Origin of the sequence: Undibacterium sp. Ji50W (assembly GCF_049340445.1) — a bacterium.
In the GTDB taxonomy this organism is placed as follows: Bacteria; Pseudomonadota; Gammaproteobacteria; order Burkholderiales; family Burkholderiaceae_D; genus Undibacterium.
Genome location: NZ_JBMPOX010000025.1, coordinates 1 through 57,439 on the forward strand (window position 1 = coordinate 1; position 57,439 = coordinate 57,439).

Sequence of the window (57,439 nt, forward strand, 5' to 3'; positions counted from 1 at the left end):
CTCGTTTCATCTTACTCTGCCTTTCGCTCTCCAACGGGTTAGATTTCTGATGACGCGACATCTATCCTGACATGGAGGGGAAGCAAAGAAAGTATTTCGGCCGCCGGGCCGAGACCCGGCTTGGTTCCACGAAGGGCAATCACTTTACACACGACACAGGCATACAACGAACGCCTCTGGACTCCAGCCTGCGCTGGAGCGACGTAAGCATGATTACTGCTTATCGACCGAAACCCATCCCCATCCCAACCTTCCCCTTGAAAGGGAAGGAGTAAAACCATGCTTAAGCAACCTGTTTCAACTCCGTCAGCGCACCAATCACCACCCCAGCCAAGCGCAGCGCTAAACGCTATGCCAACAAATCCCGCATATCATCCGCATGTTCTTCTTCCTTCGCCATAATCCCCACCAGCATATGCCGCGTGGTCGGATCACTTTCGCCTATCTTTTCCAGCATCTGTCGATACGATTCGATAGCGACCCTTTCTGCGATCAGATTGGCGGTCAGCATGCCCCTGATGTCGTCGGCGTCGTTATATTCAGCGTGGCTGCGCGCCATCAAGGTGGCCGGGTTGAAATCAGGTTTGCCGTTCAATTGCACGATACGCTCTGCCAGCAAATCGGCATGCGCCTGTTCTTCTGCCGCATGCTGTAAAAATTCAGCCTTGATGGGGCTGTTATGTATGCCGGACGCGGTGTAGTAGTGACGCTTGTAACGCAGTATGCAGACCAGTTCGGTTGCCAGGGCACCATTCAGCATGGCGATGACTTCTTCGCGGCTACCCTGGTAACCAGCGGTGACGGCACCTTCGTCCATATTTTTGGCTGCTTCGCGAATGGCGGCTATATCCAGACCGTTGTGCTGGGCCTGTGCCTTGTTGACTTCATGCATGATGTTCTTCCTGTGATCGGTTCAAAAGCAAGTGACGGCAGATCGGGTATCAGGAACAGGCCTGCACACTGCCCCTGAGAACCATCGGACTATTTGCTGGCCACGCTGTGAACATAGCTTGGTAAAGATTTTTGCGGGCTGGACCGTATCATCATGGCGACTTTGCGGGTGTCGGCCAGCACTTCATTGACGGCTACTTCCAGCGTGTACACTTGTTCTTCGGCATTGCGCAGGGGTTCTGGTGTCTTGAACAAATGCCTGCTACGTTTTGCTAAAGCCTTTTCATATACTTCAAAGGCGAAATGCATTTCGGTATAGTCCATGATGATTCACTCCATAACTTGTTGTTGCGGGTTGTTGCTGGCTGTTGATGTTGCGGCCATTACAGTCAGTCGTTCTGGCCGCAGCTTCACTCTGCCTTGCTGTACCTCTGTGCTAGCTGATGCGGTTTCAAGTTGGCTTTCACCAGGCCTGAATCACATCCCTGTTCAGTTTTTTGGGTTGTAATACCCATGCACTTCATTGACCCAGGTCTGGTCAGCCATGTCTGGCCAACGGTCACTGTCAAAGCCAGGTGCTCTTTCGAAATGTTCTTTGTCGATATTCAGCACGAAGCGTTTGTTGACAGTGTCCAGGGTAAGTGCAGACCAAGGCACGGCAAACAGTTTTTCACCGATGGTGAGCAAACCACCATGCGCTACCACGGCATACGCTACACGACCAGTGCGCATGTCCAGCATGATTTCCTTGATGTCACCCAGATGTTCATCTGCATGATTGACGACATTGTCGCCAGTCAAGGTTTGTGCGCCCATCAGTTCCGGACCCGGACCCTTGTCAGGGGTGGCACCACTGCTGCCATTGCTGCCGTAACCATCCAAATTTTCGTTAATCATTTTAAATCCTTCACGTTGAGTCGAGACTTGAGTATGTCTGGTACTTCCTCATGTTTCGGTTCGATAACACACATAAAAATTTATTTTTTCATCACCCTGAAATTGAAGCGATACATGCTTTCGCCAACTGACGCCGACATGGATTTTTGTCTTTTGAATTTTTTTGCCCCCATATTGATCCACGGAAATAAATGCACATCCAAGCTCAGTTAATCATTTTTTTGGTGGTTATTTTAATAATTAATTTATAATCGAAACGATGTCGCCGGGCCCACTGCGAGATTGAACCGCGCATTGAACCTTGACTTCACTGCCAGCACGGCCCGCCTGCCTGACAGGGCAGGCAGGTGCGCTACTTTTCTCTGTTTTTTTGCAAAGGAATACGATATGCATGTGTATCAGAAAAGTGATAAATGGATAGAAGGGGAATACCCAGCCATCCTGGCGATAGGTGATTCATGGTTCTGGTATCCGGGCAATAATATTCTGCAAGCCCTGATACGCAACAAGTCCTTGCGCACGGATTATTCGAATATCCAGGCAGTGGGCAATAATGGCGCGCTGTTGCAGGAATATGTAGGTGCCGGCAAGTATGCAGCAGCGGTCGAGCGCAACCTGACACCGGATGCCAGAAAATACTATAACGTCTTCATGATCAGCGGTGCCGGCAATGATGCCGTCGATTACAAGCTGGCCCTGAAGGCAGACTGCAGCGGCATAACGGACCCTAAAACCTGTCTGGACCCCGTTGGTATCGACGATTTTTTGCGCAAGGTCTCCACTGCCATGGGCGGGCTGGTGCATGAAATACGCTGGGCATACAAAGATGCCGCCAAGCAGGTGCGCCCTATCTTTATTCACGGCTATGACTATCCAACCCCTGATGGGCGCGGCTTTGACATCCTCGACATTCCCATCGTCGGCCCCTGGTTAAAGCCCGCCCTCGATGCGGCCAAGGTAAAAAATGACGCGGCCTTTCGCCTGGCAGTCGTGCATGAACTGATAGCTCGCCTGAACGCAGTCTTCAAAACCTTTGATGACTGGCCCAATAACGTGGTCTACATCGATTCGCTTGGCACGCTCAGCAGTGGTGCTGACTATAGGAAAGACTGGGCGAATGAACTGCATCCCACCTCATCCGGCTTTGACAAAATTGTGGCGCAGCGCTGGATGCCGATTTTGAAGCAATGGGGGATAGCGAAGTAGGGGGCGGTGTTGCGGGTAAAAAGGGAAGGCGTGGTGCACTGTCTTTACGCAGTCTTCGCAGCATCTTGTGTCTGGATAATGCTGATCAAGCCGTGATGGTTGAGGTTGTGATTGTTAAACATGTTCTCTTGCCAGCGCCATCCTGTCATGCGCGGCATTGCACTCCGCCTGTCACCCCGGATTTTGCCCCGGATTTTCATCAGTTTATTTAACCGATGTTAACACATTGCTTTATTGCGCTCCTGTACTATTATTTCGAAGGCATCTTGCTTTCTGATGGCTGGGCGTCGTTCTAGTGCCAGCCCACAGTTTCTTGCCGGATAGCCTGCACAAAGCAGAGCGCTGAATTCTCACCATGACAGAATGCCGCCACGCGCGGCATCGGCAGATCGCTTCATAGTTAGATAGGACTTATGCAAAATTGTCCCAGCAAGGCTAACGCTTTTAGGAAACCTCCCTTACAGGGGAGGTTCGTTAGGTCGGCAGACAATATATTGTCTGAAACCCCGACTACACCGTAGCGAGGAAGACAGTACGAATAGTACAAGGTCTTAGTAAATGCAGGAGCTGCAACGCAGCTGGGGCAGTTTTGCATAAGTCCTCTTAGATTATCTTTACTTCAAACGTACCTGTAGTGGAGGCATATTATATGAACAAATTAAAAATCGGCTTTCGTCTTAATCTGGCGTTTGGCACCATGCTGGTGATGCTGATGGTGATCGCTTTTATCGGCTGGTCTTCATTGTCTGCCACCAAGACGCGCATGGATATTGTCGTCAACGAAAACAATGTCAAGATGGCGTTGTCGAATCGCATATTGTCAGATGTGAGTCTGGTTGCCCGCTCGGTGCGCAGTTACATCATCTACAAAGACAAGGATTTGCAGGCGACCATGCGCGGGCGTATCAACGATGCTTCCAAGAACCTGAACGCCGATGTAGAACGCCTTGGTGGCCTGGTACATAGCGAAAAAGCCAAACAACTTCATGCAGAGTTGAAAACCAAGGTGCCGGATATCTTGCGCCTGTTGAATAACGTGATGGAACTGGTCAACGCCGACAAGCTGGATGAAGCAACGGCTTTTTTACAAAATTCGGTACAAAAACAGCAGGATGGCACATTTGCCGCGCTGAACGAGATGATTCAATTGCTGGAAAAACAGAACCAGGAATTGGTTGGACAAATGCATGCCGAATACAATTTTGCAGTCAACTTCCTGCTGGCGTCCACCCTGCTTGCCTGTATGGCAGCAGCGGCGCTGGCATGGTCGATCACGCGCTCGATTACCCGCCCCATCAATGAAGCAGTCAGCATCGCCGAGACCGTTGCTGCCGGTGATTTGACGCGTCATATTGAAGTGCAGGGCAAGGATGAAGTCAGTCAATTGCTGGAGGCACTCAAGGCCATGACGGCCAGCCTGGCTACCATCGTCAGCGAAGTGCGTGTCGGCACCGACACCATCAGCACGGCATCGCAACAGATTGCTGCGGGCAACCAGGATTTGTCATCGCGTACCGAAGAACAGGCTAGCTCGCTGGAAGAAACCGCATCGTCGATGGAAGAACTGACCTCCACCGTCAAGCAAAATGCAGACAATGCACGCCAGGCCAATGTGCTGGCCAATTCCGCATCGGACGTGGCGGTCAAAGGCGGCAACGTGGTGCAACAGGTGGTTGAAACCATGGGGTCGATCAATGAATCGTCGAAGAAAATTGTCGACATCATCGGCGTCATCGATGGCATCGCCTTCCAGACCAATATCCTGGCGCTGAACGCCGCAGTAGAGGCCGCCCGTGCCGGTGAACAGGGTCGTGGCTTTGCCGTGGTCGCTTCCGAAGTGCGCAACCTGGCACAGCGTTCGGCATCGGCCGCCAAGGAAATCAAGGAACTGATCGGTGACTCGGTACAAAAAGTCGGCATGGGTGCCAGGCTGGTGGATGAAGCTGGCGTCACCATGGGCGAGATCGTGGATAGCGTCAGACGCGTGACGGACATCATTTCCGAAATTTCTTCTGCCAGCCAGGAACAGAATGCCGGCATTGAACAGATCAATCTGGCCATCACCCAGATGGACCAGGTCACCCAGCAAAATGCAGCCCTGGTGGAAGAAGCCGCCGCCGCAGCCGAAACCATGCAGGACCAGGCCGGCAAACTGGCCCATGTGGTGGATGTGTTCAAATTGAATGGCAACCAGCAAGGCGTGACGGCCGCAAGTATAAAGAGCACCACCAGCCAGCCGCAGCCAGCGCAGCAATCACAGCAAGCGCAGCAACCGCAGCGTCATGTCGTGCGCAAGGCACCCACCGCAGCCAGGCTGGCATCCAGTCCGGGTACCCGGCCCCGTAGTGCCGCGAAAGTGGCTACAGTGACAGAAGGGGAGTGGGAACAGTTTTAAGCTGCTCACACCCTGCATCGTCGACGAATTTTTATCGTCAGCAAAAAACCGTTGCGCTGGATCAGGCGCAGCGGTTTTTGTTTTTAAATGATCAGGAATCCACTATTGCGCGGTGCAGTCATCATGCTGGTTGATGTAATCATCTTGCTATTCAAAAACGGTTCTGTTACCTTTTCTCCTCCTTTTATTCTGCAAGCGCTATTCAATGCGCATATTAATTCATGAAACGTCTGCTAGCCATCTTCGTCGTCTTCCTTTTATCTGCCTGCGCGGCAACTGGTCCGGCTTATCAAGCTGCACCAGCACCGGCAGCAGGTCAGGCACTGGTTTATATATATCGTCTCAATACCGTGTATGGGGGTGGCCGCGATACCTATTTTTATGTTGATGGAAAAAATATCGCCGATCTGAGCGTCGAAGGGTATACCGCGTTCTACGTTCCTGCCGGCGAACACAAATTTGAACAGAAATGGCCTGCCGATATGCCACAAGGCAAGACCATCAATTTGTGGAAACTGTGGACGAAAGAAGATCCTGCTGACAGCGCAAAGAAACCGGGCCTGCAAGAAGGTGCCGTCAACTGGGAAGCTGGAAAAACGTATTACTACCGATTCTCGGCGGCTCCAAATGGACGCAATCAATACGAATGGATATTGGCAGAGATAACAGCCGAGCAAGCCTATCCTGATCTGAAGAAATCGAAATTGCAAAAGCCTTTCAACAATAAGTAAGGCACAAGCCCCGTTTGCACAATAGGTATTGTTGGCGAGCAATCGCCAGCAATTTGATCGCTTTACCGGTGCTATTCTTCAGCTTCCTCGTCAACACTGTTTTATTCCCCCCATCCACTGAACACGCATTCCCTGCAGAATTCTGTTGCCCCATAGATGATAAGAAGATTTTTTTGTCAGATTAATTGACAAAATGGTACAAGTAATCTACAAGTAATGCTCATCCTTCTTGTCCGGTAAAACACTGAGCGCCGTTGCCGCGACCTCAATTACCTGCCACCTGAACGACGCAGTGCACCTGAAAATGGGAATGTCATGCCTGAGCATATGCATCAAACTCGCAAGAAAGTCGATGGTGGCCAGGAAAATTCGCTCGCCCAGCACCAGCCTGTGGTGAAGACACAGCCACACATTGCACAATTGACCGAGGATGCTCGCACCGACATGAGCCCACCAATTAGCCCGCAATTTGTCGATCAGCGTCCGCAAGCCAAGCAGCTTAAAGCCTATAGCCACATGATGCAAAACAGCCCGCGTGCCGCCCAGCTCAGGGCGATGCAGAGCTTGATGAATAAAACCGTGCTGCAAAAGGCCGAAGAGGAAGAGCCGCTGCAGGAAAAGTCTGCCGACCAGGGTATTGCCCAATTAGCCGCACCAGCCACGCGAGCCACATTGGTCACACCCCAAGCCAACAACACCGGCTTGCCGAACCAACTCAAGGCAGGCATAGAGTCGCTTTCCGGCATGCGCATGGATCATGTCAAGGTCAACTACAACTCCGGCAAACCCGCACAGTTAAATGCCCACGCTTATGCCCAGGGCAGCGAGATTCATGTGGCACCGGGGCAGGAACAACACCTGCCACATGAAGCCTGGCACGTAGTGCAGCAGGCACAGGGACGGGTCAGGCCGACCATGCAGATGAAATTGAGTGTAGCGGTGAATGATGACGCCGGGCTGGAGGCAGAAGCCGATGCGATGGGTGCCAGGGCGCTGGATGTGGGGACTGGTATAGGTACTGGTATAGGTACTGGTATAGGTACTGGTATAGGTGGGCAGGTTGCACAGAGCATGGCTGTGGGTAATCCACGCACTGCTGTTCCTAATTATTCGGCAGTGCCGAATTACCACAGTCTGACGATGCCCTATCAGTTGATACGTTTCCGGCCTGATCCAGGCATATTGAATTGGGTGGCCAGCTTTCTACCTGATCAAAAAGAAGATGAAATACTGGCGCAGGAAAAGAAAGTGAAAGAGTTTCTGAATTCCATGATGCCATTTGAGAATAGCCGGGGTGGCGAGCAGATTCGCGCCTTAAAAACCCGCTTCGATCTGATTGAACAGTCGACCATTACCCCACAAGCTTATGCGACCACGTTGCGTAATCTCAAAGCAATTTTCTATCAGCTGGACAATATTTCCTCTACCATTACTAAAATCTGGGTAGATTACGACAAAGCCTATCCAGTGGAGGCTGCGGCATGGATCGATGAAAGCAGCCCCGGCCCGGATGCATCGCGGCTGGTGTATCTTGTCTGTGATACCTATTCGAACGTGAATCCTGTCTTAAGGACAGACAAAAACAAGGCCGTCATCAAGGCCGCCATTCTGGGCGAGCTGGATGCCTCCAAAATTCGTCAGGCTTCTGTGAAGGCGGGGCACCTGGAATTCGCTGAAAAACGCGTTGCCCTTTTAAGCCGCAATTTCAGGAAGATGCTGCAGCGTATTCAGGGTGACTGGGAACAGATACGTCATGAATATGAATTGTCTGAAACCCTGCGCTATGTGCATCTGACCGGTTCGGATTACCATAATGACGGACAAAGTGTCAGTATCCTTGAATCCAGTGATGGATCAAAAGCAGTGTACAAGCCCAGGTCGGTGAGCCCTGATACCCACCTCGGCGGTACAGGAGACAGCATGCTTTCCAGGTTGGTAGATGAATCAGGCACCGCTAAATTTATCCCGAAACAGGATAACCGCAGGGAGGAATACGGTTATATGCAGCATATTGCCAAAAGCAGATTGCTCACAGTGGAAGAGGCCAGAAACTATTATCATAAGATGGGGCGCATGGTCATTGCGACGAAGCTGCTTGGTGTCACGGACCTGCATCAGGAAAACATCTATACGACTCCAGATGGTACGCCCATGATAGTCGACGCCGAAACCTCTTTTTTACCTGATGTCATGATGTCCGAAGAGTGGAATTCGACCTTGATACGATCGACACTCAGGGATTTTTCCAAAGACGGTGCCAAGACACCCAATTACTTTTATACACTTGAAGAATTCACGGACTGGAAGGATGGAAACAAGGGATCTGAAGGCGAAGATGAACCAAGCGCCGAATACATGAGTAATGTGAGGCAGGCATCATACCAACCTGACGGCAAATACAATCGATATTTTGTCGAGGGAATGGCTGAAGCAATCCAAGTCGTATTGGATAACAAGGCCGCGCTGATCGAGCACTTGCAAAAACGGGTAAGCGCCATCAATGCGGTGCGTATCGTGCCGGTTGATACGTCAAACTTTAAGAATGGTATGCAGACCTACTACAGGAAAGCTGATAAAAAGAATGATGTGCTGGAGTGGTTGCTTGATTTAACCAAAGAATCCCTGGTTGGTAAGGGATATGTCATGGCAGATGGAAGTGATGCCGTGATCAAAAATGGCATGATTGCTGATTTCAATAACACGGATTTACCGATTTTCAGATACGAACCCAGTACCGATCAAGTGTTCTATCGTGGAATCGTCATCGCTGTGCATAAACCCGGCATCCAGGCTGCTATCGAACTGAGTGTAGAGCGCATCAGTAAAGCCAGGGTTGAGGAGGTGGAAAAAGATATCTATTAGGGAGTGCCCAAGTTTTTTCGACGATAGATGGGGCAAGGTTATACACACTGTTTTTTTGATTGCCAGCAGTTCGATACCAATGTCTTTGGCAGCATGAGCATGGCGCTGGATGTATTTCCTTTGACCTGGTGGACTGTAACAATTGAAAACAGAGTGCCTTCCGCTTGCGCGACGACCATGGCTGCGTTGCAAATGCTCGCGATAGTTCACTATCGCTCCGCTTTGCGCCTTGCCCTGATCGCCGGGCAAGCGTCTTTCACTTCTGTTTCAAAGTTACAGTCCACAGATAGGCGCAGGGGAATTTATTTGCTAAAATAATAAGAAAGGCCGCTGCAAACTTGTTTAAAAGGATGCCATGTCTGAGCATATTCATCAAACCCGCAACAACTCCGATAGTGCTGTGGGTAATACGCTCAATAAGGGGGCTGCCAACCGGCAGCAGGAAGATACGGCACAATTATCCCAGGAAGTTCCTGCCCGCATCAGCTCTGGATTTGTTGATCGCCGCCCCCAGATGCTTGCGCAAAGGCAACTGCAAGAGAGGGGAAATAATAGCCCGCAAGCCAGACAGTTGCAGGCATATAGCCACATGATGCAAAACAGCCCGCGTGCGATGCAGCTCAAGGCGCTACAGGCCATGATGCATAAGCCGCTGGTACAAAGAGCGGATGATGAAGCTCTCCAAACAAAATCTGCCAGTCAGGGTACTGCTCAATTAGCCGTGCAGGCTAACCCCAGACCCAATAATACCGGCCTGCCGAATCAACTCAAGGCAGGCATAGAATCCCTGTCCGGCATGAGCATGGATCATGTCAGGGTCAACTATAACTCCGGCAAACCTGCACAGTTAAATGCCCATGCTTACGCACAGGGCAGCGAAATCCATGTGGCACCCGGGCAAGAGCAACATGTGCCGCATGAAGCCTGGCATGTGGTGCAACAGGCGCAAGGGCGGGTGCGGCCGACCATGCAGATGAAGCAGGGGGTGTTGGTGAATGACGATGCAGGCCTGGAGGCCGAGGCGGATGTGATGGGGGCGAAAGCCCTGGGAGCCGGGGCCAGTTTGTCTGCCGGACAGCTTGAACCGGGCGGGCAGCATTCAGACCAGGGTGGAGATACGATTGGTTCCATCAGTCCGACCGGTGCTTCGCGCCAGTTGGTGACCGTCTACCCTGCGCAGGGCAGTTCTGCACCGGTGCAAATGTTGGATGTTGTTGGTGAAAATCATGATGAATCAAATTCGCAGCGAACTGCAGAAGAAGAATACACCAAACGTATTCGCGGTAAGGATGCCGGGTATTGGCAAGAGCATGAATTTGCGCTGGGCGTCGATGAAAAATGGGGAGATGACAAATATCTGAGAATGGCAGATATTGTATACCGGCTTAAGGAATATTACGTGGAACAGTCAACATCGGCGTGGAATTTTTTTCGTGAATTTGATCGAAGCGACAAAAGAAAAAATGCGGTTATCGATATACTGCGTAAGGTGATGCAAGTAGGTAAAACGCGCTTTATTATGGGAGTATCGAAAGAAATTTCGTCTGTTCTCGCGCTCAATAAAAAGGACAAGTTTCCTTATGTTGGCAAGTTGTCGTCAAGTAAGTTTCTTGAATGGGGCAATGAGTTTGTGAGCGTTAAGAAACTTCATGCTGCGACTTTACTGGCTCTCGAGGCGAATGATGCAGTGAGTAATTATGATGACGTTGTATTGGAGGTTGCCGTACAGATGGGCGCTATTGCAGACTTTGGAAAACAATCGGTAGCCAACTACTTTGTTGACAAAAAAAATATCACTCAGCAACGGTCAGAACATATGCATAATGCCGCAAACGCTGCTGCCGATAAGGTGGGTGTATGGAAAGTCGGTGAAACCCATGTTGATGATATGGAAAAGATAGAACAAGACAAGAAATATCTTCTTGTCCATAGAGGGAGTTTCATCACAGCCTTAAAGTGAGTTTGATACAGACAGGTACTGCGACGAAAATCGTCGCCATGGCCAAGCATTTTCTACTGCAGGGATGATGTTATCATTCCCCCCAATGAGATGATAAAAGGAAGCCCCATGCACCTGTTCAAACACGCCTTCACCACCTTGCTATTGACCACTGCAGGCTACATCGCCTGCACTGCCACCCTTGCCGCAGAAACCACCAGCGCAACAGCCTGGCAGCGCGTGCATCTGGCGGGCTATGATTTTCCGGTGTATGCCAACCACGACTTGGTGGCGGATGGCAGCAAAGACGGCAACAAAGACAGCAGCAAAATTCGCGAAGTGATTTTTATCCAGCATGGCATACAGCGCAATGGGGATGAGTATTATGCTGCCGCCATGAATCTGTTGAAAGCGGCTGGCAGGTCAGGGCAGGATGTGTTGATCATTGCGCCCAATTTTCCGGGCACGCCAGATGCAGACAAAGGCTTTACCGGCATGCCAGTGTGGACCGTGCAGGGCTGGACTGGTGGTGATGCGGCGCTGCCTGCCGCTGGTGTGCCGGCGGATTTAAGTTCCTTGCGGGTGCTGGATGACCTGGCCCTGATGGTGGCTGACAAAAAACGTTTTCCGCTGGTCAGCAAGATCAACTTTGTCGGCCATTCGGGGGGCGCGCAATTGATACATCGTTATGCCGTGCTGAATCATGTTGATGACCGCCTGCGCAGCCAGGGGCTGGATGTGCAGTATGTGGTGGCCAACCCTTCTTCGTATCTGTACTTCACATCAGACCGCCCAGGTGCCAAGGGCTTTGCGCCGTATGACACGACGGTGTGTGCGAATTATGATGATTACCGCTATGGCATGCAGCACATGGTGGCATATGCCAACAAGATGAGCGGCGATGAATTATACCGGCGCTACCAGAAACGCCAGGTCACTTACCTGGCAGGCACCAGCGACAATGACCCCAATCACCGCGTGCTGGATAAATCCTGTGGTGCCGAAGCAGAGGGCCCCAACCGCCTGGAACGTGCACGCGGATACTGGCATTATGAAGCCCTGCTCGATACGCAACTGGCCGCGCAGGTAGCAGGAAAAGTGCAGGCCAGGGCAGAACCCAAAACCACAGCGGCGGCGAATGCAAATCCGGCTTTGGCCTTGCCCGTGGGTATTCCCCCTTTGATGTCCATGCACCAGTATCTGGAAGTGAACGGTGTTGGTCATGATCAGGAGCGCATGTTCGGTTCCCAGTGTGGCATGCAGGCGGTGTTTGGGGTGGCGGTTAGCGATGTGGGAAAAGGGGCGACATGCAAGGTGATCAATCCTTGAAAAGTCGTTTTGCGATGACGGATTTTTGTGCGTGAAATCGGACAGAAAATCGGGCGGGATCGGTGCGCGTGGCGCACCCTACAAAGAACGTAAAATTGCTGCGGTGTAGGGTGCGCCGCGCGCACCGATTGACGTTAAATTTTATCGTAACACATCTTATTTGCATACGCTTATCGGATCAAGCACCCCACCAAAACGCTGCAATGCCATCACCCGCATGATCAATGCCTGTTCTGGCGTGATGACGAGGGCGTTTTGTGGTGCTGTGCCTTGCGTCATCAACAAAGCCCTGTCTTGCGTATGCGCCAGGCCAAGCACATGGCCCAGCTCATGGCCGAGTGGCTTGCCCATAGCGAAATAGCGATTGGCGTGTCTGTCCGGACGGTTCATCAGCACGTCATTGAATACCGCTTTACCGGCCGGCAGATTACCAAAGGCATCGGCCACCGTGCCTGCCGGATTCGGCATGGCGGCTGCAAAAATGACTGATAGCTGGTTGATATGGTCAGTCCATGCCGGTATCTCTGACGCAGGCCTGAACCTGAAATGGAAGACAATGCGCGCCTGCTGATAGTAGCGGTTGACCAGTTCCATATAGGGCAGCAATTGTTCCTGCTTGGTCCAGATGGCAGAGTCTTTGAAATACACATCGACATTGACGCCTATCAGCTTATTGCTTTCTGCTGCTGCACACAGGGCGGCGTTTGCTTCACAGCCCGGCTGCTGATTCGGGAAAATACGCAATTCACGCGGCAGGCTGGCCGCGTGCAATGGTGACCAGTCTTGCGGCTGCCATTGGTATTCAGGCGGCAAGAGGTGGCTGCACTCTGGTGCTGGGCTGGTGCCATCCGTACTGGCTGCCGCGACATACCCTGTGGTGCCAGCGAGCAGGGCGGCCAGGCCAGCAAACCGCAAGAACCGGGTGCACTGGATCAGCAGATGGCCATGCATGGGAATAAGTTTCATCTGTGTGTCATCAATAAGGTGTGGGTAGGCATACACAGTTTAACTCTTCAAGATTGATTCGGGTATCTACAGAAAGGCGTTGAAATTAATGCATTTTTGTTATCTAATTGGCGCTTGCTACCCATACTGAAGCTTCGTATCGTCCCAAGACTAGCCACAACTATCCCATCAAATAAATCTGTCATGGTTTGAACCTTTTGGCATCTATTCCGTATTAACGCGGGCAACACCTGTTCTTTCGCTTCTTGCGACAGGGCGGGGTGCGCTGCGCCAAGCAAGAACAACATAACCTGAAGGAGACATCATGATACGAAAGTTATTCAAACAGTCGCAGTGCGCCACCGTCCTGGTACTGAGCGGGGTACTGAGTGCTTGCGGCGGCAACAATGTGGTCGTGCCCGTCAACAAGGTGGCGACTTTATCGGCGACACAAGAGGTGAGTGATGTCGGTTCATTGGCAAAAGGCACCGGCATCATCAGCGTCAATACAGAAACCGGCCAGATCAGCGGGTCCATCACCGTCGTTGACATGGTGGCTACCGCAGCCCACATCCACCTCGGTGCCGCCGGGGAAAACGGCGCGGTGATCGTGCCGATGACACAGGATGCTGTCATTCCAGCGAAATGGAACATCCCCACCGGTGCCACGCTGACGCAGGACCAAATCGCCAGTTTCAAAGCGGGTAACCTGTATTTCAACGCCCATTCTGTCAAATTCCCTGCGGGAGAAATTCGCGGACAGATCGGACGTGAAGTTGTGCTTGCCCATCTTTCCGGCTCGCAAGAAAATCCGCAAAACAGTGCCGCCGGTACTGGCCTGGGTGTGATCTCGCTTGACCCTGTGACAAAGACAGCAGACATCACATTAACCTACGCCAACATTGTGCCGACGGCGGCCCATGTACATACTGGCGCGCTGACTGTCAGCGGCCCGGTCACTTTCCAGATCGGCACGCCTGCGGCAAATAAATATGCGGTCAGCGGCGTCGCGTTTACGGATGCGCAGATCAGCGATTTCCGTAACAAAGCCATGTATTTCAATATCCATACGACCGATCTGCCAGCGGGCGAAATTCGTGGGCAGATCGGCTACCAGGTCCGTATTGCCAGCATGAACGGCGCACAAGAAAATCCGCCGATTACGCGGCCGTCCTCCGGTGTGGGGTTTGCCGCCTACGATCCGGATACGAAGACGGTGTTCGGCATGCTGACAGTCGCTGGCTTCACGCCGACTAACGCCCACATCCATCGTGGCGCTGCCGGCACCAACGGCGCGGTATTGATACCCTTCACGGTTTCGACCACATCGGCACTAAACTGGGCATCAAGCGGCCTGGTGCCACTGGCCGACGCCGATGCGATCTTGCTGTTTGAACAGGGCTTGTACATGAATGCCCACAGCGCACTTTCGCCCGCTGGTGAAATACGGGGGCAGTTGGTACCCAATAAATAAGCTGGTGGCATCCACACCGGGCTGGCGGATGGGATGCCGGCACTGTGTGGGTGCGGATGGGCGCAAAACCAGGCAAGCCGGCTGGTTGCTGACGAGCCGTGTTAAAGTGTGGCCTTCGTCACACCACCCTGTTGGGGCAATTTTGCGCAAGTCCTGTCTGATATGTCTGTTATGTCTGTGGTTTGCCCTGGCCGGCTGTCAAAAGCCAGCGGAACCTAAAGCCGGTGCAAGCACTGCCAGTGCTTCTGCCATGCCCGGCGTATTATCTGCGGCGTCATTTGAAGGCCAGGACCAGGCATCGCAGGCGGCTGCCACACTCACTTACAGCGGCCCGCTGGGCTTGGCCATGGGGATCACTGAAGCTGAATTGACCAACAAACTGGCGTATAGCGCATCAGACAAGCCAAGACATCTGTACACCGGCACGCCACCCCAGCCCATGGCGGATTTTTCTGATTATTTTGCCCTGGCCACACCCTTGAGCGGCGTGTGCAAGATTGGTGGGTATGCCCGTTTTGATACCGTCAATGGCAATGGTGAACAGCTCAGAGCGGCGGCAGACCGCATGGCTGCCAGCCTGGAAGAAAAATACGGCAAACCCAGCAAGAAAAAAGACGCCATCAGCGCCGATGTGTATCGCAGAAAACCACAATACTGGATGGTGGGCCTGAAAGAAGGTTCCGTCAGCTATGGCTATCGGTGGGCTGCCGGTAAAACGGTAAAAGACTTGCCCGACGATATCATGAACATCATCGTCTACGCCCAGGCAGAAACCATCCATCAGGGTGGGGTAGGGGTGATCTATGAATTTTCCAATTATGCGGATTGCCAGAAAGAGTTGAAGAAAGAAAAGACCCAAAAGCTGTAAGGCGAGGGCTTGCTTTTTCACTTTTGTCTTTCACCCCACATCCCCCTATCAAACGAACCAGTGCCCTCCCGGCAATTAGCGCTTGTTGTCTTATTGATCATGTTGTAATCTCTTGTTTGATCGTGCGCATTTTTCCTATTCAGCAGGGCCACCATGAAAGCACCTCTTTTCGCTAAAGCTGAACTCCGTCAGCCAGGGCCTGTGGCAGGAGTGGATGCGCGGCAAAGGCAGGCAGTGGCTGCCAGCGTGCATGATCAGCGGCCCGCCGCCCTTGCGCAGCGGAAGTTGCAGCAAATGGCCAACCAGAGTCCGCAAGCACGGCGCCTGCAAGCCTGTGCGCAGTTGATGGAACAGGGCAGACCAAGCAAACCGGCGGCATCTGTTGCACAGGCCAATGGCTTGCCAGTCCAGTTAAAAGCGGGGATAGAAGCCCTGTCCGGCATGCGCATGGACCATGTGCGCGTGCATTACAATTCACCCAGACCGGCCCAGTTAAAGGCGCATGCCTTTGCCCAGGGCAATGCCATCCACCTGGCACCCGGGCAAGAACGGCATTTGCCGCATGAAGCCTGGCATGTGGTCCAGCAGGCGCAAGGCCGGGTTCGCCCCACGCTGAAAATCAAGCAGGGCGTTGCCGTCAATGACGATGTCGGCCTGGAGCAAGAAGCCGATGCCATGGGGGCCAAGGCATTGAACCAGGGCGGGGCGATGCAGCAAAAGCGGCTGGCGCAAAGCCAGGCTGACATACCGCCTTCATCCCCACGTACAGCACCTGAAGCTTACCAGCTACATCAACACCTGACCGTGCAGCGTATTGTCCACAAAGGGAAAACAGTCAAGTCACAGGCGTATCAGAAGGTGGTCAAGCTGGACGGTGTCAGTAAAAAAGACATGCGCGATAAAATGGATGATCCAGACAAGCATTATATCTACGACAAAATCAATAAGACGCTGAAAGAAGTTCCAGCGCCAAGCGACAAGAAGAAAAAAGAAAAATCCATCTTTGTTCTTGAACATGAGCGGAAATCCCGGCTGGTAAAAAACCAAAATCTCCAGGTCAATTTAAAAAAACGCAAACGTGTTGAAGATATTTTTGAAGTGTCTGAAAATATTTTAAAAAAGGCGAAAACCCAAAAAGGAAACAAGGTCAATGATCTTCACCTGGTATTAAAAAACATGTTTGATCATGTGATTGACAGAAGCAGCAATGCCTTGTTCACCAAGCATTTTTCTTTAGGAAAAGTAAAATTTTCAGTCAAGGTAGAGAACCCAAGCAATCTTGGTACGTACAAGGATTTGCTGGCCGTTACCCATGTTTCCCTGGCCGGAACAAAAGGCAAAAGCAGCTATGCCAGCCTGACTGAAAATAAATTCTATCCCACCGTCGGTGCTGGAAGCGAGCACTTCAAATACCTGTATGCCCTGGAAGCCTTGCGCAACCATGAATTTATTCCGTCGCTGGTGTTGAAGAGCCAGCAGGTGGAAAGTATGAAAATCGATACCGAAGACGTCATCAATCCTGAAAAATTTGGCGTGCATGAATTAAGTGGTGCTGCTGGCAAGGACCGCGATCTGTTTGAAAATCAACGCATCAATAATACCGACAGGTTGCTCGATGAGATTGATGATAACGACGACTTGAAAAAGAAAATATTGACTGACCCCGATGGTTACGAGAAAGAATGTGAAGACATGTGCGCCATTCAGTGATGCGACTTGGTATTAACAAAAAGCCACCCAGGCTGTATGGTAGCCGGGGTGGCTTTTAGAAAGTTTTGCTTACTTCAAACGCAGTTGCAACTCAGCCCCTGCCTGCAACATCGCCGAGCGTACTGCCGGTACCGTGCTCAGCACATTCAACAGGCCAAAGTCATGAATCATGCCCTTGTAGCGGACGGTAGTAACGGCCACACCGGCACCGGCCAGTTTCTGGCCATAGGCTTCGCCTTCATCGCGCAAGACATCAAATTCTGCGGTCTGTATCAGCGTTGGTGGCAAACCCTTTAACTGCTCGGTGCTGGCTTGCAGGGGCGATGCATGGATTTCCTTGCGCTTTGCCAGGTCAGTGGTGTAATTGTCCCAGAACCATTTCATCATATTGCGGGTCAGGAAATGGCCATCGGCAAATTGCTGGTAAGACGCATTGTCGAAACTAGCATCCGTCACCGGCCACAGCAAGACTTGTGAACGCAGCTTGGGTTCGCCTTTTTCTTTCGCCATCAGGCTGACCACAGCGGCCATGTTACCGCCGACGCTATTGCCTGCCACCGCCAGGCGGCTACCATCGACCTGGATGTCCTTGCCATGTTCTGCCACCCATTTGGTCGCTGCATACGCCTGCTGTATGGCGACGCCATAACCGGCTTCTGGTGACGGCGTGTAATTCACGAAGACAGCCACTGCGCCAGATTGGGCGACAAGGTCACGCACCAGGCGTTCATGGGTAGGGTAATCACCCAGCACCCAGCCACCACCGTGGAAGAACATAAAAGCTGGCAAGGTTTTCTTGACACCCGCCGGGCGCACGATGGTCAGCTTGACGTCGCTGCCGTCCAACCTGACGATTTTTTCAGAGACATCGGCCTTGGGCAAAACCAGCTTCACGCCTGCCTGTGCACCGACCAGCACACCGCGTGCGTCGGCGACAGACAATTGTTCCAGCGGCTTGCCGCCACCGGCCTGCAAGGCTTCCAGGAATGCCTGGGTAGTTGGTTCCACGCCCGGGCTGCCGGCGGCAAAGGCATTGGTGAGGGATAAGCTGATGGCAGTCGCTGCCAGCATGGTTTTCAAGTGTTTCATGGTCTGTCCTGTGATGATGGATGGGGTGGGGTGGTGTGGCGTGCCAGATTTAAACCAGGGTCAATGTGACGTCGATGTTATTGCGCGTCGCATTGGAGTATGGGCAGACGATATGGGCGCGGGCAATCAGGTCTTCGGCCACGGTTTTGTCCATGCCGGGCAGGCTGATTTTCAGTTCAACTTCTATTCCGAAACCTTGTGGTATTGCACCAATGCCGACACTGCCATTGACTTCAACATCTGCCGGAATGGCGATCTTGTCACGCTGACCGACAAATTTCATCGCCCCCAGAAAGCAGGCCGAATAACCGGCAGCAAACAATTGCTCGGGATTGGTCGCCGCACCGCCAGCACCACCCAATTCTTTCGGGGTAGACAGCTTGATATCCAGTACGCCATCCGAAGAGACGGCACGACCATCACGGCCACCAGTGGCTTTGGCATAGGCACGATAGAGAACTTGAGCTATAGACATACAACTTCCTTTCAGTGAGTGCAGCCGGGTATGGCTGCGAAAATAAAACAATGGGTTTGCTACGGTGTTGCTTGCTTTGTTGCTGCTTTGTTGCTGTTGCTTTATTGCTTGTTGAGTCGTGAATTTAAATCGCTTTAAAATAAATAGTGCGCTATATAAATAATATGAAGCGCATCGCAATCACTGATGATGCACTTGCCTGTTGTCGCAACCATTACCTTGTAACCTCTTATTTAAGTAGATTGCTATTATATAGCGAACTATTTAAATAATAAAAATCCGACTTGCGAAAAACTGCTTTAACTTCCTTGCATAACACGCCTGCGTAGGTGCGATTAGCGTAGCGTAATCGCACGTATGTTGTGCCTGAAAATCACGAAGATATTTCAAATCAGCAGTTAACGATAGCAAACCGTGACTCACATACGTACGATTACGCTTCTCTAATCGTACCTACTGCATCCAGCCTGCGTCGGTGAGATTAGCGTAGCGCAATCGTACTAAGCGCACGCATGTTGTGCCTGAAAATGACAAAGACATTTCAAATCAACAGCTAAAGATAGCAAACCGTGACTCACATACGTACGATTACTCTTCGCTAATCGTACCTACTGCATCCAGCCTGCGTAGGTGCGATTAGCGCAGCGTAATCGCACGTATGTTGCGCCTGAAAATGACAAAGACATTTCAAATCAACAGCTAAAGATAGCAAACCGTGACTCACATACGTACGATTACACTTCTCTAATCGTACCTACTGCTACTGTATTTACTACCTTTCAAGCATTCTTCAAAATCGCTGCACGCAGGGCCAGGATTTCTTCTTTCAGACCCTTGATCTGGTCCGACGAACATTCCGTTGCACACATCACCGACACCGGCAGGGCCGCTGCCGCCTTGCGCATGTCATGGCCTGCTTTGGTCAACGAGATGATGACCTGTCTCTCATCGCTGGCTGCCCTGACCCTGGTAATCAGTTCCTGCGCTTCCATGCGTTTTAGCAGAGGCGTCAGGGTGGCCGAATCCAGTATCAGGCGGGCCCCGATGTCATTCACGGTTTGCTCATCTTGTTCCCACAACACCATCAGCACCAGGTATTGCGAATAGGTGATGCCCATGCCTTTCAACAGCTTGCGATACAGCTTGTTCATTGCCAGTGAGGTGGAATACAAGGCAAAGCACAACTGATCACCGAGCTGCGGTACGGACAGGGATTTGGCGTTGGTCGTTTTCATGCCTCACATAATATATAGCGCACTATCTAATAGCAAGTTATTTTTAAAAATATTTGTAACACCCCTGGTGACAGCAATCGTCGCGCTTGCCTTCAGTCAATGACCTTAGCTTGCTTTGGTCAATTTGCGCTCTTGCTTACCGGCCCCAGATAGCCCGATGGCAGCTTGCCCTGATGCAGCACAATCTTGTCCACCACGATGCCGGGGCGTATGCCATACACATGCAGTTGGTGCTTGCCCGCCGCCAGCGTGCCCACCGGGGTGCTGGCAATGCGTGTGGCATTCAATACTCCCTGCGCCCATTCTGCACTGCCATCTTTAACATCGAGTTGTACCAGTTGAGGTGCGCCATCATCAATGGCGATTGCCAGTTCCAGCACCGTACCACTCAGGGGCTGAGTGGGGATGAGGTAGGCTGACAACTGGTAGTTGCCTGCACCGTCTGTACCGTTCAGCGTAAATTCATAATCCAGGCGTGGTGCCGCGCTTGCCGCCAGCGCCAGCGGTATGGGGCTGGCAGTGGTGGGGAACAGGGCCATCGACCCGGCACCGGTGCGGCCCAGGCCAGGTATCAGTTCCCAGCGCATAGTGCCATCGGCACGCTGATGCTGGAATTGTTCGGCTTCCATGGCGATAGCTGATGCGGTGGGGGGCGTTGCAGACAATGTCGCAACTGCGGCAATATCTGTAGCGGGCACTTGCCACTTGCTGATGCGCATGGATTTCCATTGATCATCTGCCGGTTCTGCGGCCATGATGCCGCGCCATTTGCCACCTGCCAGCGGGCCGTTCCAGTGGGCGTTGATGGCTTGCAGTTGCTGGTCGGCGTTGATGGCGGCAGCGCGGTTGCCGCGTTCGGTTTCAAAATAACGCAGATTCGCCAGGGCCGATGCCTGTACCGGGTAAGCCACCAGTTCAAAAAAAGCATCCTGCTGATTGGCGCGCAAATGCTTGCCTGCTTTGTCGACGCGGCTTTGCAATTGCGTGAATGCGGCCAGCCTTTGTGTGATTTCGGCAGGGCTTAGCGCACTGGGGCGTGGGCTTTCTTTGGGCAGCCACCATTGCAGGTGTTCTGGTTTGCGCTGATAATTCAACTGGTAATACTCAGCCATGATGGCGGCAATCTCGCTTGCCTGCGCCGCGCCAAATTCACGCGCAGCCCATTGTTGCAGATAGCTGGGCAATTGTGCCAGCGGCCAGCGTTGCATGTCCCAGGCCATCTGCAAAAAGAATTCCGTGCCGATTTCTGCCGGCTTCAGGTCGCCGACATTGGCTATCCATATATTGCGGGCACCGTTATCATAAGACTTGCTCATTTCTTCCCAGATCAGGGCCGGTGGCGTGGTGCCCAGCCACAGGTAAGACAGGGGTGCGCCCAGGTAAGACAGGTGGTAATACACGCCAAAACCACCAGCGCGCTTGCTTTCTTCGGCAGTGGCAAAGCTGCGCACATAACCAAAATTGTCATCCGGCCAGATGATGGTGACATCGTCCGGCACCTGCAAGCCCTGGCGGTACAGCGGCAGCACTTCTTTATACGCACAAAATACTTGCGGCACCTGATTGACATCGGCGTTCACATACTTGCTCAGCAGGCGGCGCTGGTCGCTGAAAATGGTTTCCAGCACCTGCCGGCGTTCTGCGTCGGTTTTTGGCCCCTGCATCTTGGAATCATGGATGCCACGCATGCCCAGGGTATAGATGTTTTCATAGCGGCCATTGCTGCGCACGCGTTCTTCCCAATAGGCACGCACGCCATCTGCATTGCTGACGTAGTTATAGCTTTCTGGCGCAGCCTTCCATTCGCCGACATTATTGCGTAGCATGGGTTCGGCATGCGATGAACCCATGACGATGCCGTAATCATTCGCCAGCGCCGCATTGGCAGCCGTCTGGTTGAAAGGCGGGCTGACGGCATGCATGGCAGGCCACAGGGTATTCGCCTTCAGCCGCAGCAACAGTTCAAACACTTTGGCATAGGTCTTGGGGCCTATACCCTTGTGTTCTGGCTCATAGTTGTTTGCTGCCCATACATGCAGGCCCCAGTCTTCATCATTGATAAAAATGCCGCGATACTTGACCGAAGGCGGCCCAAAGCGCCGCGTGCCCGCTGCCATGTACAGGGCAGCTTTCTTGTCCGGTGCCACGTCCGCCCACCAGTGCCACGGCGACACACCGATGGCTTGCGACAATTCATAAATCCCAAAGGCCGTACCACGCGCATCACTGCCGACAATGACCACGGCACTATCCACACCCGGCGTGGGTGCGGTGACGCTGGCGATAATAAAACTTTCCCACGCGCCACGCAGGTTGCCAATATCCAGCTTGCCAGCTGCTACCAGTTGATCCAGCAGGGGCGATTTACTCAGCGTGCCAACCAGGATCAGCGCGGTGGATTTGCCAGCAGGGGACGCTGACACAGCAGCAGCGCGCCCGGTGACACGCCCCAGATCCGTCGCCAGGTCACGCGCTGCCAGTTGCACGACTGTGGCATCGCCATCCGCCAGCACAATCTGGGTGGGCTTGCTGGCATCCGATATGGTAACGGTAACCGCACCAGGGCGGGCGGTCGTGCTTATCCAGCCCTCATTGGGATTGCTGAGATTGCTGAGATTGCTGAGATTGGCCTGCGCCTGTGCTGGCGTCACGCCACAGACCAGCAAAGGCAAGACCACTATCGTGGAAAATACCGTTGAACGTATCGTGGAACGTATTTTGAAATGCATCTTAAAAATTAAGGAGCGCAATCTGGCGGCTGCATGCATGGCGGGTGGTCCAATCAGAGGTCATATCTAACCCGCATTGTAGGAGATCAGTGCCAGCCGGGGCGGCAGGCAGCTCAGGCATGTTGAAAAAATCGACAAGATGATTGCAGTAGGGAATTAATTAATCCGCTTATGTCTGATTAACTTTTACATAACTACTTTTACGCAATTCATGCAGTATGGAATTGTTGCTAAATATGAAATGAAAGACATGGAAGGCTCACTGGCTCAAACGATACCGACTGTAGTAACACCTAATACGCTTATCTTTCGCGGCTGACGCTTCCAAGCCTTTTTGCAAGGAAACGGTGGCGTTGGTCAAGGCATTCAGCAAGACTTAGGAGTCATACGCAGCATCCGCATAGGCCAGTTGCGTCGTAAATGCTGCCGCGGCCACAAGCGCGCTTACCAGGGTTCTGAATTTCCTGATGCTGACCTTTCATCTGATTGAACAGGAATCACAGGGCATGCTCCTTTTGGAAAAGGATCTCGCTGGAAGAAGAAATGCAGAGCCGAAGCTGCAGCCCCATGATCAGGCTGACGGGGATGCTATTTCGACTGCGCCGCGGTGATGCGCAGCAGACTTTTTCCTGCGACATCCTTTAGCGGGAAGTAGGCGCGATGAGTGGCGGGGTCGACCGCGACCACATGGGCGTTCGGCCCCAATAAACCTTCGCCCAGCTTGACCAGCTTGCCATCCTGTTTTTTGAATACGGACACAATACCGGCTTCGCCAGCCACGTAGAGCCAGTCCAACGCGGGGTCGAAGGCCAGCACATCGGGATCGGCACCGACCTTGAATGAAGCGGTGACTTTCTTGCTGTTGAGATCGAGAACTAGCAGGGTGTCGTTTCCTTCGCAAGCGATATACGCCTGACGGGCTGGTGCGTCAATATATAGGCCGTGGTTTCCCTTGGCGCCTGGCAGTTTGATGCGATTGACGACTTTGTCTATAGCCGGATCGATTTCGACAAGCTCGCCGCTGGTCTGCTCATTGACAAAAATGTGCTTGGATACCGGGTCGTACTGGGTATTGCCCACTTCCCGCCCAACCTTGATCGTGGTGACGCGACTATTCGTACGCACGTCGATCACGGTGTCGGTGCCGCCGTGTTCGTCGGAGACGTAGATTTTATGAACTTCGGGCGCATAAGCGATACCATCCGGATAGTCGCCGGCCGGCATGCGCGCGGTCACTTTAAGCGTTTTGATATCGATGGCGACGACTTCATTGCTGCCAGTGGCCGACGCATACACACGCCCCAGCTCAGGAATGACCAGCACACCATGGACGCCCGCAATATTGGGTATATCCGCCACCACCTTCTGCGCCTTGGTGTCGACTACCGTCACCACGCTGTCGCCGAGATGGGCCAGAAACAACAGGCCGTTGTTTCCATCCAGGCTGGCGTAGTCCCAGCGCGTCGTGTTGCCAGCCAAGGGTATATCGGCAACTATGGTAAGCGGCAGCGTGTCGGCGGCCAATACATTGTGGCCAAAGACCAGCCCAAGCAGAGCCCAGGCGGCAGGCATTAGCGTACGAAAAGCGTTTCTTCTCGCCATTTTTCGCTCAGGATTCATTTAGATTGTCCCGACTGCGCAGTGAGCTGAGTAAGCAAGGCTTCAATATGCGCTTTGAGTGATGCGCTGGATGCTTTGAAATCCACACTGGCTGGTGGCACGTCGTTCCAGGCTAAGATGGACGAGCCATTGCTGCCTATGCTGATTGGAGAATCCACGCTGATCGCAATGGCGCGCCGAGCGGAATCGATGTCTAGTGCTGTCAATTTGGTCGGGTGAAACGCTGCGACATCGAAGCCTTCCTGGCGTAGCCCATCGACAATAGGGGGAGGAACAGTGATCGAGTCAGGGACTATGCCTCGCGAGACTGCAACAAAGGGGAGATGTCTTTCTTGGGCAATTTTGTTGAAATAGGACACGGCCATCAGACTTTTGACGTTCCCGTGCTCGCAAATGAACAGTATCTTGCCGGTCGTGTCGGCGGCATCTTCTGCGCTTGCCACCATCGCAGCACTTCCAAATAACAAAGTGAGCAGGACGGACGTAATTTGTTTCCAAAAGCCCATTTTAGTTTCCTTAGTCTGATGAATAAATTGGTCTCGCCGGCTTCTTCAACCTGAAATCGTCTGTACGATAAATTCTGGGCCGGCGGCCATCGATGTGCCTCGTCTTGGCAATACTTGCACCAGGCATACAGAGTGTCGTACGTTACGCACGTCGAGCAAGGTGCGGGCAAAAGCATTGCTGCGCCAAAGAGCAAATTCTACCTCGGTAATGCTATACATAAGGGGTTCCTGAGATAAAAAATTTTCACTGACCTTGTATTGACCAGACCTTCTTGTCGACCGTTTCCAGCCGGCGGGCTGCAGGCTATCCTTTCATACCAAAAAAATCGAAAAAATGATTAGCACTCATCAGCACGCATTGAATCCACTTGCATCATCAGCATGACATGCGTATGACTTATACCAAAATCCAACACCAGTGCTTGTCATAGAGTCGTAACCTGGCCTCGTTATTCTCCTTGGGCAACGCGTTCCTACCCAGTTTTAACTTGAGTTCCTTTGGAAAAAATCTTGTGCGATTGCATGAGCATTTTCCTGCGTTCTCATCAAAATAATTCTGCAGGTTGAGTAAATTCACTACGCTCCACGCAAACGCACGGACGTGGTGTGAGTTTTCATTTCAATCATGGTAGACGCTGATTCTGGAAACAGAAAACCGTTGATTCCAACCCACAATTAAGAGAAAATTTATGTCACGCCATTTTCCATTAAAGCCAGCCTGTATCCTGATTTTGCAGGCATTCGCGCTGATTGCCAATGCAGCAGAGAGCACGCCAGAAGTAGAAACAGTTACCGTTCTCGGTACGGGACAAAGCCGTCAAGTGCAAAATATCACACGTACCGATATGACAGAAGTCCCCCCCGGTACCAGTCCGCTGAAAGTCCTGGACAAGTTGCCAGGTGTGAGTTTTCAGTCAGCCGACCCATTCGGTGCTTACGAATGGTCCACCCGCTTTAGTATTCGCGGTTTCAATCAAAGCCAGCTCGGCTTCACGCTAGACAATGTACCGTTGGGTGACATGAGCTACGGTAACAACAATGGCTTGCATATCAGCCGTGCCATCTCTTCAGAAAATATTGGCCGCGTAACCTTGTCGCAAGGTGCAGGTTCGTTGTCCACCGCATCGACCAGCAATCTGGGCGGTACCGTGCAATTCTTTTCCAGCGACCCGACGGCCAATTTTGGTTTCACTGGTGAACAAACCATAGGCAGCGACAATACTTCCCGTACTTTTGCACGTATTGATTCTGGTGTCTTATCAACTGGCACCAAGTTCTACTTAAGTGCAACACGTCAGCGCACGGACAAGACCAAGGGCGTTGGTGGACAGGATCAGGATCAGTTCAACTCTAAACTGGTGCATGAATTTGGTGAAAATCGCGTCAGTGCATTCTTCAACTATTCTGATCGTAAAGAAGTCGATTACCAGGACATGTCGCTGGACATGACACGTCGCCTGGGTTACAACTGGGATAATTACGCGCCCGACTGGCAGCGTGCAGTGAATGCCGCCAAGGGTATCTTTACGGGTGGTGTTAATAATCTGGATGATGCCTACTATCTTGGGCGCGGTTTGCGTAAAGACAGCCTGGCTGGTGCTACATTGCTGATGAAATTGAGTAACTCTGCCGATTTGAAAACCACGGTCTATCATCATAGCAATGAAGGCCAGGGGCACTGGTACACACCATACAATGCCAGCTCTGCTACCGTGCCAATCTCTATCCGTACGACGGAGTATGCTATTTCGCGCGATGGCCTGATCAGCGACCTGCACTGGGATATTGGTCAGCATGAAGTCAATGCTGGCTTCTGGACAGAACGCAGCAATCACACCTTAACACGTAATTTTTATGCAGTCAGCGGGCCAGATGACACCAATTTCTTCCTGAGCAATCCGACCAGTACAGGGTTCAAGCAAAAATTCTATACATCGACGACACAAATGTATTTGCAAGATACAGTGTCCATGATGAATGGTGCCATGAAACTGAACTTCGGTTTCAAGACACCAAAAGTGAGCATTGATGCAACCAGCCTGGTAGGTAGCCGTGCGGCTGGCTCGCTGACTGCCAAGAAGACTTTCTTGCCACAAATTGGTCTGAGCTATAACCTCAGCAAAGACGATGAATTGTTTGCCTCTTTATCGCAAAACATGCGTGCTTATCAACCTGGTGTCAATGGTCCTTTCTCACAGAGCCAAACCTCATTCAATATCAGTTCCGCAACGATCAAACCTGAAACTTCGGTCACACTGGATCTTGGTTACCGCTTCAAGAGAGATTCGGTACAAGGCTCCGTCGCGCTTTACCATGCCGACTTCGATGATCGCTTGCTCAACGTAGCCAGTTGCCCAGGTATTGTGGGTTGCCCAAGCACTTTCGCCAACGTAGGTAAGGTCGCCACCAATGGTCTGGAAGCTGTCGCCATCTGGAGCATTACACCTGAAGTTTCATGGTTTAATTCTTTCACTTACAACGATTCCAAATACAAATCGAATTACCTCGATGGTGGCATTGTTGCCGTGGATGGCAAGCAAGTGGTCGACACGCCGAAAGTCATGTTCAACTCTGAACTTTCCTATGAAACTGAAAGCTGGTTTACCCGTGTTGGCGGTAAGTTCACTGACAAGCGCTATTACACTTATTTAAATGACGCGCAAGTGCCATCGTATTGGGTAGGTAATTTGTCCCTGGGTTACAAGCAAAAATCCATAGGTGCACTGAAAGATGTAAAGATACAGTTCAATGTAACGAACTTATTGAACAAACAGTATTACAGCACCATAGGTTCAAATGGATTTACTGCCTCTGATCCTACTGGTACTTTTGCAACTTTGCTGACTGGTGCGCCACGTCAAATGTTTTTGAGTTTTAGCGGTAAGCTGTAAGACTTTACAGAAGAAAAAGACAGCCGGGTTCACGCCCGGCTGTTGTCGTATCAAACAACATCAATACCTGGATAGTTTTTTACACTGATGAACACCAAAAAATACTTTGCCATAATCAGCCTGTTGTTGTGTCTGCCGTGCAAGGGGATACTCGCACAAGTTGCCACTACCACTCCTATTGAGCACGTGATTGTCGTAGTTGGAGAAAACCGTACTTTCGATAATTTGTTTGGTGTCTATCAGCCCAAAAAAGGTCAGACTATAGCCAATCTATTGTCCAAAGGAATCGTCAAAAAAGATGGTAGCCCAGGACCAAATTTTTCCACTGCCAGACAAAGTCTGGCGAATAATTTTGGCGCCTATACGCCGACACCTGAAGTCAAAGGTATCTACAACCATCTGCCGCAACCTTACGCGGCGGGCGCATTTGGGCAACGCCGCGATATTCCAGACAATCGCTTCCCTGTCGCTTTGGCAAATGGGCCATTTCAAATTACCAGTCATGTCAGCTATGGCGCACACACGGGTGATCCTATCCACCGCTTTTTCCAGATGTGGCAGCAAGTCAACGGCGGCCAGCAAGACTTATTTGTCTGGACTGCTGAAATGACGGGACCTGGCCCTAGCAACCAACCCGCCCCTTTGGCACCAGGCCGCACCTATCAGGGTGCAATTTCCATGGGTTTTTATAATATGCTCGCTGGTGACGCGGCTATTTTCAAACAACTCGCTGATCACTTTGCCATTGCGGATAATTACCATCAACCCATTATGGGTGGCACAACAGTCAATTATTTTGCCCTGGCGACGGGTGACGTCGCGCATTACAACGACAACGGCAAGCCTGTTATGCCGCCCGCAAAGCAGATAGAAAACCCCGATTCGCAAGCAAATACCAATAACTGGTACACAGAAGATGGTTACCGTGGTGGTACCTATGTGAAATGTGCAGACAATTCTCAACCTGGCGTTGCAGGCATCAAACAATTTTTGCAAAGACTTCCCTACAAACCCTTCAACGACGGCAATTGCGCCCCGGACACGTATTACATGATCAACAATATGGACCCTGGGTATTCTGCTACGGGCACGCCGCTGCCCTTAAGCGAAGAGAAATTCATCATGCCACCGCAGACCATACCGCATATCGGCGATGCCATGACAGCCGGCGGTGTACCCTGGAAATGGTATAGCGGCGGCCGCAATGACGGCAAAAACGTCGATAAAGAATATTGTGGCATGTGTGATACCCCTACCTTCTTCACCTCTACCATGACAGGGCCGGACAAGGCGAAGCTGCAAGATTTAAGTCAGTTTTATCTTGACGTTAAAGATGCCAAAACCTTCCCTTCAGTCGCCGTCATCGCGCCTTACGACAGCATTTCCGGCCACCCTGGTTACGCGATAGAACCCAGTTTCGATGAACTGGTCAATGACATCGTTACACGTGTACGCAACAATCCAGACCTTTGGAAGAATACGGCCATCCTGGTCACTTTTGACGAAGGCGGTGGTTACTATGATTCAGGTTACATTCAGTTCATTGATTTTTTTGGCGACGGTACCCGCATTCCATTAGTAGCGATTTCGCCGTATGCAAAGACTGGTTATGTCGATCACACTTATTACGATCATGTCTCAATCCTGAAGTTCATAGAACGCAACTGGAACTTGCCTCCCTTGTCCAGGCGCAGTCGTGATAATTTGCCAAACCCTGTATTCGACAAAGCCAACCCTTACATACCTTTAAATCGTCCTGCACTGGGCGATTTGATGGATATGTTCGATTTTGGAAAAAAGCGCCAGGGAAGCCTTGAAGAAATTAAAAAGACAAAATAAAGATATCTTTGGCTTTGTGTAAGTCATCGCACAGTCACATTCTTATGAAAGACTGCGCCTTCATTTGAGAAATGGGTAAATCATATGCGACATTTTCCACGTCTTGTTACCGTTCTGTCTGGAACATTATTGCTATACACGGGAGTCGCCGCTGCAACTGAAAAGCTGCGCCTTTTGACATGGGCAGATTATGCACCCAAGGATGTAGTCGCACAATTTACCAAAGAGACAGGCATCAACGTTGAAGTCACGCTGTCGAACAATGAAGAAATGATTTCAAAATTGCGTGCGACCGGTGGTGCAGGCTTTGATCTGGCACAACCTAGTCAGGACAGGATCAGTGGGCCGGCCAAAGAATTTGGCATCTACAAGCCACTGGACTATAGCAAAATCCAGATCGCCAATTTCAAACCAGAAATGTTGGAAGCAACACGCAAGACCAGCAGTCTCAACGGCAAGCCATACGGCCTGGCCTATTTTTGGGGCACAGACGGCCTGGTTAACGGTAATGCCAAGTTGGAGGTACTTGATTACACAGACTTGTGCAAACCGGAACTACAGGCAAAAGTATCGGTTCGCCTGAAACGTCCGACGCTGATAGGTATGGCATTTGCTCTGGGAAAAGACCCGTTTAAAGCCTATGATAATCCTAAGCAATATGAGCAAATCATGCAAGAAGCAGGTAATAAACTGATCGCATGCAAAAAGAACTTGAAGTATTTCTGGGAAGGAAAAGACCAACTGTTGAACGACTTGCGCAATGGTGATTTGGTCGCCGCCCAGATGTGGGATAGCGGCGGCTGGAAACTCAATGCAGAAAATCCTAGCATCAAATTCATCGCTCCCAAGTCAGGTGCGCTTGGATGGATAGACAGCTTCGCCATTCCGTCCAAGGGAAAGAACGATGCCGCTGCCTACGCCTGGATCAACTTTGTCGCGCGCCCGGAAATCGCAGCCAAACTGGCAAAATCCGCAGGCAATTTTACTGCTATCAAAGGTGCGGAAGAATTCATGGATGCAAAGATGAAGGCACAATTGAATGAATCCTTTCCGCCAGCCGCCATGAAAAATATCAAATGGTATCCAGCCATACCGCCAGGTTTGGAAGAAATCGAAGGCAAGATACTGGACCGTATCAAAGCCTCTCACTGAGTTATTTACCTAATCAGGAAATCAACCAGCGGAGTCGCATGCAATACGATCTCGAAGTCAAAGCTGTTTCCAAACGTTACGCCTTGCATGGACAAACCCACACAGCGGTTGACCAACTTACGCTGCATATCCCCAAGGGCGCGTTTTTTTCTATACTTGGCCCCTCTGGCTGTGGCAAAACCACATTGCTACGCATGATCGCAGGTTTTGTTGAACCAGATGAAGGGGAGATCTGGATAGGTGGCGACAATATGAAGCAGGTAGCACCCAATCGCCGTCCGGCGAACATGGTGTTTCAACACCTGGCATTGTTCCCGATGATGAACGTTGGTGACAATGTGGCCTATGGCCTGAGCAGACGTGGCACGGGAAAGGCGGAGACTAAACGTAAGGTTGATGAGATGCTGGAACGTGTTGGCCTGCCTGGTATTGCAGCCAAGCAGGTGCATCAGCTATCTGGCGGTCAAAAGCAAAGAGTGGCTATTGCCCGCTCACTGGTATTGGAACCTACTTTATTGCTGCTCGACGAACCTCTTGGTGCACTTGACCTGAAGTTACGTGAGCACATGAAGCTGGAGCTGAAGCAATTACAAGCGCAGATAGGCACAACCTTTGTGTATATCACACACGATCAATCAGAAGCACTGGTCATGTCCGATACGATAGCCGTCATGAACCGTGGTCGCTTTGAGCAATGTGGTACGCCGCAGGATTTATATTACAGGCCACAAACAACTTTCGTCGCTGACTTCGTGGGACAAAATAATCGACTGCAAGGGGTATGTCAACTCGATGCCAGCGGTCGCAAGCTGGCCGTTCTTGATAATGGATTCAGTCTGGTCTTGCAGCCAGAACTGCCGTCAGAACTACCATTTAGCGCAGGCGACAATCTGGATATGTTTATCCGCCCGGAATCGATAATCTGGTCAACGCAAGTACGCATGCGTGATGAACAAGAGAATCAGTTTCTTGCCTTTATCGAAGATATGGTGTTTGACGGAGCAAACTCAACGGTACTATTAAAATTAGAGGACAGCCAAATCCTGATGCGTGCAAGCTTGCGGCCAGAGATAATGGTTCAGGACTTACGCAAGGGTAAGCAAGTCAGCGTCAGCTTGCCAGCCCGGCATTTGCAGGTATTTGTGCGCCAGCCATGACGAACCGACAGCAAAACAAGATACTGCTTTGTCTGCTGCTGACACCCGCGCTGCTATGGTTAGGCTTGTTGATTGTGCTGCCGCATCTGGATATGTTGCTGCTGTCATTTAGCAAGCGTGTTGCCACCGGTGAGTACAAACCTGCTCTGGCGCAATATGCGACATTCTTTGAAGAACCGCTGTATTGGCATACCTTTATGCGAACGGCCAGCATGTCGGCACTGGCTACCGCGATAACATTGGTATTGGCGTTCCCAGTCAGTTGGTATATCGCCAAAATTGCGCGTGCCCGTAGCAAGGCCATCACCCTGGCTGCGATATTGTTGCCGTTCTGGTCGGGGGAGATGGTGCGGACCCTGGGTTGGGTTATCCTGCTCAGAAGTCATGGCGTTATCCCACAATTTCTGTTCAGCATCGGCCTGATATCCGAGCCGGTGGAATTGCTCTACAACGATGCCAGCATTATGCTGGGACTGGTGTATGCATCCCTACTGTTTATGGTCATTCCACTGACCAATGCGCTGGAAACTTTAGATGATAGCTTGATCGAAGCAGCCTATGATCTGGGTGGCAAGCCAGCAAATATTCTGTTCCATATCGTTTTACCGCATGCAGCCCCTGGCGTTGCTGCTGGAACCATCATGGTTTTTATGCTGAGTCTGGGAAATTATCTGACACCGGTACTATTGGGTGGAAAAAATTCAATGTGGTTTACCGAGCAGATTTATACGCAATTTATTACCCGCTTCAATTGGGAGCAAGGTGCTGCCTTTGCCTTCCTCTTGCTGTCGCTGTCCAGTCTGATGGTCTGGGCGGGACTGAAACTGAGCGGCCAAAGTTTTGCAAACACAATGAGACGCGTATAAAGTCAGGCCTATGATAGCAAGCATCCCTTCATCACGATCGAGTCAGTTCATACGTAAGGCTTATCTGTCGCTGTTCTTTCTATTCCTGTTTTTACCACTGAGCATGGTGGTGGTGTTTGCATTTAATGATGCGCCATATCCGATGCCACCATGGAAGGGCTTTACCCTGGACTGGCTGTTTGCCAACGGTGAACATGGGCGCACAGGTCTGTGGTTCGATACGGAATTACGTGACAGCTTGTGGAATAGCCTCATCATTGCCAGCACAGTCAGTACTCTTTCCGTTCTGGCTGGTACGGCTAACGCCTTCTTGCTGGAACGCTGTGACTTTCGCGGCAAGAACGTATTATCTTCATTGATGCTGGTGCCGCTGGTCATTCCGGGTGTCATTCTCGGCATTTCCATACTTGCCTTCATGAGCCGGATAGCCCAGTTTGCTGATAATAATTTCGGCATGGAACTGGAGTTTTTGCGACCAGGCTTGCCCCTGGTTATCTTTGGTCAATTTGCGTATATAGTTAGTATCACGACGTTGACAATTTCTGCTAGGTTAAAGCGATTTGATCTAAGCCTGGAAGAGGCCGCACAAAATCTTGGTGCCAGCCGCAGTGCTATCTTCATGACCATTACTTTGCCCTATTTGCGACCAGCCTTATTGGGTGCTGCTGCAATAGCCTTTTTACTTTCCTTCGAGAATTTCAATACAACCTATATGCTGACCGGCAGTGATGCTCCGCTGACCATATTGATGTATGGCCGCATGAAAGAAGGGGCAACACCTGTTATCAATGCAATCAGCCTGGCGCTGATGGTATTGTCTTTACTGTTTGTCAGCTTTAATTTGTTGCGGAAATCCGGGCAAGATTAATACCATCAGTTTCAATTAGCAAAGTTATCGCGTCAACCTGTACAAATAAATCGCCGTCCTGATGGTAGCGCGTTGTATGGATTTGATGTCCAGGTCTTCATCGGGCGAATGGGCACCGTTGCCAGTGGCACCTAGGCCGTCCAGGCTATCCACAAAAGGGGCGACGAACTGGATGTCGCCAGCACCACGCAAACCCGGTGGGAAGGGGGCTATGGCACCCAGCCCGGCGTCTTTGCTGGCTTTGGAATAGATTTCCAGCAGGGCCAGGTTGCCGATGGTGGGGGACATGGGTGGGTAATTTTCATAGAAGCTGATGCTGGCGGTGGTGCCGGGCAGGTTCTTGGCGACGATGTCGCGCATGCGGTCTGCGGCGCGCTTGCCCTGTTCGGCGGTCAGGTAGCGCAGGTCACCATGCACCTGTGCTGTCGGTGCGATGACATTGGTCTTGCCAAAGGCGGTGCCTTTGCTACCCTGGTTGTCATAGCTGATTTCTGTGCCGCCTACGATGTTGCCGGGGTTGAAGGTGAGGTCGGGTTCGATCAATTGTTCACGAAAGCTGTTGAGGATGCGTGCTGCTTCATAAATCGCACCATAGCCGTTATTGCCAAATACGGCAGCAGAATGGCCTTGTTTGGCTTTGACATCCAGCACAAAGCCGCCCGAAGCGCGCCGGCCTATGGTGCCGGTGGCATTGCCCTGGCTATCAAGAGACGTGCCTTCAAAGGCCAGTGCCAGGTCGCTACGCTTGGCGGCATTGATCAAATCGGCACGTGAGGTGGCGATGGGGTGGCCTGCGCTTTCTTCATCGCCACTAAAAATTACCTGGATGCGGGTATTGTCCAGCGCACCGATCGCATGCAGTGCACGCAGGGCTTCGATGATGATGACGTCGCCACCTTTCATGTCGTTCACGCCCTGGCCACGCACCTTGTCGCCACGCCTGTCCCACAATTGCACCGGGCTGTCTTTTTCAAAGACGGTATCCAGGTGGCCTATCAGCAGCACCCGCTTGCCCTGCGTGCCTTCCCGCTCTGCCAGCAAATGCCCGGCGCGGTTCATGGCCGCTGGCATGTCTGACCAGCTGGTTTTAAAACCCAGGCCATCCAGTTCGGCCCGATACAGCTTGCCGACGGCCCGCACGCCTTCATGGTTCAATGTACCGCTATTGATGTTGACACTGCGTTCCAGCAATTGCAGTGCAGCGTCAGACCTTGCCTGCACGGCAGCGACGATCTTTTGCTCGGTGGCGGACAAGTCATCTGCCTTGGCGGCGGTGTGCAGACCCAGGGCGGCCAGCAGGGTCATGGTGAGGAGGCTTGTGCGGGGTTTGTAGGGTTTAGACATGGGGTGGCCTTTTGAGGGGATTGACGATTGCTTCCAATAATAAACGGATTTTAATCGGCGTGAAGTATCGGTGTGTATGAAATTATGACGTGTGCCTACATCTTTGGGCTATTGGGGATATCCACGACGGTGCGCGTGGCGCACCCTACGAAGGTGTTTGTCGACCAGTCGCAAAACTATAGGGTGCACCGCGTGCACCGCCTAATGGCAAGGCATCTGCCTGGCAGTTTGTGGGGGGCGGGTCTTGAATAAAATTGCAGGCGAAGTGCTGGTGTTCAGGCCTTGGCTTTTTTTGCCGGTTTTTTCTTGGTAGCGCTGTTCAGGGCAATCGCTGCGTGGATCAGTGCCTTGAAGGCGGCTTCGTCCACTGCTTCACCTGCGTGAATGTCGATGGCGCGGCGCACGTTGCCGTCCAGGCTGGAATTAAAGAGACGGGCCGGATCTGGCAGCGCCGCGCCCTTGGCAAAGGTCAGCTTGACCACACTCTTATAGGATTCGCCGGTGCAGATGATGCCGTCATGCGACCACACCGGCGTGCCCATCCACTTTAATTCTTCGACCACATCCGGGTCTGCTTTCTGGATGAGCTGGCGCATCTTGCCCAGCGTTTCGCCGCGCCAGTCACCCAGGCTGGCAATTTTTTCCGAGATCAGCTCAGATACGGATTGATTGGATGTTGGCTGCTCTTGCTGCGTGTCTGCTTTTTTCATGATGTTATCCTGGCACGGTGGAATACTATTTTTCTGCAGAAGTGATGATGCGCTTGCCAAACCACATGCGATGCAGCAGACCGTCTTTCAGCACCAACTGATGGTAGAGCGCACCCACAATATGGGCAGCAATCAACAGCACCAGCAAGACGGCAAGCACCGCGTGCACCTGGAATGAGGGCAACGTCGCGAATCTGGGCAGCGGCGGTCCGTTCGGCAAGAAGGCACTGCTGATCAGCCAGCCAGTGATATAGCCACTGATGATCATCAGGAATACGATCGCATATAAACCAAAGTGGGCCAGCGAGGCCAGCCTGTCCAGCAGCGATGACCCGGTGGTCGGTGCTGCCGGGCGGGCGCTCCAGCGACGGATGATGACGCGTACCAGCATCAGCACAAGCACCAGCATGCCACCGCTCATGTGCAGCACCAGTACGTCGAGCTTTTTCGGGTCGCTGTTTGACATATTCTCCAGCACGAAAAAGCCCACGCACAGCAGGCCGATGATCAACAGCGCCACCAGCCAGTGCAAGGCCACCAGCACCGGCTGGTAACGTGTAGCGATAGGTTTGCTTATGACTGTGCGGCTCATGACAAGCTACCCGCTACACGATCGAGGTTGGCGAAGAATTTTTGCCAGCCGTATTGGGCACCCTGGTAGGCTTGTTGCTGATCTGGGCGGAAGCCTGATTGTTCCATGCGCAGATGGGTGCCGCTACTGGTCGCGGTCAGCGTCCAGGTGACCACGCTCTTCAGACCCATCGCTTCCCACGCATAGGACAGCACCTGGTGTGGTTCCACCACCAGCACCTGGCAATCTACCACGCCCCAGTCTGCACTCAGTTTGAAACGATGACCGACGACCGCCTGGAAGTCGTTCTTCATCAGCCATTCTTCGATCAGGTAACCCTGGGTCAGCGCCCGCCAGATTTTTTCAAGCGCATGCGGCATCTCGCGCTCTACCACCAGGGTCTGGGTGTCATTGGTGTTATCGGCTCTATTTGTGTTGTCGGTGTGCATTATTGATCCATCCTTTTCAATAGGTCTTCCAAACGGTCGAATTTGTGTTGCCAGAAGCTCGAATAAAAGCTGATCCAGTTCATCAGTGGTGCCAGTGCTTTTGGTTCGGCGCTGTAATACGTCTCGCGCCCTTCACGCCGGCCTTGTACCAGGCCCACCTGTTTCAGTGCGTTGAGGTGTTTGGAAATGGCTGGTTGTGATACGCCAGACGGGTCAGTCAGCGCATGCACGGTCATTTCACCGCCTTTGCTCAAACGTTCAAAAATGGCACGCCGGGTCGGGTCTGATAAGACTTTCAGAACGGCGGTTGGTTCGGCATGCATTGCAATTCCTTACAGTGGGTACAGTGTGAATGGGCGTAAATAAATCATAGCCAACTGGTTATGGATTGTCAAGGATGATTTTTAGAGGCATTTCGTGGCTTAGGCAAGTGGCGGTGGGGCAGGTTAGCGCTGGCGATCAGGTGGCGTGCGCATCGTGGCGCGCCAGGGGGCCGATTTGCACGCGATTACCTGATCATGTAGTATCTGCAGGGAGTGATCGATCAGGTAAAGCGATTTTTTTCGACAGATATTTTCAGGGGGCGATATGAAACGAGTTGTGGGCGTCGGTGGCGTGTTTTTTAAAGCGAAGAACCCTGAAAAACTGCGTGAATGGTATCGCGATCATCTCGGTTTCAACCTCGAAGAATGGGGTGGGGTGGTATTCCAGCCCAGTGGCAGCAAGGATGCCAATGGCACCACTGACAGCGAAAAAACGGTCTGGTCCTTATTCCCCAGCGACTCAAACTATTTTGCGCCGAGTACCCAGGCTTTCATGATCAACTATCGCGTTGACGACCTGCATGCCTTGCTCGCGCAGTTGCGTCAGGAAGGCTGTGCCGTGGACGCCAAGGTGGATGAGTCAGAATATGGAAAATTTGGCTGGGTGATGGACCCCGAGGGTAACCGCGTCGAGCTGTGGGAACCACCGGCACCGTAGAACGTGTTTACGATCTGTAGCGAGCGTCAGCGGGGTGAAGAGCAGCGCAAAAAGCGGAATGTACTTGTAGTACATGAGCATTTTGAGCAGCGCATGAGCCCCGATCACGCCCGCGCAGTAAGATCGTAAATAGGTTCTAAGGTGTAAAGCTTGCTGCCGACGGAATAAAGGTTCCTGCTGCACGCAACAGGAGCCCAGCCCTGCGAATGTGTTTTACTTGTAAATGCCAACACCCAGGAAATAATTATCCACTTTTTCAATATAGGTGGTTTTTTGATCCAGTGCTTTGGTGACAGGGTTCGGCCATCTGTATTCCACCCAGCCAGAACCTTTGGTCTTGGCGATCTGCAACATCTCTCTGGTCAGCAGCTTGCCATCACCATCTTTATAATCCATCATCGGCTTACCGATCAGCTTGGGGTTGGCGGATGCCAGCATGGTGCCTTCCATGTCAAAGGCGATGACATACAGGTCACGGTCATGGAAGGCCTTGTTGGATGCATCATTAAAATCCGCCAGCGCCTTGTCCTTCCCCACCGATTTGAAATGCGCCACCGCTTTCTTCGCCATCGCCGTAGCCTGATCCGCCGTGCCCTTGTCTTCGGCTGCAACTGCCAGGGTGCTAGAGAAAAAAGCCATCATGAAAGCCAATACCAGCGAGCCTATCTTGTTCATTGTCGTCTCCTTGTTGGGAATTTTTTTGTCTGAATCAGGTGTCTTCTTGATGAAGAAAACATACGGCACCGCAACTTTATCTATTCAAGACCAGGGCCAGCCTGCCAGCCCATCAAATAAGTCTTGCATGCAGCTTAGTATAGAAGACTTGAAAATTCAATTTGCCAAAGATTGTTTCTTGCAGGTAGCATGAGCTTGCTGTTGTGGATCTGCACGGTGCTGTCCATTCTTGTAGGGTGCGCCATGCGCACCGTTTTTGTGGCATGTGAAAACCCGGTGCGCGCGGCGCACCCTACGGGATGTGGGCGATTTTTATCTTCCAGAATTTGTAAAGTGCGATGTGATCGTATAGTATTTTGAATTGACAGCAAATTCTCCAGGTGTAATCGGGACACATCCTTCAACATCGAATTTAGAATCGTATGACAGATAGCGTATTTCAATGTGCAAACTGCGGTGCCCCGTTGGCTAGCGCCAACGCTATTTGCCCGCGTTGTGAACCCGAATTTTCAGCGCCAGACAAACATACAGGCAAATACCGTTGCCCGGATTGTGCCTGTCGTTTTGATCAGCCTGATATTGCATTATGGCCGTCAAATGCGAAATGGTATCGTCCGCAAATCCAGAAGGCAAAATGCCCGCATTGCCAGGCCCTTCTGCGGGACCGCACTGTCATCCAAAGAAGCAGAACCGAAATGGCGCTGATGCTGGCGCTTATCGTTGCATCTGCGTTTTCTACCTGGCGACCAGGCACACAGATCGTATTGCTGGCGGTGTTGCTGGTATCAGAGTTCCTGCGCAAGCAGGCAGCGGCCAAGTCCCTGGCTATCGAAGAAGAAAGATATGTCCATGATCAGGCAGGGGAATAAGCCCTGTTTGTGATTGGCATTAATTTGCTGCGTTAAATTTTCTGTTTTATTTGACCGCGACCTTGTTACTTCGTAGGGTGCGCTATGTGTGCCATGTGCACCATTCACCACCATCCATTTGCGTAAACGGTGCGCGTGGCGCACCCTACGGGATGTGTGTTGCTTCGAATCTCACCGTAACCAACTCTTCGGCTACAATTGGCATTCAATTGTTCACATCCCATTTCTACCATGACATCACCCGTTTTCCGTAAATTCTCCCAGCCGCAATTGTCTGAAGCCAGCATACAGGCTGTGGCTGATGTGCTGCGTTCCAACTGGATCGCGACTGGCCCCAAGGTCACCGAACTGGAACAGGCGCTGTCACGTACCTTTGGCAATCGTCCGACCAGGTTGCTGACGTCGGCCACGGGCGCGATGGAAATTGCACTGGCGCTTTGTGATATCGGTGCGGGGGATGAAGTCATCACCTCGGCGCAAAGTTTTTTCTCGGCCATGAACATGATCGTCAAATCTGGTGCCAAGCCGGTGTTTGTGGATTGCGACCTGCTCACTCGTGCGATTGACCTGGCGCAGGTAGAGGCCGCGATTACGCCCTACACCAAGGCCATCATGCCCACCCATTTCCCCGGTGCGCTGGGGGATATGGATGCCCTGTATGCGCTGGCCAAAAAATACAAGTTGCGTGTGATTGAAGATGCAGCCCTGGTGCAGGGTTCCAAATGGCAAGGCAAACCCGTGGGGGCGTTTGGTGATATCGCCATCTTCAGTTTTCATCCCAACAAAAACATGACGACGATAGAAGGCGGGGCCATCGTCGTCAATGATGAAGCCGAAGCGCAAAGGGTAGACATCTTGCGTTTTCATGGCATCAGCAAATTGCCAGACCAGAGCCGTGATGTGGTCGAAGCCAGCGGCAAGTTCAACATGTCGGATGTATCCGCCGTGCTTGGCCTGCACCAACTGGCCCAGTTTGATGACTTCATGGCGCAGCGCCAGGTTTTGGCAGACCGTTATTTTGAACGCTTCCCCCAACTGCAGGGCGTCGTGCTGCCACCTCATGGGCAGACCGGGCAAGCCGACCAGACCTGGAATATGTTTTGCGTACTCATCCCGTATGAACAATTCGGCCACACCCGCAGCAGCTTTCGCAATGCCTTGAACGATGCCGGCATAGGCACAGGCCTTTCCTACGAAGTCTGCCACCTGACCACCGTTGGCAAACACTTCGGCTACCACGAAGGCATGTTCCCCAACGCCGAACGCATCGCCCGCGAAACTGTCACGCTGCCTTTGCATGTGGGCTTGACGCTGGGGGATGTGGATGAGATTTGTGCGGTGGTGGGTAAGGTGTTGGCTGGATGAAATTGATTGAGACACTACGGAGAATACATTGAGAGAAAAATGTGCTCAACATCGCTTACTTGTAAGCCTCCAGTGCACATATTTAGATTGTCTTTAAATTAATAATGTTGTACGCTTAATATGGATAGAAGATAGTTGCTTCTGGGATTTTCTTGTCTTGATAAACCGATTGTTTGCCCGATTCCGTTCGTATTCCAAGGCAATCAAGAAAGTCCGCGTTTTTGATAGTCAGGCAATTCTTATCTACCTCATGCATCATTTCTTGATGTGAAACATATTAAAAGTAAGGGCAGAACGTGGATCAACGGGCAATCAATATTGGCAACGGAAATTCGATTGTCCAAATCATTGGCGAAGGTAATCCACACCTGACACTGACGCGTTTCTTCGGCCAGCGCACCATACATAAAGACCTTGATCGCTTATCACCATATACCCGCTCTACATCCTTGATCGGAAGAGAAGCCGAGTTGGCTAGTCTGCATAAGTTTTTGACAGGGGCGAAACCAATTGCCGCACGCGTACTCATTGGCGGCGGCGGTAGTGGAAAAACCCGGCTGGCGCTACATTTGTGTGACCAATTGAGTGAAACCGGCTGGCAGGCGGGTTTTGTAAAACATTCGGAACTAAAACGCTTCTTCAATCAACAGAATCTTAGTCTCTGGGGTTGGGGAAGCCCTACCCTGATCGTGGTGGACTATGCGGCCGAACATGCAGCCTTGCTTAGTGAATGGTTTGATGAGCTGTCTGATCGTATTGAGGAATCGCCGCATCTATTACGTCTGCTGCTGCTGGAGCGGCACGCCAGCGCGGATAGTGGCTGGTGGCAAACAGTATTTGCTTCTGGAGGATTTGGCTCAAGCAGCAAACGTGCTTTGCTTGACCCGCCTGAGCCTATCTCTATCCTGCCTCTGTTCGCTGCCGAAGATAGACTGACACTGCTGCGTGATATGTTGACGCAGATGTACGATCAAAATGAACCGCTGTCCTTACCCGACACTCCGGAATTTCGTGAAAAGCTGATGAAACTGGATTGGGGTGGCGACCCGCTATTCCTGTTGATGGCGTCATTGATGATGGCCAAGACGGGTGATAGCAATGCCCTTTCATTAAATCGTACTGATCTTGCAAGGGACTTGGCTGATCGCGAGTTGTTGCGACTGGGGCGGTTTGCCGAAAACAGCCATCTAGATGCCAAGCTGATACAGCATCTTGCCGCATGCGTTACCCTGGCGCAGGGTATGGACAGAAATGACTTCGAGGAATTTGCAGAGAAAGAAAAGGCAGCGGTCCACAGACCAAGCAATGATGTTGGCAGTCTAGCCGACATGTTGTGCCAAGCGTTGCCACGACATAAGGGCATTGCCCCCGTGCTACCAGATTTGATTGGTGAAGCGCTGATTTTGCGGATGTTCTCCAAAATTTCTGATGATGAAGCTGCCGTCGTGCGCTGCTGGTCTCACTTTGGGCAGTCAGTGGTCGCAAGCATAATCCGTTGTGCGCAGGATCTCGCAACGTCAGACAAGTCAGAACCGCCGTTGCGCTGGATTCAGGCGCTATTGGCGGCGATGGTGGGGGACGTAAAACAGGTCGCTATGTTGAACGTCAGTTTGCCAAGTGATAGTGTGGTCCTACTAGATATTAATCTGCAGGTAGCCGAGCAGTTGTTGGTTTTGCGGAGAACTGATTCGGGCACTCAGCCACGTGAACATGCCAGCGCATTGGTGAGTCTCTCAGTTGCGCAAGCTGTCGCAGGACACCTTGAAATTGCACTGACCAGCGCGCAAGAGGCAGTAGAAATATGTCGGCTTTTGGTCGTTCAGAATCGCGATCGTTTCCTTCCTGATCTCGCAATTTCCTTGAATTGCTTTACTAACCGCCTTTCCAATTTAGGACGACGCGAAACGGCATTGGAGGTAGCGCAAGAGACAACTGATTTATATCGAGAGCTTATTCTTATTTGGCCAAAATTTTTTTTGCCAGCCTTAGCAACGTCGCTTAACGGTTTGTCGACAACTCTTAGTAATGTAGGCAAGCATGAAGCTGCACTCGCTGCGGCATTAGAGGCGACTGGTTTTTTCAGTGAGCTAGCCAAAAATCGGCCCGATGCTTTCCTTCCAAATTTTGCAGCGTCGCTCAACAACTTAGCCATTAGACTTTCTGATCTGGGTCAGTATGAAAAGGCTCTAACTGTGGCGAAGGAGGCAGTAACCCTACACCGTAACCTCGTTGTTCGGCGCCCTGATGTATTTCTCCCCGATTTGGCGGCATCGCTCGATAATTTGGGCTCCCGACTTGCTAGCGTGGGCCAATTCGAGCAGGCCCTGGCTGTGGCACAAGAGGCGTTAACTCTGTGTCGTACCCTCGCCATTCAGCGCTCAGTATTCCTTCATAACTTGGCCATGTCACTTAACAACGTGAGTCTTCGCCTTGTTGCCCTAGGTCAGTACAAAAGCGCACTAATAGCCGCGCAAGAAGCAGTAACCTTGCTTCGTAATTTAGCTAGTCAACGCCCTGATGTATTTCTCCCACACTTGGCAACATCGCTTATTGTATTGGCGCTTAGACTTGAGGCTGTTGGTAGGACCAATGATGCTGCGTCTTCCGCGCACGAAGCCATAATTACCTTGTTGCCGGACTTTGCACGCTATCCGGGTGCTCATGAAAAATTAATTCATGCCATGATGCTAGATTATCTAAAATTATGTGAGAAAGCTGAGCAAGAACCGGATTCTGTACTGTTAACGAAACTATTACCCTTTCTTAACGAGGAGTAAAGCATCATGAATATGGACATAATTAACACCTTAATTACTTCGGTAACTACTGCTTTGCCGTTGCTCTTCTACAAGGCTGCTGAATCAGGTGCCGGTGAAATCGGTAAATCCACCGCGTTGGCCGCAGTGAAAAAGCTCAAGGATGGGCTCTCGCATCCTGGTACCACCGAAGTACTGGATGATCTGATCAGCGAGCCAGAAAACAAGGAGATTACAGGCGTACTGGCATATCAGTTAAAAAAAGCACTTACTGCAAATCCGGAATTAATAACTGTCCTGCAGGAATGGGTCAAAGACAACGCGCCAGCCGCGGCGGCAACTGTTCATCAAACAGCCATCAATATTGGAAACAGCAATTCGATTACACAAACAAACACCAATAGATAGTTGGTTTGGTAGCGAATTGCAATAGACGGGGTTGAAATGCTCAACGATAGTTGAGCGTGCAGGCCGCGCTGTATGATGATTGATATCCCGCCATCAATAATTATTCACTTACCGTTCCCCTTGAATTCAGCCGCTCTGCAAAGATGTCCACGCATTGTATTGCAGCGGCTGTGCTGAGACCGACATACAGACTTTTCAGCAAGACGACTGCCTGCGCTTTTCGCTTAGCTGCGATTTCGTTCAATACTTCATCTGTTGCGATGATTTTTTGCTGGATACCCATAGGAAGGTGAATGGGGTGCCACTCGCCCCAATCCAGAGAGCGCGGGAAGCTTCGCCAGGTGGAAATGTTCTCGTTACAAATATAGCCGCGTATGGTGTCGCGTGTCAGATTTGTGCAGGCCTGGCATTTTTCTGGAACAAAAAGAATACGGTTCGACGTGTCAGGCATAGGGACAGGAGTGCAAGGGCCGTTCACCGTACATGGCCCATAGTCAAGAGATTGATAATCTTCAACATCGTCCAAAGCGCGTGTGCATGAGCCTTCAAACAGGTGTTTGCAGGATGTGCATTTTTCTGGAACAGCGCCATGTAAGACCATATGCCCATAGGGGACTGGTGCAAGGCTTCCTTTTACTGTGCAGGCTGGAAAAGATTTTCTATACATGGCATTCAGATATGGGAAACAGCGGCACCAAACCAGCCAGCACGAAGTAGCGGGATTTGGAAGCCAGCGCTATTAGCAGAACGGCCAGTGCACCAAGCAGGCATTTGAGTAAGAGGGCAATCATGGAATCGATTGGTATTATGGACCAAGTCAGAATGCCAGTCTAGCGGACTTGACGGTAGTTCAAGCTGGTGTATCCCTTCTTTGTATGGCAGACTTTGATTTGCTACATTGCCTGAAATAAGCCATCAACAAACCTGAATATCTTCATGCAGTCACAGCAGGTTGCATTCTCACATCCAAGGAGATTAACATGCCCCAAGCCACCGGAACTTTCACCATCAAGATGACACCGCAGCCTGCTGCCAGCGAGATTGCGGAGGCGGCTTTGGGTCGCCAGACGTTTGATAAACATTTTGTTGGCGAGCTGGAAGCGCATAGCCTGGGGGAGATGCTGGCGGCGGGTACGGCGACCAAGGGTTCTGCCGGTTATGTGGCGATGGAGCGTGTGACGGGTACGCTGCAAGGGAGGAAGGGCAGCTTTGTGCTGATGCATACCGGCGTCATGAGCCGTGGCATGCCGTCGCTGACGGTGCAGGTGGTGCCGGATTCTGGCACGGATGAACTGACCGGGCTCAGCGGCAAGCTGGCGATAGATATCAGCAATGGGCAGCATCATTACAGCTTTGATTATGCGCTGCCCTAAGCAGCAATAACCCAAGCAATAACCCAGACAACAACGCAAACAACAACCCAAGCAACAACTTAAGTACCAGCGCAAACAACAACTAAAGCAACAACGCAAGCACCAACTACAATTCTCCCAATAATGCCCGCACATAATTGATCGGGGCATGGTCTGCCAGGTGGCGAAACGGCACATTGCCTGGGATGCTGGCGCGTTCCAGCGCGTAGGCGGCGGTGGCGACTTGCTGGTCGGCTTCCATCTCTGTGCTGCCCATGCCGGGCGGCATGACGCCGTTGCGGTCTATGTAGCGCAGGCCTTCCAGGTGCTGATAACAAGCTGATTCTGGTGGCAGTTTGGTGACCAAATCGGCGCAGTTGACGTAGCGTGCTACCTCGCGCCCGGTAAAGCTGGCGGCAAATTGGGCATTGCCGACACAGGGTGAACCGAAATTGACCAGCCGTGTGCCTGGGTATTTGGCAGCGGCCAGGGTTGCCAGTGCTGCGCCCAGGCTGTGGCCACATATCCAGACGGTATTGGCTTCGCAGCGCCGGAACCATGCATCGAGTTCTTTTTCTAGACTTTGAAACGCGGCCAGAAAACCGGAATGCACGGTGCCACGCCCCTTCCACTCGGCAGGGACGAAGCGGATATCGGCGATCTGGTCTGTGATGTCATCGGTCTGCGTGCCTCTGAAGCTGAGGTAACTGGTATTGCCGTCGGCACTGCTGACGGCAAATGCCTGGCTGCCGCTGTCTGCATTTTTAAAAAATTGCAGCTTGTCCATCTGCGCATTGGCCAGGCTATTTTCCAGCGCGGCCAATGGCTGGCCACCCTGTTCAAAGCGCCAGTAGGCCAGTCGCGACAGTTCGGCGCAAGTGGCGTGGCTGGTCCACTTTTTATCTTTGCTCAGCAGTGCGGGTTGCTGTTCCGGGTGAAACAGCGCGGTTTCGCTGGGGTCGTATTGCATACATCATCCTTGCTTGAATTTTTTGTTGACGATGCCAGCCAAAATCGCTGCTGTCACTGATACGGTCAGATGCACAGGATTTCAAGATAGTGCATACAAGCCAGATCGACAAGCGAAGGGTGGCAAACTTGCCATCATATTTGCTTTTTCTTATAGAGTGATTAAAATGTTATGGACTTTGGATGGCTTTGGATGAAACTTTTTTGATGGTCGCGTTGTAGGACAACACTTTAGGAGTAGGCGTAATGACTTTGTCCAGATTGAATCACGTAGCGGGTGCCGTAGTTGCATTGTTTGCCATCAGTGGTACGGCCCAGGCTGAACTTTGCCCCGGTGTGCAAAAAGTCAGCCTGGCGTATGGCGGCAATCAACTGGCGCAGTGGGAAGGCAATTCCAGCCAGGTCCACAAGCTGACGCTGCCAAATGGTTTTGTGCTGGGTGTCAAAACCGAGCAGGGCGCGAGGGAAATTTATGAGCGCGATTTCCAACGCAGCGTGACGCAGACGACAGAACTGGTCAAGATCAGCCTGTATGATTATTCTGGCGCGGTGCCACGTTATTTGACATCGACCTGGGGCGGCAGCCAATCCAAACAGGGCTATGGCCCCAAAGGTGGTGCTGACCGTGTGGATGAACTGGGCAGCGGCATCGTCCTGACCCTGGACAAACCAGCCTGCACCATCACCAAGCTGGACCTGGCCGCTATCCCGACGGAAAAAGAGCTGGGGCAAAGCCGGGAATCCTTGGTGCCGGATGAAAAAACCAGACAGTGGATGCAGGCAGCCCAGCAGGATATTGCCAAAAAACGCTATGTGGTATCACTGTACAAGGACAGCCTGCCAGCCGAAGTCAGTACCAGGCTGGCGCAATTGCTGAACAAGGATGGTATCGAGCTGGAACTGATACAGCCCGGCGATGCGCATGATGCCAAAGCGTATTTGATGGGCTATGCCCGCACCATGCTCAGCGCCATCGATGCCCAGTTTGGCAAAGAACACGGCAAGAATATCGAGCGTCAGTTGAAGGCTGAATTCAAGCTGTAAATAATTTGTAAATACATAGATAGGACTTACGAAAAATTGTTCCAGCAAGGCGTAGCGACGAAGACAGTACTTTAGTACGACTAGTCGCTGCAACGCAGTTGGGGCGGTTTTGCGTAAGTCCTAGTAGATTCACGGATATCTCCAGGCAGCACATCCTGCAACTCTTTTGCATGAATGCTGCTACTTTTTACCTCCAGGTGGACAGTCGCCGCCAGCTTCTGCATGCTGCGCCAACACCACTTATCAACTGGAGGATCATCATGCCGCATTACAAACTAGCCCACAATAAGCTGAACACAGCCCGCCTCAAAAGATACCTGCTGCTGATGCCACTGTGTTTTATGACGCTGCATGCGCATGCAGGTGTGCGTATAGAATTTGAACAACACAGCCAGAGCCGCCAGCCTGGCAAGCCAGAGCGCAATGGCCAGGGCCGCTATGTGACCGAGATCGATGGCATGCACTTTCGCCTGATGAATCTGTCCAGAGGGCAGGTCAGCGAAGTGTCTGACGATGACGGTGCCCATACGCGTTTCGAGCCCATGCCCGCTGACAGTCATGCCGATAGCCATGCCGACATCAACACCCCATTGTTGCCCGAAAAAGGCAGTTTGTTCGACCCGCTGGCGGGTAGCATAAAAGATGAGCACATCACCATCAGTCCGCCTGAACCGGTGGCGAACTGGAATGGCTATGCCGCCCGCCGTTACCGAGTCGAATTGCGGTACACGGTGGTGGCGCGGCTGGTGCTGATCTTCACGCGGCGCTTTGCGCATGTCGAGCACTACGAGATCATCGTGGCCGATATTCCTGCATCGGCATCGGCCGTACGGCTGGCATTGACGCGGGGTTATGGGCGTACCCTTGGCCTGCATCCGGAAGCTTTTTTGGGCTTCCCTGTCAAAATCACCGGGCAACTGCGTTCACGTGATGCCGCCAGCAAGGATGCAGCGGGTGATTTTATGGTGGATATGGAATTGCAGGCGCTCAGTATCAGCGCCTGGCAATTGCCCTGAATCAGGTCTGCATCTCAGCGGTGGCGAGCAATGTCGGCATCTGCATCATGGTGCTTGGCTCTTTCGGCGTCTCCAGCATGTTCGATATCGCAGCCACAAAGGCGTTTTTATCCGGCGTTGGCCCAAGGCCGAAGTTGGCGCGATTGCCGTTACGGATGCCAGTCAGCATCGTAAACATTTTGTCGGCTTTGGGTATGATGCTGAGCTCAAGACTGTAGGTGTAGTAGCTGCCATATTCTTCATCCTGAACGATGGCGACAAAATAGGTCTCGTTTCTGGCAACGGGCTTGGGCATTTTGATGGTGATGATTTCTTTGCCGGATGCCGTCTGGTCGACATAGACTTCAATCTCGTCGCTGGGGATGATGTGCGCCGGGTCTTTGATCGATTTTTTTCCATAATCGTCCCATATGCTGGCGAACAAGGAGCGCCCTTTGCTTTTCAGGCCATTGACAAAAGGGCTTGCATGTTCACTTTGTAAAAGCGCTTGTAACACCATGCGCGTCATGGCGAAATGATGGTCGCGGGTGCGGGAGTCGGCAGGCGCTTGCGCTGGGTTGGGGTCTGAATCTGGGGCTGGCTCGTCGTCTGCCAGCTGTTCTGGTTCAGCATGTAATATTTTTCCCCTGGCGAGAACATAGATATTCAGGCCGAAGGTAAGGCCAAACCAGATGACCTGCCACAATGGAATCGGGTCTATTGGCCTGCTGCCTTGCCTTAGGTTAGACAGCAATGTCAGCGAGCAGAATGCATTGAAGAACATGGCAAACAGGCGCTTGGGCAGTGCGCTGTCGTACGTGTTCGCCCACAAACCCAGACCGGCAGCACAGCTGAACACCAGCACGCCCATCATCTCGCTGCCCGCGCTATTGGGGGATATCCAGACACGCGCAATACGCACTGCGCCATATAAAACGACACTGATGCTGAGTAAGCGGGCAATCGCTACTGAATTCGAGGTTAAAGATTTGCTGCTCTGTACCTGCTTGTGCATGAAGGCTTCCTTTGGGATGAGCAACGGAATAATAATGCCAGAAAAATTGATTCTGGCTTGTTTTTGACCCGTTTTTGACCTGTTTTTGGCCAGCGACGATCATTCAACGGGATAGTAGCTGATCAGCAAAGCGCATGGCAAACCCGGCGGACAAACGGTTGATCTTTGTGGATAAGCGGAAAGAGTACAGGCAGGCGACTATGAGAGTACGTAGGTGAGATTAGCGAAGCGTAATCGCACGCATGTTGGCCTGGCAATGACGAAGAAGCTTCCAATTTTCCTGTCTTATCAACTGCTGAAGGCAGCATGGCGTGACAGACATGCGTACGATTACGCTCCACTAATCGTACCTACTTTCTATGAGAGTTTGTAGGTGAGATTAGCGAAGCGTAATCGCACGTATGTTGTGCCTGGCAATGATGAAGAAGCTTCCAATTTTCCTGTCTTATCAGCTATTGAAGACAGCATGCCGTGACAGACATGTGTACGATTACGCTCCACTAATCGTACCTACGTTCTGGTTAAGAAAACAAAACGGGGAAGACAGGGGCATTGCTGCCCGCTATCTTCCCCGCGTTTGGGTACGGCTGATTAGTTGCTGAACTTAGAACCTGTTTACGATCTGTAGCGAGCGAGCGTCAGCGGGGTAAGGGTAACAAAAACGCAGCGCAAAAAGCGGAATGTACTTCAGGTACATGAGCATTTTGAGCAGCGCATGAACCCCGATCACGCACGCGCAGTAAGATCGTAAATAGGTTCTTAGTTTTGCTGTGCTTTCTGGGTGTTACCAGCAACTTTGGATTCAGCAGCGGCTTTTTCAGCAGCCAGCCTGGTTTCTGTGTTGGCTTTTACCAGGGCAGCTTTTTGTGCTGGGTACCAGGCAAAACCTTCGCTGCCCAGTTCTTCACCGTTGGCACGGGCCTGTACCAGTTCAGCTACCACTTCGGCACGGGTTTTTGGGGCTGGCGTAGCAGTGTCGGCAGCAAAGACGGCAGAGCTGGTCAGGAAAAAAGCGCTGGTGGCCAAAAAGACTTGTTTCGCATTCATGATGATTTCCTATCGTATAAAAATGTAAGAGAAACCGCTTTCTATCTGACCCGAGGTCCGCTGCAAGATGAACCCGACCCGACGGGATAGTCACGTCAGTTTCATCTTGCAAGGGCCTCTACTTGTTTAAATGGGACTCGCTTGCATAAGTCCTGTCACATTGCCGTCATGAAGTGCAAGAAACAGTTCACTTCTGGCGGCAACTGAAAAAAGTCTGTCGATTGCGGCACGGTGAAAGATTGTTTTGTAGTCATCCTTCACCGATGAATGCAGTGTAGGCTTTCCGGTTTCAACAATAAAGTAGTAAATTAGGAATATACTATTGTGGAATCCGAAACAATAAAGGACTTGAAAAATGGACAGGCTGCAATCAATGCGACTTTTTTCCAAGGTCGTTGAACTGGGTAATTTCGCCAAGGCGGCACAGGCATTAGAGATGTCGAATGCTGTGGTGACCCGCTATGTTGCTGACCTGGAAGGCCATCTGGGCACGCGTTTGCTGAACCGTTCCACCCGTAAATTGTCGCTGACAGAAACCGGGCAGATCTACCTGGAACGGGTACGCCAGATCTTGGCCGACATTGATGATGCCGATGCCGTGGCCTCGTATTCGGCCAAAAAACCCAGCGGCACCTTGCGCATTTATTCTGTCCCACATTTCGGCAAAGCGCAACTGGCACCGCTGTTGCCGCAATATGCGCAAGAGTTTCCAGATGTGGTGCTGGACATCAAAATCACCGACCACCATGTGGACCTGGTGGAAGAGGGGATCGATGTCGGCTTCTTTCTCGATCTGCAAAAAATCGATGGCAACATGATTTCGCGCAAGCTGGCCACGTCTGAAGTGGTGCTGTGTGCTTCGCCCGACTATCTGAAGAAGCATGGCACGCCTAAAACGCCGGATGAAATTTCCCAGCATCGCTGCCTGAATTTCAGCTATGAGTTCTTGCGTGATAACTGGATGGTGCGCAATTCTTGCGATGGGCCAGAGCTGGGCAAACATATTCCCATCCATAGCACCGTCATTTCCAATAATGCCGATGTGCTGCGCGTCTGTGCCCTGGCCGGCATGGGCCTGGCCTTGCGCACCTCATTCCAGTTGACCGATGACGTCGTCAGCGGCCGCCTGGTCAGGCTGTTTCCGGATCAGTGTTTTGGCCGGGTATCGATTTCCATGGTCTACCCCAGCCGCCGCCTGCTGTCTGCCAAGGTGCGCAGCTTTGTTGATTTCATCCTGGCGAAATACCCCAATCCTGAAAGTGATATCTGGCTGAGTTGAGGGCCGAGCCGAGGCTTGAGTTGCGGGCTGAGTTGATAACTGAGTTGATGATGCAGGGGCGCGCAGTTATGTTTCCCCCGGTCAACAAGGCGGGCTTAGGATAAAATACAGGGCTGGAAGCTGGTGCGACCTTGTTCTGGCATTGTTCATGCTTATTTTCTGGAACAATCTCACGCGGTTTCTATCGAACAGATGGCGTCACAAAAGCATGGGACATGAGAGCGCTTGCCCACGTAAGCCAGCCCGTACCACGGGTGAAATAGAATAAGGAAACAGGGATGTCCCGCAAGAATGAAATTACTGTCGTCATGGCCAAGGTATTGCTCGCCCTGATGACAGCCTCCAGACAGCAATGGGATCAGGTGCTATGCCGCTTCCAGGCCGCTGGCAACGCGCAGAACCATTTCCAGTTCATCTGCCGCAAAGGCCGGCAGTTAAACCCGCAACATGCCAGCGCCGACTACACCGACCTGCTGGGCCCGCTGATGCTGAGCCTGTTTGACGAGCTCGAAAAAGAAGGTAAGTCCCGCCCGCTGGTGGCCGTACTGGCAGTCGATGCCAGCAAAAATTATCACCTCAAACTTGATTTCAACAACCCCCACGCCCACGACATCAGCCTGGCAGGATTAGGCAGTGACGCTTCGTATTTTGTCGGCAATGAAGTGGATGTGCCTGGGTGATGCAGATAGATCGATGCGGCAGTGTAGTCGCCGACCGGTAGGGTGCGCCACGCGCACCGATGTTTTACCTGCCGCAAAACCTGGGCGCGCGGCGCACCCACCTATTCGTTCCAACGCACTGATTGTTGACATCCGAAAATTATGAAACTGATCGTAGCTACCATTGCAATCATCGCGTCCAGCCTGGTGCACGCAACTGATTTTTCTGATCAATTGCAAGCTATGGGTTTTAGCAAGCAAGTGCGTGAGCAAAGAGGTGGTATCCATTTGGACCGCATCAAATTACCATTTTATGGCGTCAAGACTACCGGCACGCAATTGCAGGTGGAAGCGGATCAACCTGTACGGAATGGTATCCGTACTAGCATAGACGGAAAATTGTATCGCTATCAAGCCATTAACAACGGTGAATTTGGTGGCAAGCTGCTTGCCACGGATGCGAAAGCGAATTCGTTCACGGTGGTCGAAGACAATATTGTCGGTTTCTTCAAATTGCAAAACCAGCTATTTGTGCTGACCGGTCTGCTCCATATGGGAATCGACGTGGGAAGCCTTTATCGTCTGGATGAAGTTGAAGGCAAACCCAGATTGAGTTTGGTCACATTATTGACTGGCGCACCGGTCGACGTAGTGACTGATGGCGGGCGTGTATTTATACTGACGACAGGTGATCTGGAGATGGTAGACCTCAGTGATCACCGCCCCAGTCTGCAGATCATCGTCCATGACGGCCCTTGGTATTCTGTTCCATTCAATCTTGCCATGTCAGGCTCGCAATTCGCCATTGGCATGCATGCGGGTGTAGTAGTGGTCAATTATGATAAGTTTCGCCGACAGGCGACCGTACAGTATTATGCCAAGTAATCTGATGACGCGTGTAGTCGTCGATCTGGAGTAGGGTGCGCCGCGCGCACCGGCTTTTTGCATGACATAAAACCGGTGAGCACACCCTACTATGATCCCTGTGCGACGATCACTTTGCCCTGCATTGCCAGCGTCTTACGAAAAGAGGTCCATGAATGAAAAAAAGAAAACTTCAATGACCTGCTTGCCTTCATCACCGTTGCCCGTGAGGGTAGTTTTACCCGGGCTGCTGCCCAGCTTGGGGTATCGCAATCGGCCTTGAGCCACACCATACGCGGGCTGGAAACGCGGCTGGAGATGCCCCTGCAGCAGTAGCAGTGCAGGCATTGCAGCAAAACTGTCGCCCGACACTTGATGCATTGAAGCGGTATACTGCATTGAATTCCGCATCTGCTTTTGCCTCTGTATCGACATACACAAGTCCCCTATTTTTGGAGAAACCCCATGTCTTCCGCCTTGCTCATCATCGATTTTCAAAACGCCATTTTCAACGACCCGCCAGCCCATCAGGCCGACCTGGTGCTGGCACGCATCAATAACCTGATCAGCAGGGCACGCCAGGCTGGCATGCCGGTGGTGTATGTGCAGCATGATGAAGCCGATAGTCCATGGGAAAAAGACAGCGCCACATGGCAGTTCCCGCCAGCGATTGCACCGCAGCCTGGCGACTTTGTCAGCGCCAAACAGCATAGCAGCGCCTTCCAGCAAAGCCGCTTTCAGGCAGCGCTGGCCGAGCGTGGCATCACTGAAGTATTTGTGTGCGGCTATGCCACAGAATTCTGCATCGACACCAATGTCCGCCAGGCCGCAGCACTGGGCATCAAGACCGTGGTAATCGCCGATGCCCACACCACCGGCCAGCGCCCGCACCTGGACGCACCCACCATCATCCAGCACCACAACTGGGTATGGAGTTGCATGGGACAAATCCAGGTCACCCCGCATGAGCAACTGCCGTTTTAAGAGATGCAGGCTCTGGTAGGGTGCGCCACGCGCACCGAATGCTGGCCTTGCGTTTGAAAGAACGGTGCGCGCGGCGCACCCTACTGGGGCCATGAAGTTTTCGGACCGTGAATGGCCCACTTTTACCATAATGCGCTTGCAAAATTCCGTATTGTTCACCAATAATCAAAGCTCATTTCATCAATGACGATAGAAAGAACGCATCATGAATCAACGTAAATCATTGTTCCGCATGACCCACAACGCGGCAATCGGGCCGCCCGGGTTCTTGAGGAACAATGATGAAAGACCACTCTCGCGCCTTGCGCAGACATCATGACGCGCGCTTGAAGAAGAAACGTCAGTATTATTTTTACGGTTGGCAAGGCAAGCTGAGCCCAAAAAAATTGGGCCTGGTATTACATACGCCGGCAGTATGCAGCTGTTTTATGTGCGGCAATCCACGCAAATATTTTGGTGAACGGACTGTGCAGGAAAGGCGGTGGATGCAGCGGTGCGCATAATCCACTCTACAAGAGGTCGCAAAGGACGCACCCACCATCATCCAGCACCACAACTGGGTATGGAGTTGCATGGGGCAAATCCAGGTCACCCCGCATGAGCAACTGCCGTTTTAAGAGATGCAGGCTCTGGTAGGGTGCGCCACGCGCACCGTTCTTTTATATACATGGCGGCGGCGCGCGCGGTGTACCACAAGAGTTCGTAAAAGCTTAAAATCGGCATATAGGTAAATTGGAAATGACTACAGGTTCATCAAAACAGCAAGTGCGTAGCAACCAAGGCCATGAGCAAACATCATAAAGACTGGATACATCACGCCCCAGGCACCAACTCCAACCGGCTGGAACGTATCGAAGCCTATTTCGCCGGCAATGCCTATGCCATGCACAGGCACGATACCTATGCGATAGGCACCACCCTGTCTGGCGTGCAAAGCTTTGCCTATCGGGGCAGTGAACGACACAGCTTGCCAGGTGGCACCATCGTCTTGCACCCAGACGAAGCGCATGACGGGCAGGCCGGTACGGGTGATGGTTTTCACTACCGCATGATGTATGTTGAACCAGCACTGATACAACAAATCCTTGGTGGCCAGCCCTTGCCCTTTGTGAAAGAGGGTATCTCGGCAAACCCGCGTCTGCATGCCGCCACTCTGGCCTTGCTGCAACGTATGGACAGCCCCATGGATGCACTGGAAGAACAAGATGCCCTGTTCGACCTGGCCCATGCCATGCATGCCATATCAGGTAAGCTCGCAGGTGACTCCGCAGGCAGCCAGCGTTTTGATTACCTGGCGGCAGAAAGGGCGCGTGAATACATCCACACCGCTATCACCGATAACTTCACCCATAACATTACCCTCGAAGAACTGGCAGAACACAGTGGCCGCGACCGCTGGAGCCTGTCTCGCGATTTTCGTCTGCTGTTCGGCACCAGCCCCTATCGCTACCTGACCATGCGCCGCCTGGACCTGGTCAAAAGCTTGCTGATGCGGGGTGATTCCCTGGTGAATGCCGCACTGGCCGCCGGCTTTACTGACCAAAGCCATATGACCAAGCACTTCAGCAAAACCTTTGGCCTGACGCCGCTGCACTGGCTGAAAATGCATGGGACGAACGTCAAAAGATAGTGCAATACGTGCTACGCACAATCGTACAATATTTGCTGTCTGACTTTGCCTATGCTGGGCGCTTGTTCATTCCACCAAAGGATAAGTCACCATGCCTACCCAGCCAGACACCCCGGCAAAGCACTACCAGAGCATCAACTTCGCCAACAAATTCAGCCTGTTCAGCGAACAATGGTCGCAAAAAGTCATCGCCGAAATGAACGATTACCAGTTCAAAGTCGCCCGCCTGCAGGGCGATTTCATCTGGCACGACCATGCCGATACCGACGAAAGCTTCATCGTCCTGGAAGGGCAGCTACGCATCGACTTTCGCGACGGCCACGTACTGATATCACAAGGCGAAATGTTCGTCGTCCCCAAAGGCATTGAACACAAACCCTATGCCGAACATGAAGTCAAACTCTTGCTCATAGAGCCGCGAGGCGTGGTGAACACGGGTGATGAGGGTGGTGACAGGACGAGTGCGCTGGATGTGTGGATTTGAAAGTTAAAATAGTGGAAAATTCATTAATATCAATGACCTATAATGTTTTTGAGTGGCCTTTAATTCGGATTTCCTGAAAATTTCGGCATGCAATTGCGCAGCTTGTTCTGTTTTTAAGAATGTTCACGTAACGTGAACAAAGATAAATGTCGAACATATGTGCAAATGCTTGTAATAATAAAATGCTCGCCTTACCTGTATATGTAAAAAAGGCTGCGCATACCCAGAGTAGGGTGCACCACGCGCACCGAATGCTGCCTTGCGTTTGAAAGAACGGTGCACATGGTGCACCCTACGGGATGGTGTACCATGAAATTTTCTGGCAGTTTTTTGATTGCTTACCCAAGCATTTATCTGACATAGCCAATCCACAAAAATGGAATATTGACCTCTATGACCGACCTGCACAATCCCATATCAGGCACCTCAACTGAAAGCAGCCGGTCACCCCGTCGCTTGCTATTGAAGACGCCAGTGACGGAGGAATTTTTGCATGCACTGGAAGCAGAGCTGGTGACGATTTTTTTGGAACGCTTTGCGGCTTATCGTGACCGGATACTGCCGCCAAAGCTGTATGCATGGTTGCTGTCGACGTTGAAGTATCTGGGTATTTTTGGGCTTGGCCTTTCTCTTCTTTCTTTTTACCTGGGCGGCTCGATAGTCTATTCAGTGAGGCTGGACATGATCTTGATATCTATTTTTTCTGTCCTGTGTGTTTTGTTCTGGGATAAAAAGAAAATCGTCGAAAGACATACAGCCATGACCGCAAGGGTGTGGGCGTGGAGCGCCAAAAAAAGGGCAGGCAACATGCTTCGCAAAGCCAGAAAAGCCTTGCCCTTTTGTGCCGAATACGATTTCCGTGACGACGTGGTGGCGTATTACCGCATCACCGACAAGGCATCCGTGCTGGCCTGGACCCGCACGATCAAACACTGGCGCATCACCGGGCACTATGCAACGCTGTTGTTCAAGAAAAAGACGTCGATGTATCCCTATATCATGATTTTGCATGCGCCATCGGCAGAGTTGGACAGTTATCTGGATGAGTTGGGGATACAGTCGATTAGTCAGAATTAGTTGCGGACATTAGCTGCGGGCAGGTGATTCCGGTTTAGAAAAAAATGGTGCGCATGGCGCACCCTACCCAGCAAATTTGCACGTGTGGTAGGGTGCGCCGCGCGCACCGGATTAACCGTGTGAATGTATAAAACGATACACACGCAAACCACCAACACCTCAATACGTCAAACCAACTGTTCCAGTTCTGACAGGTCAGGACCGTATTCTATTAAGATGCAGTATTTAGCACTGATTC

At 51.8% G+C, this 57,439-nt stretch carries 54 protein-coding genes and 1 pseudogene; 33 read left to right on the plus strand and 22 right to left on the minus strand.

Going from position 1 to position 57,439, the window contains the following annotated elements:
- Positions 1-349: 349 nt before the first annotated feature.
- From ACO0K9_RS24315 to ACO0K9_RS24325, 3 genes are all read right to left on the minus strand, one after another.
- A complete protein-coding gene (locus ACO0K9_RS24315; RefSeq protein WP_422989286.1) occupies positions 350-892 on the minus strand; it encodes a ferritin-like domain-containing protein in 543 nt (180 codons plus the stop codon).
- An 89-nt stretch (positions 893-981) separates the two neighbouring features.
- Positions 982-1,215 (minus strand): hypothetical protein, encoded by a 234-nt coding sequence (locus tag ACO0K9_RS24320; protein WP_422989288.1) that lies wholly within the window; start codon positions 1,213-1,215, stop codon positions 982-984.
- 165 nt (positions 1,216-1,380) lie between these two features.
- Complete coding sequence (locus tag ACO0K9_RS24325; RefSeq protein ID WP_422989290.1) at positions 1,381-1,788, minus strand: PRC-barrel domain-containing protein; 408 nt, start codon at positions 1,786-1,788, stop codon at positions 1,381-1,383.
- 387 nt (positions 1,789-2,175) lie between these two features.
- Between ACO0K9_RS24325 and ACO0K9_RS24330 the strand changes: the two genes are divergently transcribed.
- The 7 genes from ACO0K9_RS24330 (at position 2,176) to ACO0K9_RS24360 (ending at position 12,250) form a co-directional block, all read left to right on the plus strand.
- Positions 2,176-2,994: a hypothetical protein gene (locus tag ACO0K9_RS24330; protein ID WP_422989292.1), complete on the plus strand. Its 819-nt coding sequence runs from the start codon at positions 2,176-2,178 to the stop codon at positions 2,992-2,994.
- Positions 2,995-3,643: 649 nt separating this feature from the next.
- Complete coding sequence (locus ACO0K9_RS24335) at positions 3,644-5,389, plus strand: methyl-accepting chemotaxis protein (protein ID WP_422989294.1); 1,746 nt, start codon at positions 3,644-3,646, stop codon at positions 5,387-5,389.
- A gap of 221 nt (positions 5,390-5,610) precedes the next feature.
- Positions 5,611-6,120, plus strand: a complete 510-nt coding sequence (locus ACO0K9_RS24340) for a DUF2846 domain-containing protein (RefSeq protein WP_422989296.1) — start codon at positions 5,611-5,613, stop codon at positions 6,118-6,120.
- 315 nt (positions 6,121-6,435) lie between these two features.
- Entirely contained in the window at positions 6,436-8,982 is a 2,547-nt protein-coding gene (locus tag ACO0K9_RS24345) for a DUF4135 domain-containing protein (RefSeq protein WP_422989298.1), read from the plus strand.
- A 27-nt stretch (positions 8,983-9,009) separates the two neighbouring features.
- Positions 9,010-9,300: a hypothetical protein gene (locus ACO0K9_RS24350; protein WP_422989300.1), complete on the plus strand. Its 291-nt coding sequence runs from the start codon at positions 9,010-9,012 to the stop codon at positions 9,298-9,300.
- A 37-nt stretch (positions 9,301-9,337) separates the two neighbouring features.
- Entirely contained in the window at positions 9,338-10,942 is a 1,605-nt protein-coding gene (locus ACO0K9_RS24355) for an eCIS core domain-containing protein (protein ID WP_422989302.1), read from the plus strand.
- 108 nt (positions 10,943-11,050) lie between these two features.
- Complete coding sequence (locus ACO0K9_RS24360; RefSeq protein WP_422989304.1) at positions 11,051-12,250, plus strand: hypothetical protein; 1,200 nt, start codon at positions 11,051-11,053, stop codon at positions 12,248-12,250.
- Positions 12,251-12,406: 156 nt separating this feature from the next.
- Here ACO0K9_RS24360 and ACO0K9_RS24365 read toward each other — a convergent pair whose 3' ends face one another.
- Positions 12,407-13,216, minus strand: a complete 810-nt coding sequence (locus ACO0K9_RS24365; protein WP_422989306.1) for a matrixin family metalloprotease — start codon at positions 13,214-13,216, stop codon at positions 12,407-12,409.
- A gap of 304 nt (positions 13,217-13,520) precedes the next feature.
- On the opposite strand from ACO0K9_RS24365, the gene ACO0K9_RS24370 reads away from it, so the two are divergent.
- The 3 genes from ACO0K9_RS24370 (at position 13,521) to ACO0K9_RS24380 (ending at position 17,247) form a co-directional block, all read left to right on the plus strand.
- Positions 13,521-14,669, plus strand: a complete 1,149-nt coding sequence (locus ACO0K9_RS24370) for a CHRD domain-containing protein (RefSeq protein ID WP_422989307.1) — start codon at positions 13,521-13,523, stop codon at positions 14,667-14,669.
- 4 nt (positions 14,670-14,673) lie between these two features.
- Positions 14,674-15,537 (plus strand): hypothetical protein, encoded by an 864-nt coding sequence (locus ACO0K9_RS24375; RefSeq protein WP_422989309.1) that lies wholly within the window; start codon positions 14,674-14,676, stop codon positions 15,535-15,537.
- 153 nt (positions 15,538-15,690) lie between these two features.
- The gene (locus tag ACO0K9_RS24380) at positions 15,691-17,247 is read left to right on the plus strand and encodes a DUF4157 domain-containing protein (protein ID WP_422989311.1); all 1,557 of its coding nucleotides are present in this window, start codon (positions 15,691-15,693) and stop codon (positions 17,245-17,247) included.
- Between the two features lie 69 nt (positions 17,248-17,316).
- Here the strand turns inward: ACO0K9_RS24380 and ACO0K9_RS24385 are convergent, their stop codons facing one another.
- The 7 genes from ACO0K9_RS24385 to ACO0K9_RS24415 form a co-directional block, all read right to left on the minus strand.
- Entirely contained in the window at positions 17,317-18,336 is a 1,020-nt protein-coding gene (locus tag ACO0K9_RS24385) for an alpha/beta hydrolase (protein ID WP_422989313.1), read from the minus strand.
- Between the two features lie 49 nt (positions 18,337-18,385).
- The gene (locus tag ACO0K9_RS24390; RefSeq protein ID WP_186950680.1) at positions 18,386-18,811 is read right to left on the minus strand and encodes an organic hydroperoxide resistance protein; all 426 of its coding nucleotides are present in this window, start codon (positions 18,809-18,811) and stop codon (positions 18,386-18,388) included.
- Between the two features lie 779 nt (positions 18,812-19,590).
- The gene (locus tag ACO0K9_RS24395) at positions 19,591-20,046 is read right to left on the minus strand and encodes a MarR family winged helix-turn-helix transcriptional regulator (protein ID WP_422989315.1); all 456 of its coding nucleotides are present in this window, start codon (positions 20,044-20,046) and stop codon (positions 19,591-19,593) included.
- Positions 20,047-20,165: 119 nt separating this feature from the next.
- Complete coding sequence (locus ACO0K9_RS24400) at positions 20,166-22,775, minus strand: glycosyl hydrolase 115 family protein (protein WP_422989317.1); 2,610 nt, start codon at positions 22,773-22,775, stop codon at positions 20,166-20,168.
- Between the two features lie 588 nt (positions 22,776-23,363).
- The gene (locus tag ACO0K9_RS24405; RefSeq protein WP_422989319.1) at positions 23,364-24,395 is read right to left on the minus strand and encodes a YncE family protein; all 1,032 of its coding nucleotides are present in this window, start codon (positions 24,393-24,395) and stop codon (positions 23,364-23,366) included.
- Entirely contained in the window at positions 24,392-24,901 is a 510-nt protein-coding gene (locus ACO0K9_RS24410) for a hypothetical protein (RefSeq protein WP_422989321.1), read from the minus strand. Before ACO0K9_RS24410 ends, ACO0K9_RS24405 begins: the two co-directional genes overlap by 4 nt.
- 45 nt (positions 24,902-24,946) lie before the next feature.
- Complete coding sequence (locus tag ACO0K9_RS24415; protein ID WP_422989323.1) at positions 24,947-25,120, minus strand: hypothetical protein; 174 nt, start codon at positions 25,118-25,120, stop codon at positions 24,947-24,949.
- A gap of 470 nt (positions 25,121-25,590) precedes the next feature.
- On the opposite strand from ACO0K9_RS24415, the gene ACO0K9_RS24420 reads away from it, so the two are divergent.
- The 6 genes from ACO0K9_RS24420 to ACO0K9_RS24445 all read left to right on the plus strand — a co-directional run bounded on the left by ACO0K9_RS24420 (position 25,591) and on the right by ACO0K9_RS24445 (position 33,674).
- Entirely contained in the window at positions 25,591-27,792 is a 2,202-nt protein-coding gene (locus ACO0K9_RS24420) for a TonB-dependent receptor (protein ID WP_422989325.1), read from the plus strand.
- An 87-nt stretch (positions 27,793-27,879) separates the two neighbouring features.
- Complete coding sequence (locus ACO0K9_RS24425) at positions 27,880-29,631, plus strand: alkaline phosphatase family protein (RefSeq protein ID WP_422989327.1); 1,752 nt, start codon at positions 27,880-27,882, stop codon at positions 29,629-29,631.
- 174 nt (positions 29,632-29,805) lie between these two features.
- Positions 29,806-30,783: an extracellular solute-binding protein gene (locus tag ACO0K9_RS24430; RefSeq protein WP_422989329.1), complete on the plus strand. Its 978-nt coding sequence runs from the start codon at positions 29,806-29,808 to the stop codon at positions 30,781-30,783.
- Positions 30,784-30,821: 38 nt separating this feature from the next.
- Positions 30,822-31,940, plus strand: a complete 1,119-nt coding sequence (locus tag ACO0K9_RS24435) for an ABC transporter ATP-binding protein (protein WP_422989331.1) — start codon at positions 30,822-30,824, stop codon at positions 31,938-31,940.
- Positions 31,937-32,806, plus strand: a complete 870-nt coding sequence (locus ACO0K9_RS24440; RefSeq protein WP_422989333.1) for an ABC transporter permease — start codon at positions 31,937-31,939, stop codon at positions 32,804-32,806. The genes ACO0K9_RS24435 and ACO0K9_RS24440 overlap by 4 nt, the downstream gene beginning before the upstream one ends.
- Positions 32,807-32,816: 10 nt before the next feature.
- Positions 32,817-33,674, plus strand: coding sequence for an ABC transporter permease (locus ACO0K9_RS24445; RefSeq protein WP_422989335.1), 858 nt, complete (start codon positions 32,817-32,819; stop codon positions 33,672-33,674).
- 24 nt (positions 33,675-33,698) lie between these two features.
- Here the strand turns inward: ACO0K9_RS24445 and ACO0K9_RS24450 are convergent, their stop codons facing one another.
- The 5 genes from ACO0K9_RS24450 to ACO0K9_RS24470 form a co-directional block, all read right to left on the minus strand.
- On the minus strand, positions 33,699-35,018 hold the full coding sequence (locus ACO0K9_RS24450; protein ID WP_422989337.1) for a M20/M25/M40 family metallo-hydrolase: 1,320 nt from the start codon (positions 35,016-35,018) through the stop codon (positions 33,699-33,701).
- Between the two features lie 275 nt (positions 35,019-35,293).
- Positions 35,294-35,728: a DUF1801 domain-containing protein gene (locus tag ACO0K9_RS24455; protein WP_422989339.1), complete on the minus strand. Its 435-nt coding sequence runs from the start codon at positions 35,726-35,728 to the stop codon at positions 35,294-35,296.
- Positions 35,729-35,753: 25 nt separating this feature from the next.
- Positions 35,754-36,320: a cytochrome b gene (locus ACO0K9_RS24460; protein WP_422989341.1), complete on the minus strand. Its 567-nt coding sequence runs from the start codon at positions 36,318-36,320 to the stop codon at positions 35,754-35,756.
- A complete protein-coding gene (locus ACO0K9_RS24465; protein ID WP_422989343.1) occupies positions 36,317-36,748 on the minus strand; it encodes an SRPBCC family protein in 432 nt (143 codons plus the stop codon). Before ACO0K9_RS24465 ends, ACO0K9_RS24460 begins: the two co-directional genes overlap by 4 nt.
- A complete protein-coding gene (locus ACO0K9_RS24470; RefSeq protein ID WP_422989345.1) occupies positions 36,748-37,071 on the minus strand; it encodes an ArsR/SmtB family transcription factor in 324 nt (107 codons plus the stop codon). Before ACO0K9_RS24470 ends, ACO0K9_RS24465 begins: the two co-directional genes overlap by 1 nt.
- Before the next feature lie 265 nt (positions 37,072-37,336).
- Between ACO0K9_RS24470 and ACO0K9_RS24475 the strand changes: the two genes are divergently transcribed.
- Positions 37,337-37,729, plus strand: coding sequence for a VOC family protein (locus ACO0K9_RS24475; protein ID WP_422989347.1), 393 nt, complete (start codon positions 37,337-37,339; stop codon positions 37,727-37,729).
- A 213-nt stretch (positions 37,730-37,942) separates the two neighbouring features.
- Here the strand turns inward: ACO0K9_RS24475 and ACO0K9_RS24480 are convergent, their stop codons facing one another.
- Entirely contained in the window at positions 37,943-38,404 is a 462-nt protein-coding gene (locus ACO0K9_RS24480; RefSeq protein WP_422989349.1) for a cache domain-containing protein, read from the minus strand.
- Here ACO0K9_RS24480 and ACO0K9_RS24485 point away from each other — a divergent pair.
- The 5 genes from ACO0K9_RS24485 (at position 38,397) to ACO0K9_RS24505 (ending at position 43,802) form a co-directional block, all read left to right on the plus strand.
- Entirely contained in the window at positions 38,397-38,597 is a 201-nt protein-coding gene (locus ACO0K9_RS24485) for a hypothetical protein (protein WP_422989351.1), read from the plus strand. The genes ACO0K9_RS24480 and ACO0K9_RS24485 overlap by 8 nt on opposite strands.
- Before the next feature lie 502 nt (positions 38,598-39,099).
- The gene (locus tag ACO0K9_RS24490) at positions 39,100-39,273 is read left to right on the plus strand and encodes a hypothetical protein (protein WP_422989353.1); all 174 of its coding nucleotides are present in this window, start codon (positions 39,100-39,102) and stop codon (positions 39,271-39,273) included.
- 231 nt (positions 39,274-39,504) lie between these two features.
- On the plus strand, positions 39,505-40,638 hold the full coding sequence (locus ACO0K9_RS24495) for a DegT/DnrJ/EryC1/StrS family aminotransferase (protein WP_422989355.1): 1,134 nt from the start codon (positions 39,505-39,507) through the stop codon (positions 40,636-40,638).
- A 296-nt stretch (positions 40,639-40,934) separates the two neighbouring features.
- On the plus strand, positions 40,935-43,415 hold the full coding sequence (locus tag ACO0K9_RS24500; protein WP_422989357.1) for a tetratricopeptide repeat protein: 2,481 nt from the start codon (positions 40,935-40,937) through the stop codon (positions 43,413-43,415).
- A 6-nt stretch (positions 43,416-43,421) separates the two neighbouring features.
- The gene (locus tag ACO0K9_RS24505) at positions 43,422-43,802 is read left to right on the plus strand and encodes a hypothetical protein (RefSeq protein ID WP_422989359.1); all 381 of its coding nucleotides are present in this window, start codon (positions 43,422-43,424) and stop codon (positions 43,800-43,802) included.
- Positions 43,803-43,902: 100 nt separating this feature from the next.
- Here ACO0K9_RS24505 and ACO0K9_RS24510 read toward each other — a convergent pair whose 3' ends face one another.
- Together ACO0K9_RS24510 and ACO0K9_RS24515 are read right to left on the minus strand one after the other, a co-directional pair.
- Positions 43,903-44,469: a hypothetical protein gene (locus tag ACO0K9_RS24510; RefSeq protein WP_422989361.1), complete on the minus strand. Its 567-nt coding sequence runs from the start codon at positions 44,467-44,469 to the stop codon at positions 43,903-43,905.
- Positions 44,462-44,593: a GlpM family protein gene (locus tag ACO0K9_RS24515; RefSeq protein WP_422989363.1), complete on the minus strand. Its 132-nt coding sequence runs from the start codon at positions 44,591-44,593 to the stop codon at positions 44,462-44,464. Before ACO0K9_RS24515 ends, ACO0K9_RS24510 begins: the two co-directional genes overlap by 8 nt.
- A 189-nt stretch (positions 44,594-44,782) precedes the next feature.
- On the opposite strand from ACO0K9_RS24515, the gene ACO0K9_RS24520 reads away from it, so the two are divergent.
- A complete protein-coding gene (locus tag ACO0K9_RS24520; protein WP_422989365.1) occupies positions 44,783-45,175 on the plus strand; it encodes a DUF3224 domain-containing protein in 393 nt (130 codons plus the stop codon).
- A 106-nt stretch (positions 45,176-45,281) separates the two neighbouring features.
- Here ACO0K9_RS24520 and ACO0K9_RS24525 read toward each other — a convergent pair whose 3' ends face one another.
- Positions 45,282-46,124: a lipase family protein gene (locus ACO0K9_RS24525; RefSeq protein ID WP_422989367.1), complete on the minus strand. Its 843-nt coding sequence runs from the start codon at positions 46,122-46,124 to the stop codon at positions 45,282-45,284.
- Between the two features lie 245 nt (positions 46,125-46,369).
- On the opposite strand from ACO0K9_RS24525, the gene ACO0K9_RS24530 reads away from it, so the two are divergent.
- On the plus strand, positions 46,370-47,167 hold the full coding sequence (locus tag ACO0K9_RS24530; protein ID WP_422989369.1) for a hypothetical protein: 798 nt from the start codon (positions 46,370-46,372) through the stop codon (positions 47,165-47,167).
- 260 nt (positions 47,168-47,427) lie between these two features.
- The gene (locus ACO0K9_RS24535) at positions 47,428-48,183 is read left to right on the plus strand and encodes a hypothetical protein (RefSeq protein ID WP_422989371.1); all 756 of its coding nucleotides are present in this window, start codon (positions 47,428-47,430) and stop codon (positions 48,181-48,183) included.
- Position 48,184: 1 nt separating this feature from the next.
- On the opposite strand, the gene ACO0K9_RS24540 is transcribed toward ACO0K9_RS24535, so the two are convergent.
- Together ACO0K9_RS24540 and ACO0K9_RS24545 are read right to left on the minus strand one after the other, a co-directional pair.
- Positions 48,185-49,177, minus strand: a complete 993-nt coding sequence (locus ACO0K9_RS24540; RefSeq protein ID WP_422989373.1) for a hypothetical protein — start codon at positions 49,175-49,177, stop codon at positions 48,185-48,187.
- A 759-nt stretch (positions 49,178-49,936) separates the two neighbouring features.
- Complete coding sequence (locus ACO0K9_RS24545; RefSeq protein ID WP_422989375.1) at positions 49,937-50,224, minus strand: DUF4148 domain-containing protein; 288 nt, start codon at positions 50,222-50,224, stop codon at positions 49,937-49,939.
- 355 nt (positions 50,225-50,579) lie between these two features.
- On the opposite strand from ACO0K9_RS24545, the gene ACO0K9_RS24550 reads away from it, so the two are divergent.
- The 8 genes and pseudogenes from ACO0K9_RS24550 to ACO0K9_RS24585 all read left to right on the plus strand — a co-directional run bounded on the left by ACO0K9_RS24550 (position 50,580) and on the right by ACO0K9_RS24585 (position 57,201).
- Positions 50,580-51,503, plus strand: coding sequence for a LysR family transcriptional regulator (locus tag ACO0K9_RS24550; protein WP_422989377.1), 924 nt, complete (start codon positions 50,580-50,582; stop codon positions 51,501-51,503).
- A gap of 278 nt (positions 51,504-51,781) precedes the next feature.
- Positions 51,782-52,183, plus strand: coding sequence for a hypothetical protein (locus ACO0K9_RS24555; RefSeq protein ID WP_422989379.1), 402 nt, complete (start codon positions 51,782-51,784; stop codon positions 52,181-52,183).
- A gap of 141 nt (positions 52,184-52,324) precedes the next feature.
- Positions 52,325-53,047, plus strand: a complete 723-nt coding sequence (locus tag ACO0K9_RS24560; protein WP_422989381.1) for a hypothetical protein — start codon at positions 52,325-52,327, stop codon at positions 53,045-53,047.
- 180 nt (positions 53,048-53,227) lie between these two features.
- Positions 53,228-53,353: pseudogene (locus tag ACO0K9_RS24565) on the plus strand (helix-turn-helix domain-containing protein); the annotation flags it as partial.
- Between the two features lie 138 nt (positions 53,354-53,491).
- On the plus strand, positions 53,492-54,010 hold the full coding sequence (locus ACO0K9_RS24570) for a cysteine hydrolase family protein (RefSeq protein WP_422989383.1): 519 nt from the start codon (positions 53,492-53,494) through the stop codon (positions 54,008-54,010).
- A gap of 784 nt (positions 54,011-54,794) precedes the next feature.
- On the plus strand, positions 54,795-55,640 hold the full coding sequence (locus tag ACO0K9_RS24575) for an AraC family transcriptional regulator (protein WP_422989385.1): 846 nt from the start codon (positions 54,795-54,797) through the stop codon (positions 55,638-55,640).
- Positions 55,641-55,731: 91 nt separating this feature from the next.
- Positions 55,732-56,124 (plus strand): cupin domain-containing protein, encoded by a 393-nt coding sequence (locus ACO0K9_RS24580; protein WP_422989387.1) that lies wholly within the window; start codon positions 55,732-55,734, stop codon positions 56,122-56,124.
- A 393-nt stretch (positions 56,125-56,517) separates the two neighbouring features.
- Positions 56,518-57,201: a hypothetical protein gene (locus tag ACO0K9_RS24585; protein WP_422989389.1), complete on the plus strand. Its 684-nt coding sequence runs from the start codon at positions 56,518-56,520 to the stop codon at positions 57,199-57,201.
- The last annotated feature ends 238 nt before the right edge of the window (positions 57,202-57,439 follow it).

Coding starts and splice junctions, on each gene's coding strand:
- ACO0K9_RS24315 (WP_422989286.1), bottom strand. CDS start 892: ATGCATGAAGTCAACAAGGCACAGGCCCAGCACAACGGTCTGGATATA.
- ACO0K9_RS24320 (WP_422989288.1), bottom strand. CDS start 1,215: ATGGACTATACCGAAATGCATTTCGCCTTTGAAGTATATGAAAAGGCT.
- ACO0K9_RS24325 (WP_422989290.1), bottom strand. CDS start 1,788: ATGATTAACGAAAATTTGGATGGTTACGGCAGCAATGGCAGCAGTGGT.
- ACO0K9_RS24330 (WP_422989292.1), top strand. CDS start 2,176: ATGCATGTGTATCAGAAAAGTGATAAATGGATAGAAGGGGAATACCCA.
- ACO0K9_RS24335 (WP_422989294.1), top strand. CDS start 3,644: ATGAACAAATTAAAAATCGGCTTTCGTCTTAATCTGGCGTTTGGCACC.
- ACO0K9_RS24340 (WP_422989296.1), top strand. CDS start 5,611: ATGAAACGTCTGCTAGCCATCTTCGTCGTCTTCCTTTTATCTGCCTGC.
- ACO0K9_RS24345 (WP_422989298.1), top strand. CDS start 6,436: ATGCCTGAGCATATGCATCAAACTCGCAAGAAAGTCGATGGTGGCCAG.
- ACO0K9_RS24350 (WP_422989300.1), top strand. CDS start 9,010: ATGGGGCAAGGTTATACACACTGTTTTTTTGATTGCCAGCAGTTCGAT.
- ACO0K9_RS24355 (WP_422989302.1), top strand. CDS start 9,338: ATGTCTGAGCATATTCATCAAACCCGCAACAACTCCGATAGTGCTGTG.
- ACO0K9_RS24360 (WP_422989304.1), top strand. CDS start 11,051: ATGCACCTGTTCAAACACGCCTTCACCACCTTGCTATTGACCACTGCA.
- ACO0K9_RS24365 (WP_422989306.1), bottom strand. CDS start 13,216: ATGAAACTTATTCCCATGCATGGCCATCTGCTGATCCAGTGCACCCGG.
- ACO0K9_RS24370 (WP_422989307.1), top strand. CDS start 13,521: ATGATACGAAAGTTATTCAAACAGTCGCAGTGCGCCACCGTCCTGGTA.
- ACO0K9_RS24380 (WP_422989311.1), top strand. CDS start 15,691: ATGAAAGCACCTCTTTTCGCTAAAGCTGAACTCCGTCAGCCAGGGCCT.
- ACO0K9_RS24385 (WP_422989313.1), bottom strand. CDS start 18,336: ATGAAACACTTGAAAACCATGCTGGCAGCGACTGCCATCAGCTTATCC.
- ACO0K9_RS24390 (WP_186950680.1), bottom strand. CDS start 18,811: ATGTCTATAGCTCAAGTTCTCTATCGTGCCTATGCCAAAGCCACTGGT.
- ACO0K9_RS24395 (WP_422989315.1), bottom strand. CDS start 20,046: ATGAAAACGACCAACGCCAAATCCCTGTCCGTACCGCAGCTCGGTGAT.
- ACO0K9_RS24400 (WP_422989317.1), bottom strand. CDS start 22,775: ATGCATTTCAAAATACGTTCCACGATACGTTCAACGGTATTTTCCACG.
- ACO0K9_RS24405 (WP_422989319.1), bottom strand. CDS start 24,395: ATGAATCCTGAGCGAAAAATGGCGAGAAGAAACGCTTTTCGTACGCTA.
- ACO0K9_RS24410 (WP_422989321.1), bottom strand. CDS start 24,901: ATGGGCTTTTGGAAACAAATTACGTCCGTCCTGCTCACTTTGTTATTT.
- ACO0K9_RS24415 (WP_422989323.1), bottom strand. CDS start 25,120: ATGTATAGCATTACCGAGGTAGAATTTGCTCTTTGGCGCAGCAATGCT.
- ACO0K9_RS24420 (WP_422989325.1), top strand. CDS start 25,591: ATGTCACGCCATTTTCCATTAAAGCCAGCCTGTATCCTGATTTTGCAG.
- ACO0K9_RS24425 (WP_422989327.1), top strand. CDS start 27,880: ATGAACACCAAAAAATACTTTGCCATAATCAGCCTGTTGTTGTGTCTG.
- ACO0K9_RS24435 (WP_422989331.1), top strand. CDS start 30,822: ATGCAATACGATCTCGAAGTCAAAGCTGTTTCCAAACGTTACGCCTTG.
- ACO0K9_RS24440 (WP_422989333.1), top strand. CDS start 31,937: ATGACGAACCGACAGCAAAACAAGATACTGCTTTGTCTGCTGCTGACA.
- ACO0K9_RS24445 (WP_422989335.1), top strand. CDS start 32,817: ATGATAGCAAGCATCCCTTCATCACGATCGAGTCAGTTCATACGTAAG.
- ACO0K9_RS24450 (WP_422989337.1), bottom strand. CDS start 35,018: ATGTCTAAACCCTACAAACCCCGCACAAGCCTCCTCACCATGACCCTG.
- ACO0K9_RS24455 (WP_422989339.1), bottom strand. CDS start 35,728: ATGAAAAAAGCAGACACGCAGCAAGAGCAGCCAACATCCAATCAATCC.
- ACO0K9_RS24460 (WP_422989341.1), bottom strand. CDS start 36,320: ATGAGCCGCACAGTCATAAGCAAACCTATCGCTACACGTTACCAGCCG.
- ACO0K9_RS24465 (WP_422989343.1), bottom strand. CDS start 36,748: ATGCACACCGACAACACAAATAGAGCCGATAACACCAATGACACCCAG.
- ACO0K9_RS24470 (WP_422989345.1), bottom strand. CDS start 37,071: ATGCATGCCGAACCAACCGCCGTTCTGAAAGTCTTATCAGACCCGACC.
- ACO0K9_RS24475 (WP_422989347.1), top strand. CDS start 37,337: ATGAAACGAGTTGTGGGCGTCGGTGGCGTGTTTTTTAAAGCGAAGAAC.
- ACO0K9_RS24480 (WP_422989349.1), bottom strand. CDS start 38,404: ATGAACAAGATAGGCTCGCTGGTATTGGCTTTCATGATGGCTTTTTTC.
- ACO0K9_RS24490 (WP_422989353.1), top strand. CDS start 39,100: ATGGCGCTGATGCTGGCGCTTATCGTTGCATCTGCGTTTTCTACCTGG.
- ACO0K9_RS24495 (WP_422989355.1), top strand. CDS start 39,505: ATGACATCACCCGTTTTCCGTAAATTCTCCCAGCCGCAATTGTCTGAA.
- ACO0K9_RS24505 (WP_422989359.1), top strand. CDS start 43,422: ATGAATATGGACATAATTAACACCTTAATTACTTCGGTAACTACTGCT.
- ACO0K9_RS24510 (WP_422989361.1), bottom strand. CDS start 44,469: ATGTATAGAAAATCTTTTCCAGCCTGCACAGTAAAAGGAAGCCTTGCA.
- ACO0K9_RS24515 (WP_422989363.1), bottom strand. CDS start 44,593: ATGATTGCCCTCTTACTCAAATGCCTGCTTGGTGCACTGGCCGTTCTG.
- ACO0K9_RS24520 (WP_422989365.1), top strand. CDS start 44,783: ATGCCCCAAGCCACCGGAACTTTCACCATCAAGATGACACCGCAGCCT.
- ACO0K9_RS24525 (WP_422989367.1), bottom strand. CDS start 46,124: ATGCAATACGACCCCAGCGAAACCGCGCTGTTTCACCCGGAACAGCAA.
- ACO0K9_RS24530 (WP_422989369.1), top strand. CDS start 46,370: ATGACTTTGTCCAGATTGAATCACGTAGCGGGTGCCGTAGTTGCATTG.
- ACO0K9_RS24535 (WP_422989371.1), top strand. CDS start 47,428: ATGCCGCATTACAAACTAGCCCACAATAAGCTGAACACAGCCCGCCTC.
- ACO0K9_RS24540 (WP_422989373.1), bottom strand. CDS start 49,177: ATGCACAAGCAGGTACAGAGCAGCAAATCTTTAACCTCGAATTCAGTA.
- ACO0K9_RS24545 (WP_422989375.1), bottom strand. CDS start 50,224: ATGAATGCGAAACAAGTCTTTTTGGCCACCAGCGCTTTTTTCCTGACC.
- ACO0K9_RS24550 (WP_422989377.1), top strand. CDS start 50,580: ATGGACAGGCTGCAATCAATGCGACTTTTTTCCAAGGTCGTTGAACTG.
- ACO0K9_RS24555 (WP_422989379.1), top strand. CDS start 51,782: ATGTCCCGCAAGAATGAAATTACTGTCGTCATGGCCAAGGTATTGCTC.
- ACO0K9_RS24560 (WP_422989381.1), top strand. CDS start 52,325: ATGAAACTGATCGTAGCTACCATTGCAATCATCGCGTCCAGCCTGGTG.
- ACO0K9_RS24570 (WP_422989383.1), top strand. CDS start 53,492: ATGTCTTCCGCCTTGCTCATCATCGATTTTCAAAACGCCATTTTCAAC.
- ACO0K9_RS24575 (WP_422989385.1), top strand. CDS start 54,795: ATGAGCAAACATCATAAAGACTGGATACATCACGCCCCAGGCACCAAC.
- ACO0K9_RS24580 (WP_422989387.1), top strand. CDS start 55,732: ATGCCTACCCAGCCAGACACCCCGGCAAAGCACTACCAGAGCATCAAC.
- ACO0K9_RS24585 (WP_422989389.1), top strand. CDS start 56,518: ATGACCGACCTGCACAATCCCATATCAGGCACCTCAACTGAAAGCAGC.